Annotated in this window: 49 protein-coding genes (1 of these 49 only partly in view); 43 read left to right on the plus strand and 6 right to left on the minus strand. The window is 61.5% G+C overall.

Annotated elements, in window-relative coordinates; genetic code table 11:
* A protein-coding gene (locus tag CH249_RS13735; RefSeq protein WP_052069823.1) for an MMPL family transporter crosses the window boundary here: on the minus strand, positions 1 to 205 show its beginning. It extends 1,997 nt beyond the left edge of the window; 205 of the gene's 2,202 nt are visible here — the first part of the coding sequence; the start codon lies at positions 203 to 205; its stop codon lies off the left edge, out of view.
* Between the two features lie 98 nt (positions 206 to 303).
* On the opposite strand from CH249_RS13735, the gene CH249_RS13740 reads away from it, so the two are divergent.
* Positions 304 to 942, plus strand: a complete 639-nt coding sequence (locus tag CH249_RS13740) for a TetR/AcrR family transcriptional regulator (protein WP_015586117.1) — start codon at positions 304 to 306, stop codon at positions 940 to 942.
* 322 nt (positions 943 to 1,264) lie between these two features.
* On the opposite strand, the gene CH249_RS13745 is transcribed toward CH249_RS13740, so the two are convergent.
* Positions 1,265 to 2,227: a LysR family transcriptional regulator ArgP gene (locus CH249_RS13745; protein WP_015586118.1), complete on the minus strand. Its 963-nt coding sequence runs from the start codon at positions 2,225 to 2,227 to the stop codon at positions 1,265 to 1,267.
* A gap of 75 nt (positions 2,228 to 2,302) precedes the next feature.
* On the opposite strand from CH249_RS13745, the gene CH249_RS13750 reads away from it, so the two are divergent.
* The 20 genes from CH249_RS13750 to CH249_RS13845 all read left to right on the plus strand — a co-directional run bounded on the left by CH249_RS13750 (position 2,303) and on the right by CH249_RS13845 (position 23,929).
* The gene (locus CH249_RS13750; protein ID WP_032364998.1) at positions 2,303 to 2,926 is read left to right on the plus strand and encodes a LysE family translocator; all 624 of its coding nucleotides are present in this window, start codon (positions 2,303 to 2,305) and stop codon (positions 2,924 to 2,926) included.
* A 204-nt stretch (positions 2,927 to 3,130) separates the two neighbouring features.
* Complete coding sequence (gene argH, locus CH249_RS13755) at positions 3,131 to 4,648, plus strand: argininosuccinate lyase (protein ID WP_052047792.1); 1,518 nt, start codon at positions 3,131 to 3,133, stop codon at positions 4,646 to 4,648.
* On the plus strand, positions 4,645 to 5,832 hold the full coding sequence (locus CH249_RS13760; RefSeq protein WP_015586121.1) for an argininosuccinate synthase: 1,188 nt from the start codon (positions 4,645 to 4,647) through the stop codon (positions 5,830 to 5,832). Before argH ends, CH249_RS13760 begins: the two co-directional genes overlap by 4 nt.
* The gene (locus CH249_RS13765; RefSeq protein WP_032364999.1) at positions 5,829 to 6,407 is read left to right on the plus strand and encodes a formyltransferase family protein; all 579 of its coding nucleotides are present in this window, start codon (positions 5,829 to 5,831) and stop codon (positions 6,405 to 6,407) included. Before CH249_RS13760 ends, CH249_RS13765 begins: the two co-directional genes overlap by 4 nt.
* Positions 6,404 to 7,228 (plus strand): enoyl-CoA hydratase/isomerase family protein, encoded by an 825-nt coding sequence (locus CH249_RS13770; protein ID WP_052047791.1) that lies wholly within the window; start codon positions 6,404 to 6,406, stop codon positions 7,226 to 7,228. Before CH249_RS13765 ends, CH249_RS13770 begins: the two co-directional genes overlap by 4 nt.
* Before the next feature lie 101 nt (positions 7,229 to 7,329).
* Entirely contained in the window at positions 7,330 to 8,385 is a 1,056-nt protein-coding gene (locus CH249_RS13775) for an asparagine synthase C-terminal domain-containing protein (RefSeq protein WP_033188359.1), read from the plus strand.
* Complete coding sequence (locus tag CH249_RS13780; RefSeq protein WP_015586125.1) at positions 8,382 to 9,125, plus strand: TauD/TfdA family dioxygenase; 744 nt, start codon at positions 8,382 to 8,384, stop codon at positions 9,123 to 9,125. The genes CH249_RS13775 and CH249_RS13780 overlap by 4 nt, the downstream gene beginning before the upstream one ends.
* The gene (locus tag CH249_RS13785) at positions 9,118 to 10,584 is read left to right on the plus strand and encodes a class I adenylate-forming enzyme family protein (RefSeq protein ID WP_032365002.1); all 1,467 of its coding nucleotides are present in this window, start codon (positions 9,118 to 9,120) and stop codon (positions 10,582 to 10,584) included. The genes CH249_RS13780 and CH249_RS13785 overlap by 8 nt, the downstream gene beginning before the upstream one ends.
* A 32-nt stretch (positions 10,585 to 10,616) precedes the next feature.
* Positions 10,617 to 11,777, plus strand: a complete 1,161-nt coding sequence (argJ, locus tag CH249_RS13790) for a bifunctional glutamate N-acetyltransferase/amino-acid acetyltransferase ArgJ (RefSeq protein WP_032365003.1) — start codon at positions 10,617 to 10,619, stop codon at positions 11,775 to 11,777.
* 874 nt (positions 11,778 to 12,651) lie between these two features.
* Positions 12,652 to 12,960 (plus strand): helix-turn-helix transcriptional regulator, encoded by a 309-nt coding sequence (locus CH249_RS28750; RefSeq protein ID WP_368665489.1) that lies wholly within the window; start codon positions 12,652 to 12,654, stop codon positions 12,958 to 12,960.
* Between the two features lie 610 nt (positions 12,961 to 13,570).
* A complete protein-coding gene (locus CH249_RS13800; protein WP_015586129.1) occupies positions 13,571 to 14,422 on the plus strand; it encodes a cyclopropane-fatty-acyl-phospholipid synthase family protein in 852 nt (283 codons plus the stop codon).
* A gap of 39 nt (positions 14,423 to 14,461) precedes the next feature.
* Entirely contained in the window at positions 14,462 to 15,313 is an 852-nt protein-coding gene (locus tag CH249_RS13805; RefSeq protein ID WP_032365004.1) for a cyclopropane-fatty-acyl-phospholipid synthase family protein, read from the plus strand.
* Between the two features lie 95 nt (positions 15,314 to 15,408).
* Positions 15,409 to 16,608, plus strand: a complete 1,200-nt coding sequence (locus CH249_RS13810; protein WP_015586131.1) for a cytochrome P450 — start codon at positions 15,409 to 15,411, stop codon at positions 16,606 to 16,608.
* Between the two features lie 13 nt (positions 16,609 to 16,621).
* The gene (locus tag CH249_RS13815) at positions 16,622 to 17,536 is read left to right on the plus strand and encodes a 4Fe-4S domain-containing protein (RefSeq protein WP_080730063.1); all 915 of its coding nucleotides are present in this window, start codon (positions 16,622 to 16,624) and stop codon (positions 17,534 to 17,536) included.
* A gap of 6 nt (positions 17,537 to 17,542) precedes the next feature.
* Entirely contained in the window at positions 17,543 to 18,481 is a 939-nt protein-coding gene (locus CH249_RS13820) for a transketolase family protein (protein ID WP_015586133.1), read from the plus strand.
* Between the two features lie 28 nt (positions 18,482 to 18,509).
* On the plus strand, positions 18,510 to 19,277 hold the full coding sequence (fas4, locus tag CH249_RS13825) for an adenylate dimethylallyltransferase Fas4 (RefSeq protein ID WP_015586134.1): 768 nt from the start codon (positions 18,510 to 18,512) through the stop codon (positions 19,275 to 19,277).
* Positions 19,274 to 20,590, plus strand: a complete 1,317-nt coding sequence (locus CH249_RS13830; protein ID WP_032365005.1) for an FAD-binding protein — start codon at positions 19,274 to 19,276, stop codon at positions 20,588 to 20,590. Before fas4 ends, CH249_RS13830 begins: the two co-directional genes overlap by 4 nt.
* A gap of 14 nt (positions 20,591 to 20,604) precedes the next feature.
* Positions 20,605 to 21,186, plus strand: coding sequence for a TIGR00730 family Rossman fold protein (locus CH249_RS13835; protein WP_202902193.1), 582 nt, complete (start codon positions 20,605 to 20,607; stop codon positions 21,184 to 21,186).
* Between the two features lie 106 nt (positions 21,187 to 21,292).
* The gene (locus tag CH249_RS13840) at positions 21,293 to 22,597 is read left to right on the plus strand and encodes an NtaA/DmoA family FMN-dependent monooxygenase (RefSeq protein WP_015586137.1); all 1,305 of its coding nucleotides are present in this window, start codon (positions 21,293 to 21,295) and stop codon (positions 22,595 to 22,597) included.
* 129 nt (positions 22,598 to 22,726) lie between these two features.
* Positions 22,727 to 23,929 carry a hypothetical protein gene (locus tag CH249_RS13845; RefSeq protein ID WP_032365006.1) on the plus strand — a complete coding sequence of 401 codons (1,203 nt, stop codon included), beginning with the start codon at positions 22,727 to 22,729 and terminating at the stop codon, positions 23,927 to 23,929.
* A gap of 48 nt (positions 23,930 to 23,977) precedes the next feature.
* On the opposite strand, the gene CH249_RS13850 is transcribed toward CH249_RS13845, so the two are convergent.
* The 3 genes from CH249_RS13850 to CH249_RS13860 are packed head-to-tail and all read right to left on the minus strand — an operon-like array spanning position 23,978 to position 26,900.
* Complete coding sequence (locus tag CH249_RS13850) at positions 23,978 to 24,538, minus strand: hypothetical protein (RefSeq protein WP_015586139.1); 561 nt, start codon at positions 24,536 to 24,538, stop codon at positions 23,978 to 23,980.
* Positions 24,539 to 24,577: 39 nt separating this feature from the next.
* Positions 24,578 to 26,008, minus strand: a complete 1,431-nt coding sequence (locus CH249_RS13855) for a cutinase family protein (RefSeq protein ID WP_015586140.1) — start codon at positions 26,006 to 26,008, stop codon at positions 24,578 to 24,580.
* Between the two features lie 46 nt (positions 26,009 to 26,054).
* Positions 26,055 to 26,900 (minus strand): hypothetical protein, encoded by an 846-nt coding sequence (locus tag CH249_RS13860; protein WP_015586141.1) that lies wholly within the window; start codon positions 26,898 to 26,900, stop codon positions 26,055 to 26,057.
* Between the two features lie 334 nt (positions 26,901 to 27,234).
* Between CH249_RS13860 and CH249_RS13865 the strand changes: the two genes are divergently transcribed.
* The 20 genes from CH249_RS13865 to CH249_RS28440 all read left to right on the plus strand — a co-directional run bounded on the left by CH249_RS13865 (position 27,235) and on the right by CH249_RS28440 (position 47,070).
* A complete protein-coding gene (locus tag CH249_RS13865; RefSeq protein ID WP_015586142.1) occupies positions 27,235 to 27,516 on the plus strand; it encodes a hypothetical protein in 282 nt (93 codons plus the stop codon).
* The gene (locus tag CH249_RS13870; RefSeq protein WP_015586143.1) at positions 27,513 to 28,622 is read left to right on the plus strand and encodes a conjugal transfer protein; all 1,110 of its coding nucleotides are present in this window, start codon (positions 27,513 to 27,515) and stop codon (positions 28,620 to 28,622) included. Before CH249_RS13865 ends, CH249_RS13870 begins: the two co-directional genes overlap by 4 nt.
* Positions 28,623 to 28,655: 33 nt before the next feature.
* A complete protein-coding gene (locus tag CH249_RS13875) occupies positions 28,656 to 28,988 on the plus strand; it encodes a hypothetical protein (RefSeq protein ID WP_015586144.1) in 333 nt (110 codons plus the stop codon).
* Between the two features lie 61 nt (positions 28,989 to 29,049).
* On the plus strand, positions 29,050 to 29,781 hold the full coding sequence (locus CH249_RS13880) for a hypothetical protein (protein WP_015586145.1): 732 nt from the start codon (positions 29,050 to 29,052) through the stop codon (positions 29,779 to 29,781).
* Complete coding sequence (locus CH249_RS13885; protein ID WP_015586146.1) at positions 29,781 to 32,306, plus strand: ATP-binding protein; 2,526 nt, start codon at positions 29,781 to 29,783, stop codon at positions 32,304 to 32,306. Before CH249_RS13880 ends, CH249_RS13885 begins: the two co-directional genes overlap by 1 nt.
* A 50-nt stretch (positions 32,307 to 32,356) precedes the next feature.
* On the plus strand, positions 32,357 to 34,474 hold the full coding sequence (locus tag CH249_RS13890) for a hypothetical protein (RefSeq protein ID WP_141214634.1): 2,118 nt from the start codon (positions 32,357 to 32,359) through the stop codon (positions 34,472 to 34,474).
* A gap of 119 nt (positions 34,475 to 34,593) precedes the next feature.
* Positions 34,594 to 36,060 carry a peptidoglycan DD-metalloendopeptidase family protein gene (locus CH249_RS13895; protein ID WP_072692242.1) on the plus strand — a complete coding sequence of 489 codons (1,467 nt, stop codon included), beginning with the start codon at positions 34,594 to 34,596 and terminating at the stop codon, positions 36,058 to 36,060.
* Positions 36,060 to 36,659, plus strand: coding sequence for a hypothetical protein (locus tag CH249_RS28435; RefSeq protein ID WP_015586149.1), 600 nt, complete (start codon positions 36,060 to 36,062; stop codon positions 36,657 to 36,659). The genes CH249_RS13895 and CH249_RS28435 overlap by 1 nt, the downstream gene beginning before the upstream one ends.
* Positions 36,660 to 37,325: 666 nt before the next feature.
* Entirely contained in the window at positions 37,326 to 37,754 is a 429-nt protein-coding gene (locus tag CH249_RS13905; RefSeq protein ID WP_015586151.1) for a hypothetical protein, read from the plus strand.
* Positions 37,751 to 40,003 carry an FtsK/SpoIIIE domain-containing protein gene (locus CH249_RS13910; RefSeq protein WP_015586152.1) on the plus strand — a complete coding sequence of 751 codons (2,253 nt, stop codon included), beginning with the start codon at positions 37,751 to 37,753 and terminating at the stop codon, positions 40,001 to 40,003. Before CH249_RS13905 ends, CH249_RS13910 begins: the two co-directional genes overlap by 4 nt.
* A 40-nt stretch (positions 40,004 to 40,043) precedes the next feature.
* Positions 40,044 to 40,376, plus strand: coding sequence for a hypothetical protein (locus CH249_RS13915; protein WP_015586153.1), 333 nt, complete (start codon positions 40,044 to 40,046; stop codon positions 40,374 to 40,376).
* Positions 40,377 to 41,235: 859 nt separating this feature from the next.
* Complete coding sequence (locus CH249_RS13925) at positions 41,236 to 41,784, plus strand: hypothetical protein (RefSeq protein WP_141215466.1); 549 nt, start codon at positions 41,236 to 41,238, stop codon at positions 41,782 to 41,784.
* A complete protein-coding gene (locus CH249_RS13930) occupies positions 41,774 to 42,553 on the plus strand; it encodes a hypothetical protein (protein WP_015586156.1) in 780 nt (259 codons plus the stop codon). The genes CH249_RS13925 and CH249_RS13930 overlap by 11 nt, the downstream gene beginning before the upstream one ends.
* A 76-nt stretch (positions 42,554 to 42,629) precedes the next feature.
* On the plus strand, positions 42,630 to 43,379 hold the full coding sequence (locus CH249_RS13935; RefSeq protein WP_015586157.1) for a hypothetical protein: 750 nt from the start codon (positions 42,630 to 42,632) through the stop codon (positions 43,377 to 43,379).
* Between the two features lie 78 nt (positions 43,380 to 43,457).
* Complete coding sequence (locus CH249_RS13940; RefSeq protein ID WP_015586158.1) at positions 43,458 to 43,889, plus strand: hypothetical protein; 432 nt, start codon at positions 43,458 to 43,460, stop codon at positions 43,887 to 43,889.
* A gap of 36 nt (positions 43,890 to 43,925) precedes the next feature.
* Complete coding sequence (locus tag CH249_RS13945; protein WP_015586159.1) at positions 43,926 to 44,234, plus strand: hypothetical protein; 309 nt, start codon at positions 43,926 to 43,928, stop codon at positions 44,232 to 44,234.
* Between the two features lie 168 nt (positions 44,235 to 44,402).
* Positions 44,403 to 45,293: a hypothetical protein gene (locus CH249_RS13950; protein WP_015586160.1), complete on the plus strand. Its 891-nt coding sequence runs from the start codon at positions 44,403 to 44,405 to the stop codon at positions 45,291 to 45,293.
* A 25-nt stretch (positions 45,294 to 45,318) separates the two neighbouring features.
* Positions 45,319 to 45,486 carry a hypothetical protein gene (locus CH249_RS27900; RefSeq protein ID WP_155289036.1) on the plus strand — a complete coding sequence of 56 codons (168 nt, stop codon included), beginning with the start codon at positions 45,319 to 45,321 and terminating at the stop codon, positions 45,484 to 45,486.
* A gap of 145 nt (positions 45,487 to 45,631) precedes the next feature.
* Entirely contained in the window at positions 45,632 to 46,198 is a 567-nt protein-coding gene (def, locus tag CH249_RS13955; protein ID WP_015586162.1) for a peptide deformylase, read from the plus strand.
* 611 nt (positions 46,199 to 46,809) lie between these two features.
* Positions 46,810 to 47,070, plus strand: coding sequence for a helix-turn-helix transcriptional regulator (locus CH249_RS28440; RefSeq protein WP_080730074.1), 261 nt, complete (start codon positions 46,810 to 46,812; stop codon positions 47,068 to 47,070).
* Positions 47,071 to 47,082: 12 nt separating this feature from the next.
* Here the strand turns inward: CH249_RS28440 and CH249_RS13965 are convergent, their stop codons facing one another.
* Complete coding sequence (locus tag CH249_RS13965; protein WP_080730065.1) at positions 47,083 to 48,036, minus strand: UbiA family prenyltransferase; 954 nt, start codon at positions 48,034 to 48,036, stop codon at positions 47,083 to 47,085.
* Between the two features lie 203 nt (positions 48,037 to 48,239).
* On the opposite strand from CH249_RS13965, the gene CH249_RS13970 reads away from it, so the two are divergent.
* Positions 48,240 to 48,551 (plus strand): MbtH family protein, encoded by a 312-nt coding sequence (locus CH249_RS13970; protein ID WP_015586165.1) that lies wholly within the window; start codon positions 48,240 to 48,242, stop codon positions 48,549 to 48,551.
* Between the two features lie 4 nt (positions 48,552 to 48,555).
* Positions 48,556 to 49,650: a SidA/IucD/PvdA family monooxygenase gene (locus CH249_RS13975; RefSeq protein WP_094683353.1), complete on the plus strand. Its 1,095-nt coding sequence runs from the start codon at positions 48,556 to 48,558 to the stop codon at positions 49,648 to 49,650.
* Positions 49,651 to 49,724: the final 74 nt, after the last annotated feature.

Consider the following 49,724-nt stretch of genomic DNA (forward strand, 5'->3'; position numbering starts at 1 on the left):
CGAGGATGGTGATGTTGGGTGTGCCGGTCTGAAAGGTGTCGTTGAGCAGCGCCTCGGCTGCCGCAGACGGGGCGTTGGTCGCCTCGAACCTGTTCAGGGACAGTGCATTCATCGCACCGGCAGCGACTGCTGCGAGCACGAGGAAGAGGACGCCGGCCACTACGAGGGTGAGGCCGGGTCGAGTTGTGGCGAATCGGGTGGGCATCGCGGGTCCCCCTGCTACCGTGGATACGAGCGATTGCTCGTGATTTGCGAGAATACGAGCGAAAGCTCGTCTTGTCTACCGGAAAGCCTGGAGTTCACATGCCGAATACCTCGACGCCAACTACCTCTCCTGCACCCAAGCGTCAGGATCGCGGACTCAAGCGCATCGCTGCGATCCTCGACGGTGCGGAGGAGTTGTTCGGAGAAGTCGGGTTCGACGCAGCGACCACGAACGCTATCGCCAGCAAATCGGGCATGTCACCGGGTTCGCTGTACCAGTTCTTCAGAAACAAGGAAGACATCGCCGCAGCATTGGCGGAACGCTACGTCGTGGAGTTGACCGACGCCCAATCGGCCGCGGTCGATCCGCGACCGGACGGCTTCGTGGAATCTCTACCGCAGTTCATCGACCGGGCCGTCGACAATATGGTCGCCTTCAATGCGGCCAATCCGGCTTTCCTGCAACTGTTCTCGCGAGCAGATACCCAGCCTGCCCTGTATACCGCAGTCGTACCATTGCAGAGCGAACTCTCCCAGAGGGTCGCCCAGACCTTGGCCGCACTCGCACCGACCCTGTCCAGCGAACGCATCGACCTCCACGCGCTGGTGGCCTTGCAGATCACCCGCGGAATGATGCCCGTCATCGCCGCAGAAAAAACTAACAAGAAGGACCAGCTCGTGACCGAGCTCAAGGCGGCACTGATTCGTTACCTGTCCGAGGCACTCGCCTCACCCTGACGGAACAGAGACCCGCGCCGCCGCAGGCCGTGCGTACTCCCAGTCTGAAAAAAGCTGCAGCAGTAGCTGTTTTGACGTTTTTCAGTTGTGCTGCCAGCAATCACTGCTTTTCGTACACTATGGGATCCGCGCCGATCGATACTTCGATGCGTGGTGGAGCATTCGGTCGAGGCTCAACGCCCCGCGTCGTATGCTCGGTCAGCGATCGGCGACCTTAGGCGCGCACCCGGCGGCGGACCATGCGACCGGCGTGCATCGCCGCAACTTTGGTCCAATCAGGGTGTGCAATTAGCCGTCACAGCTGGACCGATGACCGCCGGACTCACGCAGGTTCCGGTGTTGCCGCGCCGGTCACCGCATGACCTGGGGGACGGTTCGCTGTTTTTCGTTCTTTGGGTGTGTCGATCAATGCGTTATGTGCAGCATCGCGTACCCAGCCTGTGATTCTGTCGAGGGTTTCGGATGGCAGGTGCCATCGTTGCCAATACAGGGGAATGGTGACGTTGTGGTCGGGGTCGAGGTGAACGAGTGTCCCGTCGGCGAGGTCGCGTGCGATTTGTCCTTCCGGTAGCACGCCCCACCCGAGTCCGAGTCGAGCTGCAGTCAGGAATTCGCGGTTCGATGGGAGGTAGTGGATCGGGGGCTCACGGTGCGCCTTGATCTTGCGTAGATAGGCGTGTTGCAGGTCGTCCTTTTTGTCGAATCGCAGCATCGGGAGGCGGCTGGGATCGCAACCGTCGGAGTCGGCGTCGCGAATGAGTGAGGGTGCGCACGCGGGCCAATAGACCATGGCTCCGAGCGGTTCGACCGTACAGCCAGGTGCTGCGGTGCGTGAGGTCGTCACGGCGGCCATGACCGCGCCTTGACGCAGTAGAGCGTCTGTATGGTCCTGATCTTCGATGTGGAGGTCCAGCAGTATCCGTCGGTCGACGGCTATCGCTTTCATCACCGGTTGGAACCACGTCGAGACCGAATCGGCATTGATAGCAAGTGAAAAGCGCAGCGGTGCAGCAGTATTCGTTGTCGTTGAGCCGCCGCGTAGCTCAGCGTCGGCGTCGACGGTGAGGACTTCGATCTGCCGCGCGAGTCGGAGCAGGGCTTGCCCGTTTCTGGTGGGTAGTACCGGCCTGGTTCGCTGTAGCAGCGCGGCCCCCGACGCTCGTTCGAGCGCGGTAATGCGTTGGCTGACTGCAGAAGACGAGATGTGCAACGCCGTTGCAGCTCCCTCGAACGACCCTGAATCGCAGATCGCGGCAAGTGTGGCGAGCTGATCGTGGTTGTACATCCACAAATACTAAACCTAGATCAGCGATACTTAGGAAACGTGCATCGATGCTGGAGCGGTCGTACCGTTCTTGCCGTGAACAACCCCGTTCTGGCCTATCTCCCCGTCGCTATCGTCTTCGGAATAATCCCAGGTCCTGACGTCATGTTGGCGGTCAAGCACTCGCTTACCGGCGGTGTGCGTCACGGCATCGCCGTAGCTTTGGGTGCGGCGACGGGGTCGATGGCCTGGGGCATCGCTGCGGCCGTGGGGTTGGCGTCCTTGCTCACCAGCGTCCCCGGGGCATTCGACGCGGTACGTATCGCAGGTGCCGCCTACCTGGTGTTTCTAGGAATTCAGAGTATCTGGCAGCGCAAGGGCAGCTTCACCGACGTCGATGCCGCGACTTACAACGCGCACCAGCCGAAGTGGTCGCGAGCGTTCATGACCGGTTTCGTCGCGGACCTGTTGAATCCGAAAATGGGTGCGTTCTACCTGGCGGTGCTGCCGCAGTTCATTCCGCGCGACGGGAACGTTTTCGTTTGGTCCATGCTGCTCATGTCGATCGAGTTCGTGGTGGCGCTGATATGTCTGTCCTCGTACGCACTTCTTGCCTCGTCCGCTCGCCGGTTCTTGGAGAAGGGCCGCTTGGGGGCGTGGCTCGAGCGTGGACTGGGTGTTGTTCTGGTGGGATTCGGCGTCCGGCTGGCCTTCGAGTAAACACCCCCGCCGTCCGAGCCCTTCTCCCTTCGCTCTTTCAACTACTCGACCCGAGCCCGACCTGACTTGATTGTGTAACGACGCCTTGGCCCGGGTCCGCGCCCCGGGCCGTCCAATCCCGCCAGGTCTTGGCTTTGCCGTGCCCTAACCCGAACTTTCCTGTACCGAAACCGAACCATCACGCACACAGAGGGGTACCGATCAATGAGCGAAAAGCTCTGGGGTGGAAGATTCTCCACCGATATCACCGACGATGTACTTCGCTACACAGAGACAGCATCGGTAGACAGCAGAATGCTCGAACACGACCTGTGGCAGAACATCGCTCATGTTCTGATGCTCGGTCGCGCGGGAATCAACACCGAACCCGACACCAAAGCGCTTCTCGCTGGGCTGCTCGACATGGAGAGCAGCCGAGCCGACGGTGGATTGCAGCTCGACGTCCGACAAGAAGATGTGCACCTCAACACCGAATTCATGCTCATCGAACGGATCGGACCCGTCGGCGGCCGCATGCACACCGCACGGTCCCGAAACGATCAGGTGCAGACCGACGCACGCATGGTCACCCGCGAGTGGCTGCTCGATGCCAGCGAAGAACTGCTCATGTTCGTGCAGGATCTGCTCGGGTGCCCCGAGTCGGAACGAGAAGCAGTTCTACCCGGCTACACGCATTCGCAGGCAGCGCAACCGATTTCGGTAGCATTTTGGAAGGCTGCGCACGCACAGGCCTTGCTGCGTGATGCCTCCCGACTGATGGATGCCTGGAAGCGCATCAACATCAATCCGCTCGGCGCGTGTGCGCTCGCCGGAACTACATTCGCCCTGGACCGCGATTACACCTCCCGGCTTCTCGGGTTCGATGCACCGATGGTCAATGCGCTCGATGCGACGTCGACGAGGGACTGGACAGTCGAAGTAGCGGGCGCAGCTGCCAGCGGTGCTGTGAATCTATCTCGCATGCAGGAAGAGATCGTCACCTGGAGCTCGAACGAATACGCTCTCGCCGAAGTGCACGATTCGTTCGCGACCGGTAGCTCGATCATGCCGCAGAAGAAGAATCCGGTGGTTGCAGAACTGGCGCGAGGGAAGTCCGGTCGCGCGGTGGGTGCGCTGGTGCAACTGCTGGTGATGGAGAAGTCGGTCGGTCTCGGGTACAGCTGCGACCTGCAGGAGGACAAACCGGTTTACTGGGGCGCCCTCGATACGTACCTCGACACCATTCGCCTGTGCCGACGCCAGAACCTGCACACCGCGTTCGACGGTGCTCGCGGCAGAGCCCTGTGCTGGGACAACTTCTCGACCGCGACAGAGATCGCCAACATCTTGGTCTCTCGGTTCGACGTTCCTTTCCGCACAGCCCACCGCATCACCGGTGACCTCGTCAACGCCGCCCTCGCAGCCGGTCACACCCTGCGCAACGTCGCGTTCACCACCACTTTCCTCCGCGAGGAACACGACATCGACATCAGTGAGGTCGACATGAAGCAGATATGCGATCCGCTCCACACACTGCGCAGCTACATCTCTGCCGGATCCACCGGACCGACGCGGGTCTCCGAACAGCAGGAGCAAGGCCTGGCCGACGTGACCGACAGACTCGCCGAAATCCGGCAAGCCAGAACCCGCCTCTGGGAGGCGAAGGCGGAATGCCTACGAGCAGCGCGATCCGTCGTCGGCGGCGTGAGCGTGCCCGAACTCGCGATGGAGGTCGGGGTATGAGCATCGTCCTGGCATATTCCGGCGGATTGGACACATCCGTTGCCGTGCACTGGCTCAAAGAGCGCTATCAGACCGAGGTCATCGCGTACTGCGCGAACCTCGGCCAAATCGAGGACCTCGAGGCCGTCTCGAAGCGCGCAACCGCGGCCGGCGCGTCGGAAGTTATCGTCGAAGACGTCCGAGACCTGTTCCTCCACGACTATGCAATCCCGGCTCTCGCCGCCGGCGCTGCATACGAGGGAAAATATCTTCTGGCTGCACCGTTGTCTCGACCGTTGATCGCCGAGCGGCTGGTCAGCATCGCTCGCGAACGCGGTGCATCCGCAGTCGCTCACGGTGCCACGGGCAAGGGAAACGATCAGGTCCGGTTCTACACCTCCGTGCGGGCGTTGGCTCCCGAGCTCGACATCCTCGCACCTGTCATCGATTGGGAAATGACCTCCCGCGGTAGCGAAATTGCCTACGCCGATCGTCACGGTATCGATGTGGGTGTCAGCAAGACGACGCCGTACAGCATCGACACCAATATCTGGGGCACCAGCATCGAGTGCGGGGATCTCGACCTCATCGACCACGCTCCACCGCCCGATGCATGGCAGATCACGACCGCGCCGGTGCAGGCACCGGATCGTCCAACAACGATCACGATCGAGTTCGAAGCAGGCATCCCCGTCGCTCTCGACGGCCGCAAGCTCGACCTGATCGACCTGGTCAGCGAACTCGGGGACACAGCGGCCGCGAACGGTATCGGGCGTACCGAAATTCTCGAGAGCCGCATCGTCGGATTCAAGAGCCGCGGAATCTACGAAGCACCCGCTGCAACAGTTCTTCTCGCTGCACGAACCGATCTCGAAGCACTCGTACTGGACCGAGAGACGCTCCACCACAAGCGGTCCATCGCCGACCAGTACGCAGAGTTGGTCTACTACGGCTACTGGTTCACCGATCTGCGTGCAGCACTCGATGCTTACTGCGCCCGTCTGGCTCACCGCGTGACGGGCACAGTGACCGTCGAGCTGTACAAGGGCTCCGCTCGATGCATCGGCCGGACGTCCCCGAAATACGGCCGATACAGCTCGGCTCTGGCCGATTACGAAGAGGCAGACACCTTTCTACACGAAGCAGGTGCCGGATTCGCGTACTGCTGGGCTCTCCCACTCACCGAAGGAGTTGTCACTCGATGAAAGACACCCGCTCTGTTCTGCTCATCTCCGACGGATCACGGTGGGGCGAACTCGCCCACGACTTTCTCCGCCGCAGATTCGCCGACGTCGACTGGTTTGCCTGGGACTACGGCGATCCAGTAACTCGATCGTTCGATCAGTGGCACGGGTGCGACCTGCTTCTGTCCTTCAAATCGGACTTCATCCTGTCCGAGGCCACACTCGATCGAGTGCGGGAACTGGCCGTGAACTTCCACCCGGCGACCCCGAACTACCGAGGGATCGGCGGATATCGCTACGCGATCGACGACAACCAGACGCAATTCGGGGCCACCTGCCACATCATCACCCCGAAGGTAGATGGCGGTCCGATCATCGCAGTCGACCGATTCGACATCGTCCCAGGCGAATCCGAGACGAGCTTGAGCGAACGCACCGCCGCCGCCGCACTGGCTCAATTCCATCGAATCGTCACCACAATATGCAACGGCACCGCTATCAGCGCCGATCACAGCGAACAATGGGGACAACGTCTCTACACACGCCGCGCCCTCGACGCAGACCGCCGAAAGCGTGGGGAGCTGGTCGAAGCGTGAGAACACTGCACTCACCCTCCGCCACCCACGAGCCCCACGATCGGCCCAGGTCGCCCGAAGCCCATGGCGGTACTGCAGTTCGCAACGGCCCCTTGGCGATCATCGAATTCGACGGTGAAGGACACAACACGTTCTCCACAGACAAGATGCGCGGCATCACCGAGTTGGTCTGGCAGCTAGGGGACACCCCGGATGTCGAGGGGCTGGTTCTGTACGGGGGAGACGGTCGATCCTTCGGTGTCGGCGGTGACTTCAACGAAGTCAAGGACTTCACGGGAGGCTCCGAGGTCAACCGATGGATCGACGCCTGCGTGGACATGTATCGAGCAGTTCTGTCGATCTCGAAACCGACCGTGGCAGTCATCGACAAATACTGCATCGGCATCGGTCTTCAGTTGGCACTGTGCGCCGACTGGCGCATCGGAACGTCGACGTCGGACCTCCGTATGCCCGAGCTCAAGTTGGGTATCTCCTGCATACTCGGAGCTCCGCTCCTGCAACGCCGAGTAGGGCCTGCCGTGGCGAATCGAATGATCATCGGGTGCGATCGATGGCTCGGTACCACCGCACTCTCCGACGGCCTCCTCGATGAACTCGTTGCAGCCCATAGTGACCCGCTCGCTGCAGGATGCACCCGAGCACAGGCACTGGCCGAGTACCAATCGGTGCCGTTTGCCCGCACCAAGGCGTTCGTCAACCACGATCTGCTGCTCGACATGGAACGAGCCCGTATTGCAGCAATAGCCGGCCACCGAGCGGGGTTCGCTGCAGGCGATGCGGCCCAACAGAAGATGCGCACAATTGTCGGAGACAACCCATGACCCCAACCGATCATGGGTGGGTCGTCTTTTCGCACAGCGGCCGCATCCGCCGTGTTGGCGGACATACCGGCCCCGTTCTGAACCGCAACGACGGAACAGTCATGATCACGACGCCGCTGCACGGCGAATGCCGAGTCTTTCTCTCCCGCACCGATGATGCACGGACATGGGCGGTGGGAGCGCAATTCGCGGCGACCGCCGCGAGTGTCGGTCACCGCGCAGGAACCACCACGGCACTTCGCCCCGGGACGACTCTGGTCTGCTCCGCCGACGGAGAGTTGTCGGTGCACCGCGCTGTCCCCCGATCGTCGCCGTCGGGCGGTGTCCCAGGGTGTTCGCTCGAACAGGCCATGGGGTGGCTCGACCATGGATTACGCACTGCAGCAACGGAAATCGCATCGTCGGGTCGTCCCATTCGCTTACTGCTCTCCGGTGGTGTCGACTCCGGACTCCTCGCCTCCTACTTGTGGAGGGCCGGTGCCGACGTCCGTGCACTGACCCTCCGCACACCCTGGGGTGACGAAATCGACGGTGCCTCTCGAACAGCGCGCCACGTCGGTCTGCCGCTCGACGTCATCGACGTCACCGCACAGGAATCGACAGCGGCGATCTACCCGTGCATGCAGCACACTCAATCCGATGATGCAGAAGTCATCACCGTGCATCTGCTGGTGACAGTGGCCTTCGAGTTGGCGCGAGCATGTGGTGCCGACCTCGTGACCGGACTCGGCAGCGATCTGCTCAACGCCGGAAGCGATTTCGGTATGGGCGCAGTCGCCGGCGATCTGAACGAACGTATCGACGACGCCAGCGCATCAGGAATGATGGTGACCGGCCAATTCACCCCAGGGCCGCGCATGTACCACCCGTACTGGAGTCCTGCTCTACTGCACCTTCAACAGAGTGTCCCCGCTCAGCTGAAGACCGTCGACGGCATCGAAAAGTACTACCTCCGCGAGCTCGCGGCCTACCAACTGCCCCGTGAGACTGCGTTCGGGAGAAAAGTCGCAATCCACCAAGGGGCGGGTTTGTCAGCAGGGTTGGACGGCGCGCTCGGAGAACAACTGGCTGCCGTCTGTGCCCAAATCCGGGCACAGACCCTCGATGAGGTCCCTCTGGGAAACCACGATGTTGCGGTCGGCGGTGAGCAGCGGTGACGGCCACCGATCCCGGAGATCTCGCGGCAGTGGCCACCCGGGATGGATTCGCTCTGGTCGGCGACGTCGACTTCGGCAGAAGCGACTTCGAGGTCTTCGTGCAGGGGCTCGGGACTCTCGCCACACATCGGTTCGGCACCGGAAGCGCAGGTCTGCTCGATCTCGACGCAAGCCCGCTACCGGACCGCGTCGTCACCGGGCGCAGTGCCCTGCCTCTGCACACCGACGGCACACTTGTCGGGACCTGTCCCAAATACATTGCGCTGTATTGCAATGCAGTCGATCAGCCCACAGGATCCGGACGCACAGAACTCTGTCTGCAATCGGATCTACTCGATGCAACACTCCCACCGGACCTGAGCACGGTGACCGACGTGGATTGGGAGTACTACGTCACCGACCAATCCCACTTTCCCGACGTCGCGCACCGCTGGCTGTCGATTCCACCTGCAGTGCGATCAGCAACGGGGACAACGCGGTTGAACGTGGCACTCCCGTTCACCGAGGAACGGACCACCCCCGCAGGATGGTCGGTCCGTCTGGCGGGCTCGACCGAAGAAGACAGCCGGGCCGTCTTCGCACGGCTCGACTCCTACCTGCGGGGCAGTACCAGCTTCTACTCGCACGACTGGGCCCCGGGTGATCTTCTCGTCCTCGACAACGAACAGGTTCTGCACGGGCGGACAACGATCGAACCGGGCAGCGTCAGACACTTGTTCCGAGGACAGATCAATGTCTGACGCGCGAGGGTTCCTCGCCGCACTGAACAGCATGCCCCAACAGGATCAGGACGCACTTCACCAGGGACGACGCCATACGACGTTCGGGGAGCTGTCGGCCGCGGCGATGGCATGGCGTGATGCACTGGCACCGGTGATCGACGAAGGCGACGTGGTCGTCGTCGATCATCACCCCGGGGCCGCAGACTTCGTTGCAGCACTACTGGGAACGATGGCCGCCGGCGGCGTGCACCTGGCGAGCCGGACGCGGCATCCAGCATGGGACCGACTGAGCGCACTGGGCCGCCGCTGGCACGCCATTACCGACCACGACATCGACCCCGACCTGCCCGAACTGGCCTCCGTGTTCGATGCAGCAACCCGAAAGCTCCGATACTGCAACCCAACGCGTCAATGCGACGTGACCGAGCACGACACCGTGCGAGGAAGAATCCTCGAAACATCCGGATCGAGTGGTGAGCCGAAATGGGTGTACTGGACCGAGGAATCGCTGTTCGCCGACCGCACCGACTGGTGCCAGCAGCTCGGTCTGACAGCCGACGATGTGATCATCAACATCCACCCCCTCGATTTCGCGCACGGGATGGACGTTCACGTTCTCGCGGGCTTGCTCTCGGGAGCACCCACGGTGCACCTCGACGCCGGTCTCCCGGCCTCTGCCCACGCGAGAGCGATTTGCGACTGGAACGGTACCTATATGAGCGCCCTTCCCTCGCACTACGACGCGATCGCAGCGTCACCGGCGGCATCGGAGCGAATGGGTGAACACCTGACCACCGCACTGACGGGCGGGGCTCTCCTGACGCCGACCACTGCGCGACTGATCCACCAGCGGTGCGGGGTCCACCTACGCAGGCTCTACGGGGCCACCGAGTGCGGCATCATGTGCGCAGATCTGCGGCCACAGTTGCAGAGCGCGGCCGAACTGCGGCCCCTACCCGGGGTGGAGATGCGAGTGCGCCCCATCCACGGAATCGACGCAGATACCTATCGAGTGGGCGAGCCCGAATTCCGCCGAGCGCACCGAGCCGAAGGCTACTGGGGACACCCGGACCGTACACAGAGCGCATTCACGGACGGCTGGTATCGAAGCGGGGACGCGGTGATGGTCCACGACAACGGTGCCATCAACGTCCTGGGCCGCATCGATGACGTATGGACAAACAACCACGGTCAACTCTGTTCGGCAGGCGTCCTGGTCGACGAGATCACCGCACTCGACGAGGTCGACGAGGTCGTCGTCTTCGCCCCAACGGCCACAGGAGCAGACACACCGACGACAGTACTGTGCCGCCTGGCACCCACCGGGGCAGACCTCGGACGAATCCACCTTCGCGTCACCGAAGTGATGAACAGCTGCGGTCTCATCGGAAAGATCACTCTGATGTCCGACTGGCCGAAAACGTCTGTCGGCAAGCCCGACCGGCGCGCATTGCTGGCATGGTGCAGAGCGTCCTGAGTTCGACATCACACGGATCAGAAAGGGCAGACATGAGCGCCGCGTCCCCACAAGGGTTTCACTGCTGGACAACCCATTTAGGACTGGCAGACGAAGGTAAAGACGACTTCTCCATGGTCATCTCCGACAGGCCGTGCACCTCGTCGGTCGTTTTCACGAAGTCACTGTTCGCGGGCCCCTGCGTCACCTTGAGCAAGACCTCGATCGAGCAGACCAGTCCGCGCGGGGTCCTCGTGTTGGCGAAGAACGCCAACGTCGCGACCGGCGCGGAAGGGCTCCGCAACGCCAGCGAGATACGCGCATCCGTCGCACGAACCGTAGGAATCGAACCCGATGCCCTGATAATGGCCTCCACCGGAGTCATCGGAGTGCAATATCCGATGGACACCATCCGCGCCGGACTCGACGGGCTCGGCCAGGGAACACCACTCGACGCGCACGCGGTGGCCCGAGCGATCATGACCACCGACACCCGCGCCAAGGTCTCCGAACGAGCCGTCGGCACCAGCACCATCGTTGGAATCGCGAAGGGCGTCGGGATGATAGAACCGGACATGGCGACCATGCTGTCGTTTGTCTTCACCGACGCCGACGTCCCCCAGGACACGCTCAACCGAATCTTTCGTGACGTTGTCGACCGCACCTACAACTCGGTCTCGATCGACACCGACACCTCCACCAGCGACACAGCGGCGGTCTTCGCCAATGGTGCCGCCGGCCCGGTACCCGATACCGAGTTCGAGCAGGCTCTCGAGGAAGTGTGCACGGATCTGGTGAAAATGATTGCCAGCGACGGCGAAGGTGCGACCAAGCTGATCGTCACTACGGTCTCGGGTGCATCGAGCGAGCGCCAAGCGCGCGTGGTCGGGAAGTCGATCATCAACTCTCCCTTGGTCAAGACGATGATCCACGGTGAAGACCCCAACTGGGGTCGAGTTCTCATGGCTATCGGAAAATGTAGCAACGAGGTGGACATAGAACCCGACAGAATCCGAGTCGCATTCGCGGACATCGATGTGTATCCGAGCTCGTCACTCGACCAGCACGACACCGTCGAGGTGGTTCGTGAACACCTTGCAACTGCCACCGTCGAGATCAACGTAGACCTCGGAATCGGCACCGACACCTGGAGAGTGTTCGGTTGCGACCTCACCGATGAATACATTCGAATAAACGCGGACTACACCACATAGAGATCACTCCAATCACTTCACCAACAGGCCGCAGTAACGTGGAGTGGGCATCCGGCCTCGACGCCTCGACCTGTCGAAGCCGTTACAGCACGTCGCCTGTGGCCGTTGATGTTGCCGGTTCTGCCGGACTCTGGACATGAGCAAATTAAAGACCGAACACGATTCGCGCCGGGGGGCGAAAATGGCTGCAACCGATAGAGAACCTTCAAAAAGGTTCCGAGACAATGCCCATAACGACCGCAATGCCACAACTCTGATCAAAACTTCCGACCACGCATCTAGCGAAGAGCGTAGTCACGAGCTGTACACCGTGTACGGAACCGCGTGTCACGCGCCTGAACGACAGTGTATGACACGACTCACTGCGCGAATAGTCGATGGGGACAGCTTAGCGTCGATTCGGTGCGGACCAGGAGAAATTACTCGTCGACAGGTTGATCTCGAAGCCGATCCACGATTCTCCGTGAGGATTCAATACGTCTTATCGGGCGAAGTAATTCTGTCGCAGAACGGCGTCCAAATATCGCTGAAGAGTGGAGGCATTGGCCTATACTATAGCGATTACAGTTATACAATGACTGTAACCCGTGCCAGCTGTTTAGCGGTAGTCACGTTACGGCAGAGGGTGGGCTCAAGAGAAGACTTCGACGCCGCCTCGGGTCGAGGTCTTCGCGTTGTGCCAAACGCTGAAGGTACGGGGAAAATACTCTCAGATACTTTACATTCTACTTCGAGAGAAATTGGAATGCTGAACACGTTCACGGCTCATAATGTCATCTCAGCCGTTCGATTACTGGCGTGGGAAGGAATGCACCCGCCCCATGGCCACGCACCGCCTGACCAGCAATCCGGCCTCGTAGCGACGGCGCGCTTGATGATCGAGAAGAATCTTTCTGATCCCACGCTCAATCCCGACCTACTCGCGCGCAAACTACATGTATCGGTTCGTCAGCTGCATCGCGCTTTCGAGCGAGAGGAGCGAACTCTGTCCGCTTATATAGCATATGAGCGCATTGAAAGGTGCGCTGCCGATTTGATCGACCCAAGCTTACAACAGATACCGATAGGCGACATCAGTGCGCGGTGGGGGCTTAGTGACCAGTCGAGACTTTCTCGGCTATTTCGCGAGTTGAAGGGTTGCTCGCCTTCGGAATTCAGAAGGTTTTACGCGGAACCCAGCTAATTCGAGAACACATCCACCGATCAATTCCGAGTGGTCAAGACCGGAACGAAGGTTCTCGTACCGGCGCGCCGCGTCGACGTGATCGAACTCGCTGGGCAACAAGTACACGACCGGGTGACGGATTCATCAAGACAAAATTCTTGACCTTGCTCGAGGTAGTGACGGTCCGGCTATCCGTCCACGGTAGCTACCACGCAACTCCGTCACGTCCGCGCGCACTCGCGCCGATCGGGGCATCGCCTTCACGGCATAAGACGATTGATCTGCGGGTTCTCGCGGTAGACGTGGCTGTAGTCGTTGTCGACTTTGGAGGGCCCGACTCCGAGGACTTGATCGTTGGCCGGTTGCGGCTTCCATGGTCTCCTCACGGCCGGCGCAGATGGGTGCCTACCTGCACTGGACCCCGTAGGGGACTTCGACCCCACTTGTCGCACGGTGCCAAAGTTTTGTCGCTTCGCGACGAAGAGCTGTGGAGGTATTTCCGCAATTAATTTCGATAAGTAGCGTCGAAGACATCATCAAGTCGCCGACCTTGCAGGTCGCAATGGTTCATTCGACATGTCGACTTGAGATACAGAAATGATGGGGAGAACCGAAGAAGGAGACTGTGATGATCTCGGCAGATCAATATGCGCGCGATAGCTATGAACGTGAGTTGAAAGCTCACTGGGACGCTAAAACAACCGATGACATCAATCTCCTACTGGGCGCTGATGATGATCTTTACCACCATCACTACGCGATTGGCGATTTCGACCGCTCTATTCTGGATTCCGTAGGTGAGGAGCGAGAGAACGCGATTTTGCGAGAGTTGCATCGAATGGAGAATGATCAAGTCGGACTGATCCTCGACGCCCTCGGTCCTTTGCCGCCCAACTCTCGCGGCATGGATGCCGGGTCAGGTCGCGGGGGAACATCTTTTCGTCTCGCTGGAGCGACGGAGAGCCGAATCGACGGCGTCAATTTTTGCGAACATCACGTCGCGTTCGCCGAGCAGATCGCACGCAAACGCGGTTGGGATAGCCGCGTTCAATTCCACCTCGGGAACATGCTGCAGGCACCATTTCCTGATCACACTTTCGATTTCGTGGTCTCAAACGAGACGACGATGTACGCCGACGCGTACGAAGCAATGGCCGAGTTCTCCCGCCTACTGCGACGGGGCGGTCGCTACGTAATGACCACCTGGTGCCGCAACGACGCAGTCGACCCACGCTCGGACGCGACAAGGCAGATCGATGAACATTACGTATGCCGAATGCACCGCCGAAGCACTTACTTCAAGGCCTTCGCGGCAAACGGCCTGATTCCGTACCGCGTGGCTCAGTACACACACGAAGCTATGCCGTACTGGGAGCTACGCAACAACAGCAAACTCCGCACCGGCGTTGAGGATGCGTTCCTCAGCGGCTACAGCGACGGTTCACTGAACTACCTAGTGATTGCGGCCGAACGCATCTGAGACATCCACCCGGAAACCACAAACTTGAAGGAGCCTGAAATGCCGAACCTCGACGTGGCAGTCCTCGGCCAGCATGACGTACAGCAGCGCCGCTACTGGGATGCCAAAAAATCCGACGATATCAACCTGCTGCTGGGCACTGAAGACGGCTTGTACCACCACCACTACGGAATCGGTGACTACGATCACTCTGTACTCGCTGCACCTGCGGAGCTGCGGGAGTCACTGATCCTGCGCGAACTTCACCGGATGGAGTCGCTGGAAATCAACCTTATCGTCGATGCATTAGGGGAGGTCTCACCGAGCTCTCGTGTCATGGACGCGGGATCGGGGCGAGGCGGAACGACCTTCACAATCGCTGATCGATTCGGCTGCCGGGTAGACGGGGTGAACTACTGCGCTCACCATGTCGAGTTCGCAGAGAAGTTGGCCCGTGAACGCGGGAGCTCGGACCGTGTGCAATTCCACTTCGCAAACATGGTTCAGGCCCCCTTCGAGGACAACACCTTCGATTACATCGTCTCCAACGAAACCACGATGTGTGTCGACCTAGGGGAGGCGTTCACCGAGTTCGCCCGGTTGCTGCGCCCCGGCGGCCGCTATGTCGCAGTCACCTGGTGCCGCAACGACGTAGTTGCTGAGCGTTCCGAGGCATCACGGTTGATCGACGAAGAATATCAGTGCGCTATGCACACCCGCAGTACTTATTTCCAAACTCTGGCAGCAAATGGTCTGGTGCCGTATCACGTTCAGCGATACACCGACGAAGCCATCCCGTACTGGGACCTGCGCAACCAGGCAGCGTTGCGCACAGGTGTCGAGGAACCATTCCTCCAGGGCTTCCGCGAACGCAGCATCGACTACTTGGTTATCGCGTGCGAGCGTCTGTAGCGGTGGCCTGAGATATCCGAGTTATCCACGCGCCAGCGATCCTCGGCATCGGCGCGCCACTTCGTCCTTCTACAAACAATCGAAGGGATTCCGGTATGGCCGGAACGGCTGATTTACCTTTAGAAATGCGACGCAACGGCCTGAACCCGACCGAAGAGCTCGCCCAGGTCCGTGACCGCGACGGTGTTATCCCAGTAGGAGAACTCTACGGGGCCCCGGCTTTTCTCGTCTGCCGTTACGAAGACGTCCGGCGAATCTTCGCAGACTCAAACCGGTTCAGCAACGCCCACACGCCAATGTTCGCAATACCCAGCGGCGGCGATGTGATTGAAGATGAACTAGCCGCCATGCGCGCCGGTAACCTCATCGGACTCGATCCCCCCGACCACACCCGCTTGCGTCATATCCTTGCTGCGGAGTTCTCAGTGCACCGGCTCAGTCGCCTGCAGCCGCGCATCGCAGAGATAGTGGACAGTGCATTGGATGGTCTCGAGCAAGCCGGGCAACCCGCCGACCTTATGGACCGTTACGCGCTACCAGTCTCTTTGCTCGTACTGTGTGAGCTGTTGGGAGTGCCCTATGCCGATCGCGACGAATTGCGAGATCGAACAGCACGCCTCCTGGATCTGTCGGCATCTGCAGAACAACGAGCGGTTGCCCAGCGAGAAGACCGTCGATACATGGCCACCCTGGTTACCCGTGCGCAGGAACAACCCGGTGACGACTTGTTGGGAATTCTGGCGCGCAAGATTGGCGACAACCTCAGCACCGACGAACTTATCAGCATCATCAGTCTGATCATGCTCGGTGGACACGAGACCACAGCAAGCATGATCGGCCTCAGTGTACTGGCCCTTTTGCATCACCCGGAACAAGCCGCCATGATGATCGAGGACCCGAACTGCGTCAATTCCGGAATTGAGGAATTATTGCGGTGGTTGTCGGTCGCCCATTCGCAGCCACCGCGCATGGCAGTAACCGAGGTGCAAATCGCCGGGGTGACCATTCCGGCAGGATCTTTCGTCATCCCGTCCCTATTGGCCGCTAATCGCGACAGCAATCTGACGGACAGACCCGACGACCTCGATATCACCAGGGGAGTAGCCGGTCACCTCGCCTTCGGGCATGGCGTCCATTTCTGTCTTGGGCATTCACTCGCTCGGATGACCCTGCGCACGGCCGTGCCGGCGGTACTGAGGCGCTTTCCCGACCTAGCCCTCTCACCCTCGCACGACGTTCGGCTCCGCTCCGCCAGCATTGTTCTCGGCCTCGAAGAACTACAGCTGACGTGGTGAGAAGCGAGCGGTCATGAAAGTCGTCGTGAACGAGCGGAGGTGTTTCGGCTCCGGTCAGTGCGTGCTCGTCGCGCCCGAGGTCTTCGAGCAGAGTAACGACGGCACAGTCACATTGCTCGTGGACAAACCTTCCCCAGACAACCATTCGCTGGTACGCGCGGCTGCACGTTCCTGCCCAGCTACTGCTATCCGCTTCGAAGAGAATGCGATGCGACAAGAGCCAACCGAATTCAGCTATGACGATCTGCCTGCTCTGATCTCCCGTATGCGGGGAGACGAAAGGCACTCGTTCTCATCCTCATCGACGATGGACGTGCTGTGGGTACTCTACGACGAAATCCTCAACGTATCCCCCGAGAGCCCCGACGACGACGACAGGGACCGCTTCTTGCTGTCCAAAGGTCACGGCCCGATGGCCTACTACGCGGTACTTGCGGCCAAAGGGTTCCTCCGACCAGAGCTCCTCGATACCTGGGCGACAAAGAACTCACCACTCGGCTTCGCGCCGGATCGAACCAAAATCTCGGGTGTAGAAATGTCGGGTGGCTCGCTCGGCCATGGCTTGCCGCTCGCAGTGGGCGTCGCGATGGGACTCCGTATACAAAATCGTCACGCACCGAGAGTCTTCGTGCTCATCGGCGATGGAGAGTTCGATGAGGGCAGCAACCACGAGGCGATGGCTTTTGCAGGACGCGCGCGCTTGAACCAACTGACGGTCATCGTCCTGGACAACGGCACGGCAAGTATGGGTTGGCCGCATGGAATCGATAAACGGTTCGACGGTGAGGGTTGGGACACAATCAACATCAACGGTGCTGACCATGAGGAGATCGCTGCGGCACTGAATCGAGATCACAACGACAGACCGCTCGCGGTGGTCGCCACCGTGACTCGGCAATCGGCCCGTTCGTCCATTCAGCAGAGATGAATCGCCATGAATTCCGCAGACACGCAAGAACCAAAGTCCTTCAACCACACTGACATGTGGACCGCATTCGGAACGACCATGTCTGGTGCATTGGAAACAGACCCCCGCGCCGTAGTTGTGCTGGCCGACATCGGAGCCCACCTCTTCAAAGCGGCCGCGATCGCAGATCCCAACCGCGTGATCAACGTAGGGATCAGGGAACAGCTGATGATGGGGGTAGCCGGCGGGCTCGCCATGTGTGGCATGCGACCCGTGGTACACACAGTCGCCGCCTTTCTCGTCGAGCGGCCTCTTGAACAAATAAAGCTGAACTTCGCCCAGCAAGATGTCGGCGCAGTCCTGGTCAGTTGGGGAGCCTCCTACGACTTGTCGGAGTTCGCCTTCTCCCATTTCACCCCGGGCGATATCACCGTCATCGATTCGATGCCCAACTGGACAGTTCACGTGCCAGGCCATCCACAGGAGGCCGCCGATCTTCTCCTCGAATCGCTACCAGGCGATGGACGGGTCTACCTACGGCTGTCGAGTCAGGTCAACCGTTACCCCCATGCGGTCCGAGGGACATCGTTCACACCTATCAAGTACGGCACCCGCGGAGTCGTCCTCGCAGTCGGGCCCTGTTTAGATGCGGTGCTGTCGGCAACCTCCATGCTCGACGTAACCATCCTCTACGCGGCGACGATTCGCCCCTTCGACGCCACGGGCCTGTGTGCCGCGGTGCAAGCCGTGAACCGTCCGAACGTCGTGTTGGTCGAGCCCTATCTGGCAGGCACCTCGGCGCACCAAGTCTCGTCCAGTCTCGTCAGCCATCCCCATCGGCTGCTCTCCCTGGGCGTTCGACGTGAGATGGAAGATCGCCACTACGGAACCCCCGACGACCACGACCACATTCACGGACTTGACGCCCGTTCCCTGAGTAATTCGATCAATTCCTTCCTCGGCTGAGCACGACCCGCGAGAGAAAGGAATCGGGATGAAGGAATCAACCATGGCACAGACGCAAGCAAGGTTTGATCGGGTGCGATGGGAACCCGGCGTATACGCAATCGTCGGTGCCACCGGAATTGGAAAGAGCGCCGAAGCGAGCAAGTTGGCATTGAGTCACTCGGCTCCGATTGTTGTTGCCGACCGTATCCAGTGTTACTCCGATCTCCTGGTCACCAGTGGTCGAGCGTTCGACGCGAAAGTGGAAGGGCTCAACCGCGTTTGGCTCGACAACCGGACCATACATCAGGGCAACTTCGATCCGGACGAGGCCTTTGACCGGCTGATAAAAGTACTGACCTCGTACGTTGATCGCGGCGAAGCGGTGGTAATGGAGGGCGGTTCGATATCGCTCATTCTTCGATTCGCGCAAACGATATCCAACCTACCGTTCCCAGCTGTCGTGAATGTTATGCCTATTCCTGATAGGCAACACTACTTTGCCCAGCAGTGCGCAAGGGCACGACAAATGTTACGGGGAGATTCAACGGGCAGGAATTTACTCACCGAACTGGCGGAAGCGTGGGTTCTAGGCGATCAGCACAACTTCATAGCCTCGGTTGCGGGTCTGGACTGTGTACTCGACTGGTGCGCCACGCATTCCGTAACACCAGAGGAGTTGGCCAACCGAGACCTCACCACGGAGGTGCTCGACGAACTGGCGGCATCAATGGGTGGCCGGTATGTCGAGCACGGCGTCCTTCAGCAGGAAATATTTTTAAGAACCTTCGGTGCCCCAGGTGTGACCGCCAGATGAGCGGGATCTGGCACACCGACGACGTGCACCTGACATCCGCCGGGGCTGATTTCGGAAACTGCATCCATGCGAAACCGTCCGTCGTTGTCGTGCCACGGACCGTGGCCGACGTGCAGGAAGCCCTGCGCTACACCGCGGCGCGGAACCTATCGCTCGCGGTGCGCGGATCCGGACACTCGACTTACGGGCAATGCCAGGCAGATGGCGGAGTCGTGCTGGACATGAAAAGGTTCAACACCGTCCACGACGTTCGATCGGGGCAGGCCACGATCGATGCGGGTGTGCGATGGAGCGACGTGGTCGCTGCCACGCTCAGCCGCCAGCAAACCCCTCCGGTACTCACCGACTATCTCGGGACCACCGTCGGCGGAACGCTTTCGGTCGGCGGCTTCGGGGGATCGAGTCACGGCTTTGGCTTGCAAACCGACAACGTGGACTCTCTTGCTGTAGTTACCGGATCGGGAGATTTTCGGGAATGCTCCGCCGTATCGAACAGTGAACTTTTCGACGCCGTGCGCGGCGGCCTCGGTCAATTCGGCGTAATCGTCAACGCGACAATCCGTCTGACCGCTGCTCACGAGTCGGTTCGACAGTACAAATTGCAGTATTCCAACCTCGGCGTATTCCTTGGCGACCAACTCCGCGCCATGTCCAACAGACTATTCGACCATGTACAAGGACGAATTCGTGTCGATGCCGACGGCCACTTACGTTATCGACTGGACCTAGCCAAGTACTTCACCCCACCACGAAGGCCAGACGACGATGCGCTGTTGTCATCGCTCCAATACGATTCGTGCGCCGAATACAACTCGGACGTAGATTATGGTGACTTTATCAACCGTATGGCGGATCAGGAGCTTGATCTTCGGCACACAGGTGAGTGGTTCTATCCACATCCATGGGCCAGCCTGCTGATCCCGGCAGACAAGATCGAGCAGTTCATCGAAACTACCAGCTCCTCATTGACGGATGACCTAGGAAACTCCGGGCTGATCATGGTTTACCCGATTCCAACAACACCGATCACCGCACCGTTCATTCCGATTCCTCACTGCGACACATTCTTCATGTTGGCCGTACTTCGAACAGCATCCCCAGGGGCCGAAGCCCGAATGATTGCCAGCAACCGCCTGCTCTATGAACAGGCTCGGGATGTAGGCGGGGTGGCCTACGCAGTCAATGCTGTCCCCATGTCACCGGGAGATTGGTGTACGCACTTCGGTTCGCGATGGCAGGCCATCGCACGGGCTAAGCGTCGCTTCGACCCATACAGGATCCTCGCCCCTGGATACAGAATGTCATTCGACTGATGAACCTTCGACCAATGCCCGCGACTACGGTCTCGGCACAGGCCCGCCCGACCCCCAAGAGCGTCACGGTCTTCTGCGGAGCTATGCCAGGGCGCGGGACCAAATATGGACAGCTCGCAGAGGGGATGGGGCGTGCGATTGCTAGATCGAAGCTGCGCCTCGTTTATGGTGGCGCCCGAGTCGGCCTCATGGGCACCCTCGCGAACGCGGCCTTGGACTCCGGCGGAACCGTCGTTGGCGTGATCCCTGAGAGCTTCACTGCGATACCCGAGGCTGCGCATCATGGACTGACAGAACTACACGTCGTCCATGACATGCACCAACGCAAAGCTCTCATGGCCGAACTCGGTGACGCATTCATTGCCCTCCCCGGCGGTGTCGGAACCGCAGAAGAGTTCTTCGAGGTCCTTACGTGGTCACACCTGGGGCTTCACAATAAACCCTGTGTACTGCTGAACGACAACGAGTATTACCGCCCCTTGCTCTCCTACATCGAGCACGCTGCCGTCGAAGGATTTATCACCCCCGCAACCCGGTCTCGCGTAATCGTCTGCAAAGACATCGAGGGGGCTATCGCGGCCATTCGCTCACCCTAATTAGTGGGACTTCTGCCTGGCCGGTAGATCTGCTCCGTCCTCGGTGCATTCTATATCGCTCACGTTCCACCCAGTTCGTCCGTATACGAAATTTGGAGGCACGTCGATGTCTGTACGAAAATTTCACCTAGGCTGGTTTGTCGGTTTCTTTGCTAACGATTTCACCGGCGACTTCTCGCCGCCTGAAGAGCCATGGGATGGCCGATTCTATGTCGAGATGGCGAAGTCGCTAGAGCGCGCAGGATTCGACTACATGATGTTCGAGGACACGGTGTCGGTACCCGATGCATACGGGCGATCCTTCGATGCGTACCTGAAACACGCCCTGTGGGTGCCGAAACACGACCCAGTGCCGTTGGCGTCGGTGATCGCGGCCGCGACCGACCGCATAGGCGTAATCGCTACGATGTCGACGGCCTTCTATCCCCCATACATGCTGGCACGCACTGTCTCTACGGTCGACCACATCGCTGGTGGGCGCTTTGGATGGAACATCGTCACCACCGGTCAAGATCAGGCCGCGCGCAACTTCGGCATGGATCGTCTGCTGCCGCACGACAAGCGCTACGAGGTAGCACATGAGTACGTCGACCTTGTCCGAGATCTATGGAATTCCTGGGATCGAGACAACATCGTCCGTGACCGCGAGTCAGGGACTTATGTTGCGCCCGGCACTGTTCGGGCAGTGAACCACACTGGGGAGCATTTCCGTTCGGCGGGTCCGCTCAACACGGTGCACCCACCCAATGGGCAACCAGTTTTCGTCCAAGCTGGCGGATCCCCCAAGGGCCGCGACTTCGCCGCGAAGTACGCCGACTCGATTGTTGCCAACGTCAACACCGTGGAGACGATGCGGGAGTTTCGTGACGATGTCCGTAACCGGGCGCAGGCACACGGTCGAGACCCTGACGACATCAAGGTTCTCTTCATCGCGATGCCAGTACTCGGTGCCACTATGGATGAGGCTCAGGCCGCGAATAAACGGAGAATGACCAGCGACCGGGCCATCGAAAACATTCTTTTGCAACTGTCTTTCGTCACCGACATCGACTTCTCTCAGTTTCCGCTCGACGAAGTACCTCCGCAAGACTTGACAACCAATGGCGAGCAGTCATCACTGGAGAGCTTCCTGCAGCACGGTAGCGGTAAAACTCTGCGCGAGCTGACCATTGATTACCTCGCTCCGTCTATCGAACTGGTGGGGACGCCTGATCACGTAGCGGAGCGCATGGGGGAGATCGTCGACGAGGTAGGCGGTGACGGATTCTTGATTTATACCGGGTCGAACTCGCTCACCCGCCGATTCATCGCTGAGATTACCGACGGCCTCGTGCCAGCTTTACAACGAATTGGGCGAACGCGGGTGGGATATTCGTCGGTGTATCTACGTGACAACCTTCGTGAGTTCTAGTTTTGGTGCTCGTTCGCGCCATCTCCCGAGGCCATCCCATGATCAGAAACGCTCCTGGTGGTGCCGGGCTCGTGATCATCGAGCTGCACGTCCCCTATCGAACAGCAATTTAAGTGACAGGAATTTGTGGTGACTGTGGATTACTCTATTCGGGGGCTCGCTCCCAGTGAGGCGCTCTACGTCGACTTGGGAGTTTTCATCGGGTATTCGGTGCGGGCTCGCGGCGATTTGAACATATCGGGGCTCTCGGCGGCATTTGCGACATTGCGACGCTCGTATCCTGTGTTGGCTGCGCACGTGGAGACGATCGATGGAGACCATATGATCGTCAAACCATCCGGTCCGCTGCCCGGCCTCAGCGTGCACACAGGGGATCCCGGTCAGCCGCTGAGCGGGGTGAACCTCAGTGCGGGCCGCGCCCTTTCCGGGCTACACGTCGTCGGCGATTCCGCCTGCGCGAGTGTGACTTTACTAACCCACCACTGCATAGCCGACGGTCGCCATTCTGTAGATTTGCTCAGCGATCTGTGGTCTTTCTACACCGACATTGTGGAAGGAAAGACCCCTGACGCGGTTGTTCATGGCTATCCCGAGTCGCTGGAAAAGCTGTTCTCCGAGAGAGGAATCGACACACCCGATGTCGGCAATGACGAACCATTAGAGTCGGCATTAAACAGGCCGCCGACGGCTGGCTATACCGAGCCACATCGTGCGATGACCCAACTGCGTTGTCGTTTGAGCAGGCGAGTCACGACCGGGCTCATCGACTTCGGACGTCACCATGGAGTTACGGTAAACGGCCTAGTATCTGCCGCTATCATGCGGACCGAGTCAGATCTGAGAAGTGTTCGGCTCGCCGACATCGCCTACCATTTTATTGTGGACCTCAGGCCTCACGTCACACCTGCAGTGGATTCCACCGCGGGAACAAATATTGTCGGCTTCCCCGTCTATCGGGCTACGGCCGAGTCCGTAGAAATCGTGGATCTGGCTCGCAGTTTAAATGAGGAATTGCACATCGATCTCGCCGCCGGCCACCTCCAAAGTGAAGCCCTGACAGCCGCGAAGATGGCAGTGCTGTTGCCTGAACCCAACGAGGTTCGTTGCACCAATGGAGGCACGGTTCCACCATTGCGATCGCCCGCAGGACTCAAACTCGAGGACTGCCGGCCCGCGCCAGCTGGGTTTTCCTTTCCTGTTTACATCGTCCATGGGTATGGCGGTCGACTGAACATCGAGTTTGCTTTGCCGCACGGAGCTTCCCGCTACGACATCGGCCGAGGCCGGGAACGGATCAGAACGCTCGAATCCCACCTTCGTTCCGTGGCGTGATTGACCAGGCACCGGTTCCGTGAGGCCGCGCCACGCAAGGTCAGCGGATCAACCGTTATTCAGACAGTCCCGGTCTCGCAGACGAGGCTCAGCGAAATTCCGCAACGCTTCGGAGATGCGTGGGGCGTTGAGATCGGTGATCGTGGCGAGGTAGACGTTGGCGCGGTGTCCGCGGTGAGCGAGGACGGACAGGAGTTGGAGACTGCGGTTGCAGGTGAGGCGGAGGGTGTCTACGACGCCTTCGAGGGAGTCGATGACGAGGTATGCGGGGGTGAAGTCGTGGGTTGTGGCTTGACCGTTGTCGATCAGAGTTTTGCGTTGGGTTGTGAATCGCCAAACGGAATCCATGATGTCGACAGGGTCCGGGTCGGTGTCCGCGGTGGTCGAGAACGTGGGGGTTCTGGACGGGCCAGTGATCATCCATACGTGCGGAGAGTGGCCGCTGAGGGTGTCGGCGAGGGTGTGTGCGAGGTGCGTCGACGCCGCGGGATCGGCGTTCAGGAGGAGATGACCGTCGCGCTGGGGGTGCCACGTTTTGGTACCCCCAGCGTCGTGCACGTCGATGCGGACAGCGATGTCGGTGTCGGGGTCGTCCAGCTCTGTCAGCATCGTGACGGTTCCTTGTGTTCGAGTAGGGAGGTGGGTCGGCTACGAAGCAATCTGTGCCGTGGGGTTGGTGATGCGGGTGCGGAAGAGGTTGGTGAGCTCGTCCGCTCCGGTTCGACCGTTGTCGGCCATCGGTTCGTTCGCGTAGGAGTTGTGCGAATCGGTGGCGAGCGAGGTGGCGTAGTTGAGCACCTCGTCGAGCACGCGGCCTGGGGTGAGATTATCGGCCAGCCGGTTCAAAAGGGGGAACTCGTCGAGGGGGAGTGCGCGGAGGGTCTTGCGGACCGCGTTGTTGACCTGGCCCACGAGTTTGCCGAGATCGGCCGGTAGAGCCACATAGTTCTGGGCCGCGGCGTTGGTGGAGATCCGCGCTGCGGTGGTGCCGATCGCGATGTACTCGTTGATAGGCAGCTTGGACACCACGGTCCCGATCATCGAACTGAATTGGCTCGCGAAGCTGATGACTTGGGGTGTGAGGGTCGCCAGCAGTGCCGGAACGGCGAACATGTCACCGCGGTGGATTGCATCGGTGAGCTGCGAGACGGTGGTGGCCATCGGGGCGATGTCTGCCCCGGGGATGGTCATTTCTGCGACCTTTGCGCTCAGTGTTGAGACGTTGCCGGCGAGGTCGAGTGCGAGCTGCGGCACGGTGAGCATGTTGCCTGTGGTCACTGCGGTGTTCAGTTTGCCGAGCGTGTCGGTCAGGGGTTGGCCGTCGAGACCGAGAAGCGTGGTGACGACTCCGGCGACCGAAGACGCGGGATCGGTGGCGTCGATCTTCGATCCGAGTTGCCCGATGAACTGTGTGGCGATGGCGTCGTCGGGGGTGTTGCAGTACGTGTCGTCGGGATCGCACACGCTGGCGGTGACGTTGTTGAGAGCTCCGAATCCCTTGGGTCGCGCACCGACGAAGCCGTTGCCGGTGGTCTTGGTTCCGAGTTGAACGCCGGCGGTCGGGCTCTGGCCGGGGTCGGCCATCAGGCCCACGGCAAAGATGCGATCGGCGCTCACCGGGCCCTCGCCGTTTCCGATCTTGCTGGCTAGATCTCCCGCGGCGTCGGCCCCTTGGGAGAAGCCGGTCAGCCCGAACTTGGTGCTCGGGCATTCGGCTGCCTTCTCGGAGATGTGTTGCGATGCGCGATCGATCGCTTCCTTCTTACTGGTTCCGTAGGTCTGGGCCTTGTCGTTCACGATCGTCGCGACGTAGGGAACTGTGTATGTCTGCAGTTCCTGGGATGAGAACTCGGAGTCGAGTGGGTCCACGACGTTGCGGAGCATTCCGACCGGCACATTCGGATCGGCCTGCTCGTTGGTTTCCGTGGTGCCGGGTATGGCCACCAAGATGTTGTCCGGGCATGCCGGAGCACCGGCTTGCGGATCGGCAATGGCGGAGGGAATGACGACGATGCTGGCAGCGACGGCGAGCCCGACTGCGCTGACAACGATCCTCTTGCGTGTACGAGATGCGGTCATGATGTGCGTCCTTTGTAGGTGAGAGCGGGGTTGGTGCAGGTGGACTTCAGCTCGCCAAGGCGGACTCATGGTGTGATCGGGTGTAGAAGAACGTCCGCTTTCCCGGCGAGGGAGTGTTGCCGGTGCGTGCTGCTACTCCGTCGCGGACTCGCGCGACAGCGCGGCTCAAGCGCTGTCGAAGGGCTGCCGGTGAGCAGTTCTCCTCGACGGCGAGCGATGCGAGATCGGCACCTTCGGTGACGAGATATGCACGGATCAGAAGTGAGTGCTCGTCGGCAGTGATGGTCTTGGACTGCACTGCCCATGCAAGAACCGAATGCAATTCCCGTGCCGATACCTCCCCCGGATTGCTGGTCGTGCGGTCATCGGATCCGTCGGCAACCCGGTGGAGCTGGTCGGGTTCGGCCGGCGTTTCCACCGCAGATTCGCAGGTCTTGGTGATCAGACCCAGCGTCCGAAGCGAGAGTGCCCCGGCAATCCCAGTGCCGCCGGGACGGTGCGAAGCGATCACCTCGTAGAACGCGGCGATGGTACGCGAGGCACGTTCTTCGCGGCTGTGATCGGTTCCGTCCAGCCGCGCGTAGCGATGGATTCGGACCAGCTTGGGGAGCATCAACCGGACCAAAACTGTGCCGGCGAGGGCGCTGCCTGCACTGTGCTCGGTGAGCAGAAGGGACAGGGTGGCGTCACTGTCCTGAGCGGCAAGCTCAGCGATGTCGGCCACGGAGCGAGCGGACGACCATGCGGGGTGTCGATCGGCCCACGTGCGGACTTCGCGGCCTGCGAGAGCGTCGACACAGAGATTGGTCCACTCGGCGTTGATCGTCGTAAACAGCGATGTGCTGTATCCGAGTGGGGTGGAGGAATGCGAGGAAGGCTGCGGCGAGGTCACTGGGGCGCTCCTGATAGAGGCAACTGAAGTTCGATCGCCTCTGACACAAACAGCGCCTTATATCCGCTGAGCTGCGGATTCTTACTCGAAAAGGCGGAGCTGTTATACCCGCCGGGTCCGGCGGAACCAGAAAACGGCAGCGCCCCGCGTTCGACATAGACCGCTGTGACCTGCGGTTACACGGCGACGGTGATAACAGCCCGACGAATCGCAGCGGGGCGGTGAAAAAAAGTTCGAGAAATTTCCGGTCGCCTCTGTCACAGACCCGCCCGCGAAGGGATCTACCTGTTCTCAGAAGCCCGTACACGGCGGGCTACCGACAGGAGGACCCCGGATGGACGACCACGATCCGTCGGCCGCATTGCTCTCGGACACCGCTCGCGTGCACTCGGTGTCCGAAGAGATCCGCGGCCTCGCGGCGCAACTCGGCGACAATCCGCTCAGCGCAGAGATCGCCAGCCGCGTCCGCGAGGTCGTGCTCGGTGAGCCGGCCGAGCAGGCGCGGGCAGCGCTCGAACGGATGATGGCGACCCGGGGTCGAGGCGCTCTGCGATTGGTCGACGAGGGCTTCGTACCCGCCACGGTCGAGCCGTCTCGGCACGAGGAGATCTCATGAAGATCCATCTCCGTAAGAAGGGCTCGAACAAGCCGACAGAAGCTGCGCCGGCCACCGAGCTTCATCAGTGGGCCGGCAAGCAAGCGGTCGCGACCAAGGCGATGAAGTGGGGTCTGTTCGCGGCGATCGGCTCCGGAGTGGTGGCACTGGTTCTCGTCTTGGCCGGCGTCGGGTCCACGACGCCGATCCAGAGCAAGGCAAACCCTCAGACGGTCATCGACACAGCCCGCGAAGCAGCAGCGACCGACCTCGCGCAGGACTTCGTGTTGACGTGGTTGCAATCCAAGCGAGGAGACGAGAAAGCCCTCGCGCGCTTCGTCCGCACCGACGGCATGTCGCTTCCGGCTCAGGCGAGCTATACCGCGTCCGAACCTCGAATCGCGAGCGTGAAAGCAATCGACCCGCCGGCGCGAAATCAGGGTCCCACAGGATCGACATCGCAAGGAGGACCGCTACAGGCGGCCGGCCAGAACTACGCGATCGTTGTGTCGGTCTCGGTGGTTCCGATCGGGGCAGACCCGGCGACGAAGCCGGAACGTCGATACTTCTCGGTCCCTGTCGTGTTCGTGGGAGACGACGCGCGGGCTGCAGCAGTCCCTGCTGCTGTGGCGGCCCCGGCAACCGGCGGTGACCTCACACTCGGCTACCGATTCCGAGTCGGCCTCGATCACTCGCTCACCCAGTCGATCAGCCAGTTCCTCTCGGCAATGGTTGCCGGTGCCGGAGAAATTTCTCGCTACACCTCACCCGGCACACCGATCCGTGCCGTCACCCCCGCGCCGTACACCAGTGTCCAGATCACCGACCTCGTCTCGGACACCGACTTCTCGGCGGGTGCGTCCGGATCCCCGGCAGATGGTGCGACGGTACGGGTGCTCGCCACCGCGACCGTCACAGCCACGGACCGAGCGCAGACCTCGACCGTGCAATACCCGCTGACAGCGATCGCCCGGGGTGGCCGGTGGGAAGTATCCGCGCTCGACCCGATGCCGTTGCTCGCGAACTCGACCGGACTCAGCGCAGCAACCCCAACCATTGCGGTGCCGACCTCGACTGGTGCCAGCACTACCTCCTCCGTTCCCGCAGCGCCCGTTCAACCGAACTGACGCTCTGCTCCCCCTATCCGAAAGGTACGAACAATGACCATTACCTCGATCCTGGCCGATCCGTCGTCGACCGTCGTCGCCGAAGGAATCATCGAATGGGCCAACAACAAAGGTGCGGAGGTGCAGGGCCTCATCCGCACTCTCGTGGGCGTCGGCGTCGCCGGGTTCATCGCCGCGATTGCTTTCAAAAGTCACTTCGCCATTGCCAAAACACTGGTGGCGATCGTGGTCGGCGGGGCACTGATCTGGGTGATGTGGAACATCACCGCCGTCAAAGACAGTGTCGGCGACGAGCTTCCCGGCTCCGCCTCGCCACAAAGCAGCGAGGTCGTCGTGGTGCCCGATCCGATCGCGGCGTTCATCTGACACTGCTCGGCCAACTCACGAACACCTCGATTCAACGACCCCCGCAGGAGTGTGACCGACCATGACCGAACAGCAGGCCTCCTCGCGGAGCGTGGTCAAGATGTTCACCAAAGCGCGCAATTTTCCGCAGCTGATCGGCAAAGCGCCAGACGGCCGAAAGATCCCCGGTGGCCCCTACACCCTGACCCAGTTCGTCGGCGCGGGTATTGCAGGCGGACTGCTGTGGCTGACCCAGTCGCTGTGGGCGCAGGGCAGTGTCATCACCAACGGTGTCATCTTCCTCGGTGTCACCGGCGGCACCCTGTGGGCGTTGGGGAGGCTGCCGCAGGGAGCACGGAATCCGATCTCAGTAGTCCGGGGTGTCGGGCGCGCGGCTACCGGGGCGATGTCACCGTCGAGGATCAATGGCGAGCCGATCCGGATCAAACGCCCTCACGCGGTACTGGGGTCGGTGATCATCCTCGACACCCCGCCAAGCCACGACGCTGCTATCAGTGAACCAGCAGTCATCAGAGCATCCAGCGATCGAGTAGAGAACGCCGCGGCACCGGTGGAGCTCGACGACAACGCAGCGCCGGCCGCACCAGCATTCAGACCTCTGACCCAACCGCGGCCGGAGCGAAAGATCGCACCAGCGCCAGCCCGGCCGCGATCGGACGGCGAACGCCAGCGCTCGCAGAGTCCAGCCCTGGCCGAAGCGTTCGGCGTCGCCAACCTGGCACCGGCGAGCAGCGTTCAGCAGCTGCTTGCCATGGCTGCAGCGGCCCCCACCCCGACCCGAGAGAAGGCGTAATGCAACAACCGAACCGGCTCGTCACCTCGAACTTGCGCTGGACCCGCTCCGGAGTCGTCTGGGCGGACTACGTCCTGACCGGAATCCCGTACGGGTACCGGCCGATCGAAGACCGACAGACCGCGCGGGCGATGCACAAGATGTTGCTGCGCGCTCTTCCTGGCGAATCTCTCCTGCTCAGTGTCGCGGTCAGTCTGGACCCAATGACCATCGTCGAGCGCATGGAACGGGGTGTCGATCTCGATCTCCATCCCGCGTGGGCAGACGAATGCGACGCCACGATCGACCGCCTGGAGGAGATCCGACCCGGCCAGCGAATCTACTGGCTGTCCATCCCCCTGGCCAACCACGGCTTCGGTGACACCGTCAAGGCCGCAACGTCCGCCGCATGGTCCTCGGTGGCCGATCTGCTGGGGATGCCGCCCTCGTCGATTCCCGTCGAGGAGAGAGAACGCCGCGCAGCTCAGGCCGCGCAGATCGCCGCGGCCATCCCTGCCTTCTACGATGCGACCCCCGCAACCCCCTCCCAGATGGTGTGGCTGCACCAACATGCTCTGCAGCGCGGCCTCGGCCTCGATACCGACATGCCCACCGCTCTAGATCATCCGGCAGGCACTGCTCGAGGATCCTTCACTGCCGCGCGGCTCGACGAAGGGGCTCAAAGCGATCGCCCCGAATCGGGCTGGCGGGCCAAGGCGCCGACCTTGTCGCGTGTGCTCAAAGTCGACCAGCCGTGGGAGGTAACGCCACCGCCGGCCAGCTATCAGTGCTTCCTGGTGCTCGCCGCCACTCCTTCGGGCGGCACGCTGTTTCCAGGCTCGGAGTACCTGACCCTCGCGGACAACCTGGGCGGCGTCGATGTCGACTGGGCAATTCGGTTCAAGAACTCCGCTGCATCGGAGGTTCTGAAGAAGAACCGCCGCGCCTTGGTGCAGATGAACGATCAATACACCCAGCGAGAAGACGAATTGAGCACCGGCAGCGTCCTCGACGACGCTGCCGTCGCCCTCGCGGAATACAACGCGCTTCTGGAGGCGGACGCAATGGAGATGGAAGTGCAATCCACCACCGTCTTCTGTGTCGCCGCCGCGGACGAAGAGACGGCCATCGCATATCAGCGCGAGCTGGCGAAGGAGTTCGAGGGTTCGACCTACAGGTTGCAGTCACCGATCGGATTCCAGGAGGAGCTGTTCTGGGCAATGACACCCGGCGTGCCGACGCCGGCGATCTGCAACGAGTTCGCGCAGATCACCACATCCGAACATTTCGCCGCGTACGTACCGGTCACCCGCAACGATCTCGGCGACGGAGACGGCCCGCTGATCGCACTCAACATTTCCTCGGCCCGCACTGGCGTCGTGCACCACGACATCGCCAAGAAAGCGTCACGTGACGTTTCGGGTTCGGTGGGAGTGTGTGGCAACTTGGGATCAGGCAAGTCCGGCTACTTGAAAACAACCGGTAACCAGGTCGTCGACCGCGGCGGCCAAGTCATCGTGGTCGACCGGACCCCTCTGGGCGAATACGCACTGTGGGCCGAAGCGATCACCGACGCGGTGGTCGTCGATACCGCAGCACCGGACGTCACGATGGACCCTCTTCGGCTGTTCTCGCCCGCACGAGGAGGGGAAGTTGCGGTGTCTATTCTGTTGCCGCTGTTGCAACTTCAGCCCGACGACCGTTTGGGGGTACTGCTGTCTCAAGTGCTCGAGCCGGAATACCGCGCTCGCTTCGGCAATTTCACTACCCCAGGCCTGGTTTCGCACCTCGAGAAGGACTGCACCCTCGACGGAGCTGCCGAGCTTGCCGGAAAGTTGAAGGTCTACGCGACCAAATCCTATGCAGCAGCGCTGTTTCGGCCGGACCTAGAGCCGTTCAATCCACGCGCAGGAGCCATCGTCTTCCGCACTCACACACTGGAATTGCCCTCGGAGCGAGAAGTGGAGAACGAGCATCTGTTCAAGCAGATGTCGCTCCAGAAGCGGGTAGGGCGAATGATGTACACCCTCATCGCGCAGATCGCCCGCGGCATTTGCTTCGCGGACCCCAACACCCTCGCGGTCTTCCTGCTCGACGAATGCCATCACCTGACGCGCTCGAGCGAAGGTGTCGAGATCATCATCGACTTCATTCGAGACGGCCGCAAACACGACGCCGCGGTGATGCTCGGATCGCACGACCCCGAAGCAGACTTCGGCTCCGAGACGCTGCGAGGGCTCATCCCCACCCGGCTCGTGTTCCGGCAGACGGATCGACGACTAGCGCAAAAATCGTTGAAGTGGCTCGGCGTCGGGGAAGACGATCTCGGACTGCTCAAAGAGCTGATGGAGAACACATCGCCCGTCGAAGGCAAAGACGGATACGTCGCACCGCATCGCCGCGGAGAGGGCTACATGCGCGATCCCGCCGGCAACGTCGGCCGCATCAAGGTCTTACTTCCGGCATCGGAAGCGAGATACCAAGCGGCGAGTACGACTCCGAAAGAATCGACTACCGAGCGCGCTGCGGAGTTGGCGACATGGTGATGTCGAAACGAGTTGTGCGCCGGCCAGGTTCGATTGGCGGCGGCGTCAAGATGGTTCTCGAGCTCGTGCTGTGGTCGTGGATCCCGCGGTCGTGGTGCAGTGTTCTCGCTCGCTTCCTCGGCCCTGTCTTCAAGTGGGTAGTGGCATCTCGAATCCGCCGCGCGATCGTCACAGGTGTCGCTGTCTGGCACATGATCGGTCTGCTGGCGATCGCCCTGGCGTCACCGGCTCATGCCGACCCGGGTGAAACCCTGCCCACCAACAGCACATTCAGCTGGATGGAAGTCCGTGACTCTCACGGAATTCTGGTCTGGGACTACTTCATGTCCATCGACGAAGGCTCGGTCGGGCACCCGATGTACACCGTGTTCTCCACCTTCATCATGCTCGAGTACGAGGTGTACCGCGGGGTGACCGGCTTCGCGATTTGGTTCGTCACCTACGCCTTGCGGTTCGAGTGGCTCGAATTGTTGACTGCGCCGTTCCGTTCGATCGGCGATGCCATGCAAACGGTCACCGATCAGTTCCAGCTCACGGGCCTTCTTCTCACCGCTGCTGCAGGCATCGGAGCGTGGTGGGTCATTCGCGGACGGTGGACGACGGGAGTGTACGAACTCCTGATGGCAGCAGCGATCGCCGCTGCGGCAGTGGGGATCCTGTCCAATCCAGTCGAACGGGTCGCAGGACAAGACGGCCTGATCATGCAGGCGCGCGACGCCGGCGTGCAGCTTGCGGCAGGCCTGGCCAACAAGGGAGACACGACGTCGAGTTCCGACGAACTCATCGACCAGATCTCGGAACAGATGGCCGACACGTTCATCAGGCAACCCACCCAACTGCTGAACTTCGGCCGAGTCATCGACGGCTCGCCCGACGGAGAACGTTGCACTCAAGCCTGGGACGCCGGCCACGAAAAAGCAGACGGCAACACACGAGACACCCTCAAAGACAACATCAAAGGCTGCGGCGGCGAAGGCGCAAAACAGATGAAGGACTTCGCCGATCACCCCGGACCGGGACAGGTCGGGTCCGGGGTCGCGATGCTACTGGCCGGTGTCATCCTGCTCGGATTCGCCACAATTCTGGCGTTCACCCTCATCCTCGCGGTACTCACCGCCCTCGCATCGGCCGTCAAGGGAATTGTGGTGACCGTCGTTGGAATTCTGCCCGGATCCGGCCGCGGAGCATTGTGGAAAACCCTCGCCGCGGTGCTGATGTCGATGGTCATCGTTATCTTCGCGGTGGTGTTCCTCGTCGGATACATGATCGTGATCGGACAGTTGTTCAGAGGAGACGGCGACTCTCCGCTGATGATGAAATTCATCCTGACCGACATCGTTCTGATCGCGGGCATCATTCTCTACCGCCGCGCAGTGAAAGGACTACGCAAAGCTTCCGACGCCCTCGCACGCAAGCTCGGAAGCAGACCAGGAGCCGCGCCCACCGCGATATCGACCAAGACACCGACCAGCCCCCTCGCCCAAGCTGCCTACGCCGGACAAGTGGCCCGCCAGGCCTATCAAGGTGGAAAGGGACTGGCCAAGACAGCCAGCCATGCAACGGCCCGAACCGCCAAGGCGAGTAAAGCTCTCGTCGACGGGACGGCAGCCGCCAGCAGCGCAGCCACACTTGGAACTGCTGCCGTGGTCTACTCGGCCGGGAAGATTGCAACCGCGGGCGTCAAGAAGGTCGTCGGTCGACGGAGCGACGCCAAAGCTACCCAGGCGGCCACCGACACCACCAATGCTTCCGAAACCCACCCCAGCCTTCGCAAACCGATCAACATCGACCTTCCCCCGACGCAGTCGGTCGTCGGCTCCGGTCACTCCCACACTCCGGTCTCCAGCCCCGTCGGAGACCGATCGGCGGTCCGCTCTCACGGCGACAAGACAACGAACGCACCCGGTATCAAGCGGCCGGTGGCCACCGCTCCCGCACTGTCGACTCCAGGAAACCGAGAAGTTCGGGCCAGCCGCGCCACGGTGACCGGCCCTGGAGGCGGACGATTCCGTGAGTACTCCACCGATGAGGGCTCGCCGCTTCTGCTTCCCGACCGGTCCACGCGGCCGTCGAGTGCTCCGCGTCGTGCCCGACCGACCGTCCAACCAGGTGCCACCACGAATCCGACGGAAATCCTCCATCGAGCTGCGTCAGGCGCACGGCGATGACCTTGGTGGCCCCGCCTGAGACAGCGGTGTCGCCGAACTCGAAAGCGCCACGTCGATGGTGGAAACTCGCCCTGGCGGTCGGTATCGCCGCTCTCGGTGTACTCGTCGTCATTCCATTGATGGTCGTCGTACTCGTCACATCGTCAGGTTCCAGCGGTTGTGCCCCCACGGTCTCGTCCGGTACCGGTGGTGATGATGCATCGCCGTTGACCCCGTCCGGTCCCATCGGCAAGCCGACCCGCGATGGCACGACCACGATGACGTCCCCCTTCGGGCAGCGGTGGGGCACGATGCACCAAGGCGTCGACTTCGCGGGCCCGATCGGCACCCCGATCTACGCAGCCCTCGACGGCACTGTGGTCAAAGCCGGACCCGCTCAAGGCTTCGGAATGTGGATCGTCCTCGACTCGATCGTCGACGGAAAACCGGTCTCCACCGTGTACGGGCACATGTATCCCAACGGCGTCCTCGTCAAGGAGGGACAACAGGTCAAGGTCGGCGACCACATCGCCGACATCGGCAACGCCGGCGGCTCCACCGGACCACATCTGCACTTCGAGTACTGGGAAGGCGGCCGTTTACAGGGCGGAACCGCTATCGACCCGATGAGCAAACTCGGTCAGGCGGGAAGCCCCCAATCGTCCGGCGCTGATTCACCGACCGGCGCCGGTACCGCTGTCGATTGTGGCTTCGGCACGGCCGGCGGAGATCTCCGAACCGGATCCGTGCCGCCGGAGTTCGAGCCGTGGATCCGCAAAGCAGGAGCCGTGTGCCCAGGCGTGGGTGCTCCCCTGATCGCATCCCAACTCTCCGCCGAGAACGGTTTCCGCTACGGCCCGTCCGCTCCGGTATCGAGCACCGGAGCGTTGGGGCCCGCACAATTCATGCCGGGAACCTGGGCAACGTGGGGCAAGGATTACGACGGAGACGGGCGAGCCGACCCGAACTCCATCGGAGATGCAGTGATCTCACAAGCCCACTTCATGTGCGCCATCAACGGAGATATCACCGCAGCCATCGCCGCGAGAAAAGTGAAGGGCGACCCAACTGCACTGACGATTGCCGCCTACAACGCGGGCCCCGCCGCGGTGCTCGCAGCCGGTGGAATGCCATCCGGCGGTGACTACACCACACAAACACAGCCCTATGTGGCGAAGATTCTGGCCGGCCAAGCGCAGTACACATCCGAAGGTTCCACAGGCCGGTTCGTGCCGACCGGAGCTGACGGAGACAATGTCGTCGAGGCTGCACGCCAGTACCTCGGAACCCCCTACGTCTGGGGCGGCGGAGATATCAACGGCCCCTCCCGAGGAGGATTCGACTGCTCAGGACTGACCAGTTTCGCCTACTTCGCGGGCAAGCACATCACCCTGCCCCGCACATCCGAGGCCCAATGGGGAGTGGGTTCGGAGATCCCGATCGATCAAGCGATGCCCGGTGATCTCGTCTTCGGATCATTCGAGGCGAACGGCCCTGGGCACGTCGGTATCTACATCGGCGGCGGTCAGATGATCCACGCCCCCACCACCGGAGACGTCGTCAAACAAGCTCCACTCATGGCTGGAATGAAAGCCCGGAGGATCTGATGTCCCTTGCCGGCCGACGTCTTATAGCCGTCCTCCTCGTCGTTGTAGCCGTGGTGACCATCGCCTGGTCCTGCAGCTCACCCGCCACCGATGAGCCGGAATCGGCACCGGAGACAACGAGCGCGCCAACCGCGCCGTCGCTACCCGAAATCAACACACAGCCAACCGAGACAACCGCTGTACCCGCTCCGATCAGCAGCGCCGCCACAGACGCGGAGACCGCAATCCGTCAAGCACTGACGACCGCCTTCACCTGGTACCCCAGCACCGACACGAGCTCGACCGACGCGTTTCTACGCGCCCGCCGATGGTTCACCGACAACCTCGCTGCAAAACTCTCCACCCCTGCAACGACCGAGCGAGGCCCCGGTGCCCAGTGGGAACAGTGGAAGAAAGAAGACGCCGAAATCACCGCAACCGTCTCGATCGGCTGCTCCGGATGCCCGGCAGATACCGCCGAGCGCATCTATCGAGTCGCGGAGATAACGCAATCGGCCGTCACCTCGGATGCCACGGTCCCCGTCGACTCCACCACGACCGTGTGGGTATCGGCAGTGCCGACCGCAGCCGGGTGGAGTGTGGACACTCTCGATTTCTGACCCTCGCCGCACATGACCCGGAGAGGGTCGCCGGCCACTGAACCGATCGCCCTGTACAGGCAACATGGAACGCACTATTTCCCGTGATCGGTGCCGCCGTTCATAGCCCTGTCGCGCTACGTGACAACCGGCTTCCGTCGGCCCTTAGCTCGCGGATCCGCGAGGAGGAGCCCCACCCCAGGCCGGTCGGGGTGGCTTGCGTATACCGAATCTCGTGGCAGTCACGCCGACGCTGGGGTTGGCGGATGGACGTTGCCCGAGGGTGCGTAAGAGAGGAATCGAACCGCATCCGATGAGCAGTTGATGAGGCGCCGATGCTGCCGCGAATTGGTGGTTATATGCCCCGGATGTGGGAAGGTCGCTGCAAGCCTTACTCGCTTCGCATCGCCGTTTGCAGCGTACCCCCCATGTCAAGGGGTGTCGAGCGCACATAGCTGTTCCCGCGACGGTCAGTCGCAACACGGAACGCGACTTGCCCGTCCCCAATCGCACCCTCACCGATAGAGCACTGGTGACCGATCGGTGCGCCACTGATGGGGCCATGAACGCATGCGCTGCAGCGCGAGATGAAAGGTTGTCGGAAAAAGATTCACCGCGGCTGTCACAGAAGTCGACGCACCTGGATCTACCTGTTCTCGAGAAGGCACGACGAGACAGGGAGTCCCCATGAGCGCACCGACACGACTACACGTAGCGAGGGCACGTTCGAGGAGCAGTCGATCTACGGCCGGCCCCCTGAGTCCTGTCATCGATCGAGGAGCGCTGCCGAACTTCGCTCGGATCGAGACCCTCAGGCTCGACGATCCCACCAACCGGATCGTGACCCTCGCAACCACCGACGAGGTCTGGTCGCTCGTCGTCGAGTGGAATTCGAGCAACCTGCTCGTCGACACCGAAGACGAACGATTGATCAGACTTGTCGATGCGGCTCTCCGCGCTGCGCACTGCCAGCCTCACGCCGCGTGCCGTTTCACCCTCGACTACAACCCGACCCATCTCAACAACGAAGTCGGCCGACGCAGCGTGGCCTTGACCGCAACGATGCGCCCAACTTCCGGTGACGGGATCCTGATCACGATCACCCGGGATGCATGATGTGCGCGCTACCCAACCCGACTCAGGCACCCCTCGACGGATACCGGTCGCTACGTGATGCACCCTCGCTCGACCCCCAGAACAATCCGTGGATCCGCAACTGTGTGCTCTACGTTGCCGGTGGAGTCGTGTCGGCAGCACTGGGCCCGATCCTGAACCTCGACACAGCGATCGCATGGGGTGGAGCAGCACTCGGCGTCGGCGCGGGCGCGGCCGTCAGCTACAACGGCTATCGCGCCACGATCCGAGCCGAAGAGACCGATCGTGCGATCGAGCAGCTCTGCCGGCTGACCGCGTCACCGCCGACCCGTGATGTCCTGACGGCGACTCGGTGGAGCGGCCAGTGGCCCGGCCGTCCGGGCAGAATCACCGTCCGCTACCAGTCGGCCGCGCTCCTTCTCGACGAACAGTGGGAGCCCCGCGTCGTCGAATTGCTCTCCCAGCAGAGCTGGGGCCGGTACCGGATCCAGAAGCACAACACACGCAAACGCCGTCTCGTTCTCGTCCCGGACACACGGTCCGTCTCCGAGACGCATGTCTCGCCCGAACTCGTCAAAGCCACGCGCACGATTCTCGCGCTGCTAGGGCCGACCGGAAAGATCACCAGACACGAGACGGACCCGAGCACCGGGGATCTTGTAGCTGTCGAAGCCACCCATGAGGTCGGACATCGACTCGAGTCCGAGGGCTATCGGGCCCGAGTACAACGAGTAGTGAGCGTCAATCTGCCCGGTCGGTGGCGTGCTCGCTGGAACCTCGAAACGGACTGGGTGCGTTTCGAGGTGCGCCCGACCTTTCCGAAGAAGCTCTACAACCCGGCCGGCCTCGGCGACGCGGAATCCACGACCGATCTCGGCGACCTCGCGCACTCCGACTACGACTCGGTCGCGATTTCGTACGGCGAGGACGAGGACGGCAACCCCATGGTGTGGCGGCCGGCGATCGACCCACACTTCATGCTCGTCGGTGCATCCGGAACCGGAAAGACCGTCACCGCACACACCCTGCTGACACAGCTCACCGCGCACGGTTGGCCGGTATGGGTCGTCGACGGAAAAGGGGTCGAGTTCTTGGGCTTCCAGGACTGGCCGAATGTACAGATCGTCGCCAGCCACATGGAGCACCAGGTCGCGGTCATCTATCGGTTCTGGAATCTCATGGAAACCCGGTACTCGCTGATCGTCAACGGAGAAGCTACCGAGGCCGACTTTGAGCCCGTCGTTCTGTTCATCGACGAGTACGCCGACTTCCGAGGCAACCTGCTCAACTGGTACTCGAGCATCAAAGGTAAGGGTGATCCCACCAAGCCGAAGACCCTCCAGGAAGTGGCGTCGATCGGACGAAAAGGCCGCACAGCGAAGTGCCACATGGTGCTGGGAACGCAGCGACCCGATGCCGAGTACTTCGGCGGCGACATGCGAGACAACTTTCGCCAGCGCGTATCGATGGGCCGTCTGAGTCCGCAGGGCGCGTTGATGATGTGGGAATCGGCAACCACTGGAGTCGGTATCCCGCGCGGATGTCGTGGGCGGGCGACCAGTGTCAACGACCACAACCAAGCGGTCGAAATTCAGACCTACTTCACTCCCGACCCCCGCAAGACTGAGCCCGGGGCCGACGACGCAGCGGTGCTGGACCGCCTGCGTCCTCTCGAAGTGCGGCACGAGCGGTTGGTGATCCTCGACCCGGATCCCGGCGGCACCGTGGACGGCGACGAAGAGATCCGTTTCCATCACGTCTCCGGCGCGCCCTGGGCGCGCGCGTCGGACCATCCCAATCTCGATCCCGTCGCCAGGCGAAAGACGCGCGCGGACAGTGATTCAGCTCGTCGCGCATCGTCGCCGATGGCAATGCTCAATCTCGACACCCCCACCGTTCGCCAGCCCAAGCCCGACGCGCAGACGCCGAAAGAAAAAGCCGTGTCCGGCGTCCCGGGCTCTCCGATGCACAAGGACCGCCCGCACCTGCAGGTGGTCCCCGACGCCGGTACCGACGTCGACGACTGGGAGGGCTACGGCGAATCCGAAGACACTGCTCCGGTCGACCTCGTTGCCGGCGACCTAGTTCTCCTCGACGAGGACGCCGGGATCTGGGTCGTCGTCGACAACGAACCCGACATCTACGGAGACGAGTCGGGTGACGACATGGTCGGGCTGACCTGGCGTGGCGACGGCGACGACGAGGGGGTGCTCGACATTCCTCTCGACGCGACTGTTCAAGTTCGTCGCCCCCTTGCCCTCGCCACCTGAATCACTCTGCGACACACACGATCAGAAGAGGAACAACCACATGTCCCAACACGGCAACAACAGCAAAGCCCTCTCCGACGACGATCAGATGGCGCTGATCTGGATCGCCCCACTCGCAGCCACCATGGCTCTCGGATCCGCAGGCCTGTGGTGGTCGACGGCAATCGCCTGGCTGGTCGAGCACTCCATTCTGATCGCCAGCGAGGCATCCCCGATGGTGCAGATCCCAGCATCGGACGGTGCCGGGCTCGACGGTCGACGACTGATCATCGCTCTCGCCGTCGTCGTCGCCCTCGGTGCCGTCGCGATCAGCGCCGGCCGCTCGGCCTACTCAGCCCGACAGGCTCGACTGCACCGAGGAGACCGGGGATGAGAACGAAAGCCACCAGTGGTCGCCGCGCAGAACTACGCGCGATCGCGAGCAGAGAATCGTTCACGATGCCGCTCGGTCAGTGTGTCCGAGACAGCAACTGGGCCGCCCGCGAAACGGCGGTCGCAGAGCTGCTGCAGTCACGGATCCCACGTCTCGAACGGCGCCGGAAAGCAACCGTCGCTGCAGCGCATCTCCTCGAATCGTGCGAGACCTGCCCGCTCGCGGCCTTCGTCGCATGCCGCACAAGAGCCGAGGCAGATAGCTATACCGGCGTCGCGGCAGGCGGACTGTACGACCGAGGAACTCTCATCACCGAAGAAAAACGACCCGACGGTCTGGACGCGATGCACTCCCGCGAGGTAGTGTCCCCAACATCTGATGTGCGGTCTGACCAACCGCATCAACTGAAAAGGGATGCACCATGACTGACGTCGACGTGGTTTCGCGTACGCAAAACAATCTTTCCCCCGCACTGTGTGATGCAGTGCCCGATAGCAATACAATGAATCCTGACCGGAATACCGGTTCATGGAGTCGCTCGACGACGTCGAGGGGTGGTTCCTTCGGCCCGACGAGCGACGGCAGTGACGCTGCGCGTGCGCGACGTCGCTCCACTCCCGCGGCGGGATCTAACAGAACATCCCGCCGCGGGAGTGCCTCGTCGGTACCCTCCGGACCCGCCCGCCGCCACCTGCTGTCGTTGCGGCTCGGCGGTATGCCCGACCAAATGATCCTCGATCTCACGAAGCTCAGCCTCAGTGATGTGGAGACAGTCGCCAACCACAAATGCTTCGAGACCACCGCAAGCATCTCGAAAGCTATTCTCGACGTCACCTTCCACCCCACCCGGGGACGGGCGATGACCTTAGGTGTCGGAGCTCAGCGACGGATCCGGGCCCTCGTCGCGATGGGCTACTCGGTGCAAGCGCTGTCCGAACTGACCGGGCTGTCGGTGCCCAAGCTTTCGACGTTGCCATCGGATCAAGTTGTCCCCAGTGAACTCTGGTCCGTCATCAACGACGTCTACGACCAGATCTCCATGACACCCGGCCCCGACGAGCAGGTCCGGAATGCAGCCCGTGAGCAGGGATGGGCGACGCCTCTTGCTTGGGACGATGACGAAATCGACGACCCCCGAGCACGTCCACATTCGCCCCGAGGCATCCGCGGCGTGGACGAGGCGGCCGTCTACCGTCGCCTGTGCGGCGAATGGAGACTGCCGCTCACTCTTGCAGAGCAAGCCGAGATCGTAGGAATTTCGCTCCGTCGGCGGTGGTCAACCGAGCACCTGGCCGACGTACTCGGAATCGATCTCGACTCAGCGGTGAAAAAGAAGGTCCGCTACCGTGCCCGGATGGCCGTGCACGCCGCTCGCTCCGATGGTGAACGAGAAGCCGATGTTGCGTAGCGACTACGTCAGAAGTGTCGTGGTCGCTCTGGCGGCAGGCGTCCTATGGGCCTTGATCGAGGCGTCGTCGGCATCCTGGGCCAGCACTCAGGCATCAACTGCTGCGACTGTCGGCCGCGTCTCGATTGTCGCGATAGCAGTGATCGTCGGGGTAGCTCTGTCGGCCGCGCTGCGGACCACCGTCATCGCGGTGTGTGCACGGGTCGAGATCTCCGTCGACGAGGCGGCGCTGGGGACGAAAATTCCCGTCATCGTCTCCGGTGTCGTGTGGGGCGTCATCTCCGCTTTCGTCAGTACTCCGACGAGTGCGCCGCCGGCGGCAATGCTGTTCTTGGCTCTGGTAGTGCCCTGGATTGCGTGGATCGACCAACGCGTGCAACGGATTCCGACTGCTCTTGCGTATCTGGCCGCCAGCGGAACTGCAGCAATGATCTTGCTCACCGGTGTCGTTCACGGCACCTGGGGCGCGGTCGGTCGCGCCCTTCTGGCCGGCCTGGCCGCCGGCATATTGTTCTTCGCGCTTGCAGTGCTTCTGCGCGGCGGAATCGGTATCGGCGATGCGCGACTGGTGGTCTCGCTCGCGATGGTCCTAGGCTACGTCGGCTGGACATCCCTCGGTGCGGCGCTGGTGTTCTCGATCCTGACGGCTTTCGTCGGAGTGATAGTCGTGCGGGTCCTTCGAGCGATCAGATCCGAGCCTGCACGGTCGCATATCGCGCTGGGCCCGTACCTCGCACTCGGCACCGCGCTCACTCTCGTCGCATCCTGATCCGCCTGCGCGCAGTTGCGTCCTGCTTTTTCTTCCCTCCCCGAACTCGACAGCTCCCGAAGAGGTGATTGCCATCATGGCGAAGACACATCAGACCGCATGGACAGCCATTGCCGCAGCCGTGATGGTCGCTGTGGCGGCCGCGGCTGCCGTGGTGATCACGACGGATCACCACGAGGCCGACACTGCGCCACCACCACCCCAGGTCTTCCACGACGTCATCACCGTTGCGAGCCTTCTCGACGCCCTGCCCGTCGTCGACGATATCGACAGCACGGCCAGGTGGCCCGACGGTCAGCGCTTGGCGGAACTTCTCGTGCGGCCGCCAGGCAGCGATCACGGATGCGACACCAGGAACATCGCATTGGCAGCGGAGCTCGAGGCCGTCACATTCGCTGCCGGAACGGACAATTGCGTTGTGGCACAGGGCGTGTTGAATGATCCATACACCGGTGTCACCGTCGAATTCGATGCAGCATCTGAGAAAGATGCTGCAGCAAGCGATTACGTCTACCCGCTGGACGCGGCGTGGGCGTTGGGTGCTGCTGCATGGGCACCCGAACAGCAGCAACGCTTTGTCAGCGACGTACAGACCAACATCATCGTCGCCAGCGCGCAGGCAGTTGAACATCGAGCCCAACGTGGGCTTTCTCAGTGGCATCCGAGCAACGACGACCTCGCATGTGCATTTGCGGCGAAATATCTTCGTGTGGCGCAGACATACGCCTTGCCCATCACCCGCGGTGATGCTGTCGCGGCCACGCAACTCTGCGGTCTCGGCAACACCGCGGTGACAACTGCGGGCGAGACCGAACCGGCGAACTGACCACACGATCGGCCACACAAATCTCCTCCCCAAGAGGAAATGAAAGTCCCTCGCACACAACATGAAAGAAGGAATCTCATGCCCAAGACCGCCGACCAGGCCGATGCAACCACCCGCGAGATCCTCGGCCCGCAGTTCACCGCAATGCGCAACCTTGTCGAAGCAGCCGAGAACAGCCGGCAGAAGGCCGAAGCAGTCGCCAAAGCGCAGGCCGAACATGTCGACTCGACCGCCGAATTCATCGTGGCCTACGACGCCGCCAAAGCTGCAGGCTTCACCACCGCCCAACTGAAGAAGGGCGGCTACGTCCGGCCATCACTGAAGGGAGTCGCAAAACCGGCCACCAGCAAGAAAGAACCCACGCAGACCCCGCCGGCAGAAACCGCCGCCACCGGCGGCGAACCCCACGGGCACGACAGTGGGCAGCAGAACCATGCCGCACCGGCGTCGGAGGAACACCGGAGTGATCACCACAACGAGCACGGCGAGCACGACGCCATGGCGAGCTGACATGACATCCCGTCGACAACCAGAGGGGGCTGTGCGATGAGCACCGACCGAACCGACGCGATCACCCATATCGAGCTGGCCTGCGACGTCTGCGCGCTGGAACCCAGGGACGGGGGAGCGGGACCGCGGGGCGCATGGTGGGCGGTGGCCATGAAAGATTGCTGCGCCGGCGGACAGCTCATGGCCCACCTCGCGTGCGACGAGCACTTCTTCGATCTGATTTCACAGAAGCTGCCCGGCGTATGCACGAGTTGTGGCCACCTGAGCCGGACCCTGTCCGACGTCGTCGATGTCGCATGGACGATAGGAACCGGAACCGACCTGCCCGGCCGGCCGGGACGATGACCCAAGCTGTCGCACTGCTCGGTGGAGGCGTCCGCCGAGCGTGCACTTGCTGCAGCGCTGTCGAATACTTCGGCGGCGCTGCAGGTCGAGTCGGTACCGCCGCCCCCCGCGGGGCCGCAGTACCGACTCTGTATCCGGGACCGCAAGACCCCCTCCGGGTGAGGTCCGATGTCCTCCGCGCGCCGTAGTCGTAACCGCGTCACCCCAGACGGGGGCGCGTTCGACCCCGATCGAGGATCCAGCGGAGAGCTGGAGAAGAAGCAAGGGGTGGTGCTCCCGCACGCATCCTTCGCCGACCGAGCCGCGAATCGCGAGCATGCCCGCGGCCTCGATACCGACATCGAAGGACTGCCCGGTCTGACACGCGCGCGCCGCGACCTCGAACGCGCCTTCCCCCGCAACACCGCCGCGCCGATCACGAACGAACGAAAAAGACGTTCGCTGCCGGCCGCGATCGAACTCCGTCGAAGCCTCAGCGCCCGCCAGCGCAATGCGCGATCAGCCACCAAAAGGACTGTCGAGCAGAGCGTTCCCCGAGCCCAGCACCGTGCGATGAGCACACTGATCGGAGATCCAGAAAATTGGAAACGCACCAACGACGCATTGTCCGATGTCAACGGTGATGCAGTTCGGCTCGACGACGACCAGCGCCGCCACATCCAGAGAGTCGACCGCGCAATCCAGCGATACGAGCGTGAGTCCGGACGTGGACACCTGGTCTACACCGTTGTGAGCTTGCCCCACGCCGTCATCCATCCATCCGAGCTACCCGAGACCCTCTCACCCGGCTCGGTCATAGCTTTCGACCGCTTCACCGGCGCCCGCCACTCGATCCACGAACTCGACGCACACAGCCATCCGACGGACGCCGTATTCGAGATCCAAACAACACGAGGGCTGTACCTCGGAGCATCGGACAAGGGCGACGACACGAGCCACCTCCTCCCACGGGGCACCCGCTACCGAGTCGTCAACTCGCACTTCGTCCCCTACGAGCGACCAGGTCAGAGGGTCAGGGAAAGGCTCGTCGTGCAACTCGAAGACATCGACACGGACTGACCATCAGCGAAAGGAACAAACAGACATGCCCACCGAAAAGGCCTCACCGCCACCACACCGACGAGAACGCCGCGCACCATGGCAATTTCATCCAGACATCATGCCGCGCGCCGACTTTCGCGCCGTCCAAGCCGAAGACCCCCAGACCGGACCCATCGACGGAGCCATCGACACCGGCGAAGAATCGGAATAGAGACGGTCACTTGTCATGGGCCCTGCGCGATCGGATGCTCTCGTCGAGCCACTCCGCACCATGATGACGGCCACAAAACGTGATACGCGCCCAAAACAAACCTCATCGGTTGCTTCTAACGTAGCCAGGGTGGAGCATACGAGTCATGCCTGTCTCTGAACTTCTGCGCCTCGGCAATGCTCGACCAATCGTCCGATGGGGCGACCCTGTCCTGCACACATCGGCTCGACCGGTGACCGACTTCGGTCCTGATCTGCAAAGTCTGCTTGCCGATATGTTCGCGACCAATACTGCTGCGGACGGTGCCGGCCTCGCCGCTCAGCAGGTAGGCATCGACCTTGCGGTGTTCATCTACGATTGCAGTGACGAGACCGGGACACGGCGAACTGGTGTCGTCTGCAATCCGGTAGTCGAACTCGCCGAAGGAAACGATCGACACCTCATCGATTTCGGTGAAGGATGCTTGTCCCTCCCCGGCGCATACACCGACCTCGCACGGCCAGAGTTCTCTATCTGTCGAGGACAGGACCAGTACGGTAACCAGATCGAACTCAACGCAGGCGGCACGCTCGGGCGTTGTTTCCAACACGAAACCGATCACATCAACGGTATCGTTTTCGGCGACCGCCTCTCGAAGCGCAAACGTAAACAGCTCTATCGTGACCACGAGACGGTCTCTGAGCAGTACAGCAACGATTGGCCAACACGATAGATTCTGCTCCGGAAGCAGTGACCGCTCTGCTCCGCCTACCCACCCGGTGACGTCAAGACCTTCACGAAGCCTGACATTCATCTACACGAAACAGTAGGTCGAACCCTCAACGCATCCATGGCTCGCTATTGCACGGCAACGGACCATATGGTCTTGTATCCTGGGCTAGGGAACAGGAGTTCGGGGAACATATGCCTTACGCAATGGCTGCGGCGTCGCTACGGGCCGCGATTCCAGAGGTAGTGACGGCGTACAGAACCACTTTGCTACGCGAGAATAGTCCCCTCGGGATCAATCCGGGGGTGTGGTCACAGTGCCGCCGCCAAGCACTGGCAATCCTCAACGAGTGCGTAGATGCATTAGGCCTTCCCACGTCTTCGACTACTCGGTCGGCGATTCCAGACGAGTACACCCGGTTGCTCGGCTCGCATCGAGCCCTACAGGCAATACCGGCTTCGGAGTCCGTGCGAGCTGTGGAGATTCTGTGGTCATCCCTTGAGCCTGCAATAGAGCTGGCCGCCAAAGAGGCACCCTTGACACACCGACCTGGGGTCTGGAGACGCATCAACGCCGCTTTTCGCCTTGCTGCCGGTGGCCGCCTTCACACGGGCATGCTCAGCTACGAGGAGACCCGAGGCCATTTGAGGGACAGGCAACTTCGAGTGCTTGAGGCCGCGTCAGACGCATCTTTGACCAACCGGGAGCTTGAAGTCTTGGAGGCTGTGGCGTTCGCGATGACCAACCGGCAGATCGCTCGCACTCTGAATATTTCAGAGCTCACAGTCAAGCGGCATCTGTCCAACGCCTATCTGAAACTTGGGGCGTCGTCCCGTATGGACGCGTTGCACAGGCTATTCGGCAGCCGCATCTAGCGGCCCGCAATTTCATACCGCGCGCACCAGGAGGGTGCCGAGCATCGCGAGGTTTGCTGCGTACTGGGTGGCCATGAAAGCGCGGTACCCGCAGCGCCGTGCCTTCAGGTCATAGTCGTTCGCCCGCGCGCATAGCGCCATCACCCAGAGAGCTCCAGCAGTCAACGGCAATGTTCCGAACAGTGCGAGCGGTGCCCATAGCAGTGAGGCGATCGGTGCGCATACTCCAACGACAGTCGTTCCGAATATGGCCAGCCGCCGTGCAGAGCTGAGTCCACGTTGCGCTGCCAGAGTGCGCCTCCCACCAATGGCGTCCCCGTGGGCATCGGATAGGTCCTTCACGACCGCTCCCACCAACGCCATCCATGTTGCCATCGATGCGCAGAAGACTTGTTCCGTACGCCCAAATCCTCCGCCGCCGGCGGCCGCTCCGGCAGCATAACTTGCCCAGCCGAGGCCGAATATCACTACAGAAGAAGACAAACTCCAACGCTTGGCAGCCAGTGGCGGTGCCGAGTACACCCACCCAAGCGTCAGGAAGGCGAAGGTCCAGCACCACATCTCGCGCCCCGCAACTGCAGCCATCAGCAGGGCTGTGATCGCCGTAGCCACGCTGACCCACCGGGCTGTACGGACTGCCAGTTCCCCCCGCGCAATCGGTCGCTGCGACGCGTTTGCCACATCCTCAAGGACGTCAGTCACACCATTGAACAAGTACGTCGATATCACGACGGCCCACCAGGTCAACGCGCCGGCCGCTAATTGTCCGACACCGACAGGCCCTGCAGTCGCTGATACGCCGGCAATTCCAACCGCGAATCGAAGCAGATAGACACCTTGGACCTGCGGTCTGGCCTCCACGAAGCACAACCATGCATTTCTTGCGGGACTCGACGCGCCCCCAGGACGACCTACCTGTGTGCCGTGCTTGACCGACTCACACCGATACGACCACCCATCTGACACAGCCGGAGCCTAGCTGTCGCAGTGCACGAAGGTTTCTGCCCGGACTTGTCTTCGCTAAAACTACATCCAAAGTTGTAGTTTTCTGAGGTATTACCTACTCCCTTCGTGCCACAAAGGGGACCAACGTATTCGCTGCTAGGCAGACTCGACTGGTACCGAAATGCACAGCAGGCGTACTGCAACTCTCCGAGTAAGCGAGGACCATGAGCAATCCGTTCGACGATGAAGACGGCAGCTATTTCGTTCTCACCAACGAGGAGGGGCAGCACTCTCTCTGGCCGGTCTTTATCGACGTCCCGGCCGGTTGGTCAAGAGTGTTCGGCGAGGCCAAGCGGACTGCTTGTCTGGAGTACGTCGACACCCACTGGACCGATTTGCGCCCCAAGTCACTCGCCATTGCTCAGGCCGAAAACCGCAGCCAGACAACTAATGTCGGACCAACTATGCGGCCGGGAACGACCAATTCGGTTGAGGGCATCCCAGCCGATGCCTACCACAACGAAATTAGGTCGTAGCTCGATGGGAGCACAGTCAGGCTCGTCCGTCGCGGACGTTGTTGGGGTCGGTTTTGGACCCTCCAACCTCGCTCTCGCGATAGCTCTTCAAGAGTCCATCCAGCCCGGACCGGTGCCGGCAAAGTTCAGCATGAAGTTCTACGAGCTCCAGCCTCGTTTCGGCTGGCACCGTGGGATGCTCATGGAGGATGCGACCATGCAGGTCTCTTTTCTCAAAGACCTTGCCACCATGCGCAATCCGATGAGTCGGTATACGTTTGTGTCCTACCTCCGAGAGAAAGAGAGAATTGCTGAGTTCATCAACAGCAAAACTCTCTACCCACTGCGGGTGGAGTTTCATGACTACCTGGAGTGGGCAGCTAGCCAATTTCAGTCAAACGTCTCGTACGGGTCCGAGATCAAAGACATCCGACCAGTAGTCGAGAATGGCGTGGTGGAGTACGTCGATGTAGTCGGCCCAGATGACGTTGTTCAGCGGGCGCGGAACATCGTGATCGGAATGGGTTTGACGCCTCGACTTCCCGATGGTGTCAACAGATCTGAGCGGATCTGGCACAGCTCCCAACTGCTGGGCAGAGCAGCCGCAGTTACATACGTCCCTCAAAATTTTGTCGTCGTGGGCTCTGGCCAAAGTGCCGCCGAAGTTGCTGACTACCTTCATCGGACTTTCCCTCGCGCCAATGTGCACACCGTCCTGTCCCGCTACGGCTACAGCGTCGCCGATGACAGCCCGTATGCGAATGGAATTTTCGATCCGGAGGGAGTTGACCGGTTCTTCTCCGCTCCGACCGACGAGAAGCAGAGGCTCCTCGAATACCACGCCAACACCAATTACTCAGTGGTCGATCTCGATATTTCACAGTCGCTGTATCTCAAGAGCTACCAGGAGAAGGTCCTGGGCAAACAGCGGTTACGGATGATCAACACCTCGCGCGTCACATCCGTCGACGAGGACACAGACGGCGTACGGGTCGAGGTCACATCCTCGGCCACCGGTCTGACCCATACCATCGAAGCAGACGTGATCGTCTACGCCACCGGCTACCGGCCAAGTGACCCGGCACCGCTACTCCAGGTATCGGTGTACACCCTCACGTGATGGTCCCCGTACAACCTCATATGTAGGTGCTCGGCGAGTCCTGTCGTAACTCGCCCACGACAAGGGCCACCCTT

Origin of the sequence: Rhodococcus sp. 05-2255-3B1 (assembly GCF_002258545.1) — a bacterium.
Taxonomy (GTDB): domain Bacteria; phylum Actinomycetota; class Actinomycetes; order Mycobacteriales; family Mycobacteriaceae; genus Rhodococcoides.

What these genes read in the sequence shown, in the direction of transcription:
- CH249_RS13880 (WP_015586145.1), top strand. Translation starts at nt 29,050, where the DNA reads ATGACCGAACAGCAGGCCTCCTCGCGGAGCGTGGTCAAGATGTTCACC.
- CH249_RS13865 (WP_015586142.1), top strand. Translation starts at nt 27,235, where the DNA reads ATGGACGACCACGATCCGTCGGCCGCATTGCTCTCGGACACCGCTCGC.
- fas4 (WP_015586134.1), top strand. Translation starts at nt 18,510, where the DNA reads ATGAAGGAATCAACCATGGCACAGACGCAAGCAAGGTTTGATCGGGTG.
- CH249_RS13905 (WP_015586151.1), top strand. Translation starts at nt 37,326, where the DNA reads ATGAGCGCACCGACACGACTACACGTAGCGAGGGCACGTTCGAGGAGC.
- CH249_RS13850 (WP_015586139.1), bottom strand. Translation starts at nt 24,538, where the DNA reads ATGCTGACAGAGCTGGACGACCCCGACACCGACATCGCTGTCCGCATC.
- argJ (WP_032365003.1), top strand. Translation starts at nt 10,617, where the DNA reads ATGAGCGCCGCGTCCCCACAAGGGTTTCACTGCTGGACAACCCATTTA.
- CH249_RS13915 (WP_015586153.1), top strand. Translation starts at nt 40,044, where the DNA reads ATGTCCCAACACGGCAACAACAGCAAAGCCCTCTCCGACGACGATCAG.
- CH249_RS13895 (WP_072692242.1), top strand. Translation starts at nt 34,594, where the DNA reads ATGGTCGTCGTACTCGTCACATCGTCAGGTTCCAGCGGTTGTGCCCCC.
- CH249_RS13835 (WP_202902193.1), top strand. Translation starts at nt 20,605, where the DNA reads ATGCCCGCGACTACGGTCTCGGCACAGGCCCGCCCGACCCCCAAGAGC.
- CH249_RS13970 (WP_015586165.1), top strand. Translation starts at nt 48,240, where the DNA reads ATGAGCAATCCGTTCGACGATGAAGACGGCAGCTATTTCGTTCTCACC.
- CH249_RS13875 (WP_015586144.1), top strand. Translation starts at nt 28,656, where the DNA reads ATGACCATTACCTCGATCCTGGCCGATCCGTCGTCGACCGTCGTCGCC.
- CH249_RS13930 (WP_015586156.1), top strand. Translation starts at nt 41,774, where the DNA reads ATGTTGCGTAGCGACTACGTCAGAAGTGTCGTGGTCGCTCTGGCGGCA.
- CH249_RS13810 (WP_015586131.1), top strand. Translation starts at nt 15,409, where the DNA reads ATGGCCGGAACGGCTGATTTACCTTTAGAAATGCGACGCAACGGCCTG.
- CH249_RS27900 (WP_155289036.1), top strand. Translation starts at nt 45,319, where the DNA reads ATGCCCACCGAAAAGGCCTCACCGCCACCACACCGACGAGAACGCCGC.
- CH249_RS13935 (WP_015586157.1), top strand. Translation starts at nt 42,630, where the DNA reads ATGGCGAAGACACATCAGACCGCATGGACAGCCATTGCCGCAGCCGTG.
- CH249_RS13910 (WP_015586152.1), top strand. Translation starts at nt 37,751, where the DNA reads ATGATGTGCGCGCTACCCAACCCGACTCAGGCACCCCTCGACGGATAC.
- CH249_RS13745 (WP_015586118.1), bottom strand. Translation starts at nt 2,227, where the DNA reads ATGTACAACCACGATCAGCTCGCCACACTTGCCGCGATCTGCGATTCA.
- CH249_RS13805 (WP_032365004.1), top strand. Translation starts at nt 14,462, where the DNA reads ATGCCGAACCTCGACGTGGCAGTCCTCGGCCAGCATGACGTACAGCAG.
- CH249_RS13945 (WP_015586159.1), top strand. Translation starts at nt 43,926, where the DNA reads ATGAGCACCGACCGAACCGACGCGATCACCCATATCGAGCTGGCCTGC.
- CH249_RS13740 (WP_015586117.1), top strand. Translation starts at nt 304, where the DNA reads ATGCCGAATACCTCGACGCCAACTACCTCTCCTGCACCCAAGCGTCAG.
- CH249_RS28750 (WP_368665489.1), top strand. Translation starts at nt 12,652, where the DNA reads ATGATCGAGAAGAATCTTTCTGATCCCACGCTCAATCCCGACCTACTC.
- CH249_RS13855 (WP_015586140.1), bottom strand. Translation starts at nt 26,008, where the DNA reads ATGACCGCATCTCGTACACGCAAGAGGATCGTTGTCAGCGCAGTCGGG.
- CH249_RS13820 (WP_015586133.1), top strand. Translation starts at nt 17,543, where the DNA reads ATGAATTCCGCAGACACGCAAGAACCAAAGTCCTTCAACCACACTGAC.
- def (WP_015586162.1), top strand. Translation starts at nt 45,632, where the DNA reads ATGCCTGTCTCTGAACTTCTGCGCCTCGGCAATGCTCGACCAATCGTC.
- CH249_RS13890 (WP_141214634.1), top strand. Translation starts at nt 32,357, where the DNA reads ATGGTTCTCGAGCTCGTGCTGTGGTCGTGGATCCCGCGGTCGTGGTGC.
- CH249_RS13785 (WP_032365002.1), top strand. Translation starts at nt 9,118, where the DNA reads ATGTCTGACGCGCGAGGGTTCCTCGCCGCACTGAACAGCATGCCCCAA.
- CH249_RS13940 (WP_015586158.1), top strand. Translation starts at nt 43,458, where the DNA reads ATGCCCAAGACCGCCGACCAGGCCGATGCAACCACCCGCGAGATCCTC.
- CH249_RS13925 (WP_141215466.1), top strand. Translation starts at nt 41,236, where the DNA reads ATGACCTTAGGTGTCGGAGCTCAGCGACGGATCCGGGCCCTCGTCGCG.
- CH249_RS28440 (WP_080730074.1), top strand. Translation starts at nt 46,810, where the DNA reads ATGCTCAGCTACGAGGAGACCCGAGGCCATTTGAGGGACAGGCAACTT.
- CH249_RS28435 (WP_015586149.1), top strand. Translation starts at nt 36,060, where the DNA reads ATGTCCCTTGCCGGCCGACGTCTTATAGCCGTCCTCCTCGTCGTTGTA.
- argH (WP_052047792.1), top strand. Translation starts at nt 3,131, where the DNA reads ATGAGCGAAAAGCTCTGGGGTGGAAGATTCTCCACCGATATCACCGAC.
- CH249_RS13800 (WP_015586129.1), top strand. Translation starts at nt 13,571, where the DNA reads ATGATCTCGGCAGATCAATATGCGCGCGATAGCTATGAACGTGAGTTG.
- CH249_RS13775 (WP_033188359.1), top strand. Translation starts at nt 7,330, where the DNA reads ATGATCACGACGCCGCTGCACGGCGAATGCCGAGTCTTTCTCTCCCGC.
- CH249_RS13830 (WP_032365005.1), top strand. Translation starts at nt 19,274, where the DNA reads ATGAGCGGGATCTGGCACACCGACGACGTGCACCTGACATCCGCCGGG.
- CH249_RS13950 (WP_015586160.1), top strand. Translation starts at nt 44,403, where the DNA reads ATGTCCTCCGCGCGCCGTAGTCGTAACCGCGTCACCCCAGACGGGGGC.
- CH249_RS13840 (WP_015586137.1), top strand. Translation starts at nt 21,293, where the DNA reads ATGTCTGTACGAAAATTTCACCTAGGCTGGTTTGTCGGTTTCTTTGCT.
- CH249_RS13815 (WP_080730063.1), top strand. Translation starts at nt 16,622, where the DNA reads ATGAAAGTCGTCGTGAACGAGCGGAGGTGTTTCGGCTCCGGTCAGTGC.
- CH249_RS13765 (WP_032364999.1), top strand. Translation starts at nt 5,829, where the DNA reads ATGAAAGACACCCGCTCTGTTCTGCTCATCTCCGACGGATCACGGTGG.
- CH249_RS13885 (WP_015586146.1), top strand. Translation starts at nt 29,781, where the DNA reads ATGCAACAACCGAACCGGCTCGTCACCTCGAACTTGCGCTGGACCCGC.
- CH249_RS13870 (WP_015586143.1), top strand. Translation starts at nt 27,513, where the DNA reads ATGAAGATCCATCTCCGTAAGAAGGGCTCGAACAAGCCGACAGAAGCT.
- CH249_RS13760 (WP_015586121.1), top strand. Translation starts at nt 4,645, where the DNA reads ATGAGCATCGTCCTGGCATATTCCGGCGGATTGGACACATCCGTTGCC.
- CH249_RS13975 (WP_094683353.1), top strand. Translation starts at nt 48,556, where the DNA reads ATGGGAGCACAGTCAGGCTCGTCCGTCGCGGACGTTGTTGGGGTCGGT.